The 57,671-nt window shown below is 44.7% G+C and carries 53 protein-coding genes and 1 pseudogene; 22 read left to right on the forward strand and 32 right to left on the reverse strand.

What is annotated here, in order from left to right:
* Window positions 1–263 precede the first annotated feature (263 nt).
* A complete protein-coding gene (gene pyrE, locus VXP95_RS09370) occupies window positions 264–914 on the reverse strand; it encodes an orotate phosphoribosyltransferase (RefSeq protein WP_416681484.1) in 651 nt (216 codons plus the stop codon).
* Between the two features lie 40 nt (window positions 915–954).
* Between pyrE and VXP95_RS09375 the strand changes: the two genes are divergently transcribed.
* Both VXP95_RS09375 and VXP95_RS09380 read left to right on the forward strand, forming a co-directional pair.
* Complete coding sequence (locus tag VXP95_RS09375) at window positions 955–1,773, forward strand: exodeoxyribonuclease III (protein ID WP_064095079.1); 819 nt, start codon at window positions 955–957, stop codon at window positions 1,771–1,773.
* Between the two features lie 493 nt (window positions 1,774–2,266).
* Window positions 2,267–2,617: a Spx/MgsR family RNA polymerase-binding regulatory protein gene (locus VXP95_RS09380; RefSeq protein WP_416705715.1), complete on the forward strand. Its 351-nt coding sequence runs from the start codon at window positions 2,267–2,269 to the stop codon at window positions 2,615–2,617.
* Window positions 2,618–2,688: 71 nt separating this feature from the next.
* Here VXP95_RS09380 and VXP95_RS09385 read toward each other — a convergent pair whose 3' ends face one another.
* Window positions 2,689–3,126: a DUF2147 domain-containing protein gene (locus VXP95_RS09385; RefSeq protein ID WP_416711899.1), complete on the reverse strand. Its 438-nt coding sequence runs from the start codon at window positions 3,124–3,126 to the stop codon at window positions 2,689–2,691.
* A gap of 156 nt (window positions 3,127–3,282) precedes the next feature.
* Here VXP95_RS09385 and VXP95_RS09390 point away from each other — a divergent pair, with 156 nt between their 5' ends.
* Window positions 3,283–4,194, forward strand: a complete 912-nt coding sequence (locus VXP95_RS09390) for an alpha/beta hydrolase (RefSeq protein ID WP_416711900.1) — start codon at window positions 3,283–3,285, stop codon at window positions 4,192–4,194.
* A gap of 64 nt (window positions 4,195–4,258) precedes the next feature.
* Here VXP95_RS09390 and VXP95_RS09395 read toward each other — a convergent pair whose 3' ends face one another.
* Window positions 4,259–4,828 (reverse strand): FMN-dependent NADH-azoreductase, encoded by a 570-nt coding sequence (locus tag VXP95_RS09395; RefSeq protein WP_416711901.1) that lies wholly within the window; start codon window positions 4,826–4,828, stop codon window positions 4,259–4,261.
* Window positions 4,829–5,172: 344 nt separating this feature from the next.
* Here VXP95_RS09395 and VXP95_RS09400 point away from each other — a divergent pair.
* Window positions 5,173–6,369: pseudogene (locus tag VXP95_RS09400) on the forward strand (GGDEF domain-containing protein).
* A 29-nt stretch (window positions 6,370–6,398) separates the two neighbouring features.
* Here VXP95_RS09400 and dsbD read toward each other — a convergent pair.
* The 4 genes from dsbD to VXP95_RS09420 all read right to left on the reverse strand — a co-directional run bounded on the left by dsbD (window position 6,399) and on the right by VXP95_RS09420 (window position 10,076).
* Complete coding sequence (gene dsbD / locus VXP95_RS09405) at window positions 6,399–8,240, reverse strand: protein-disulfide reductase DsbD (protein ID WP_416711902.1); 1,842 nt, start codon at window positions 8,238–8,240, stop codon at window positions 6,399–6,401.
* Window positions 8,241–8,256: 16 nt separating this feature from the next.
* Window positions 8,257–9,012: a transporter gene (locus tag VXP95_RS09410; RefSeq protein WP_416711903.1), complete on the reverse strand. Its 756-nt coding sequence runs from the start codon at window positions 9,010–9,012 to the stop codon at window positions 8,257–8,259.
* A 25-nt stretch (window positions 9,013–9,037) separates the two neighbouring features.
* Window positions 9,038–9,580, reverse strand: a complete 543-nt coding sequence (locus VXP95_RS09415; protein ID WP_064095088.1) for a hypothetical protein — start codon at window positions 9,578–9,580, stop codon at window positions 9,038–9,040.
* A 130-nt stretch (window positions 9,581–9,710) separates the two neighbouring features.
* Window positions 9,711–10,076, reverse strand: coding sequence for an HPF/RaiA family ribosome-associated protein (locus VXP95_RS09420; protein WP_064095089.1), 366 nt, complete (start codon window positions 10,074–10,076; stop codon window positions 9,711–9,713).
* Between the two features lie 996 nt (window positions 10,077–11,072).
* On the opposite strand from VXP95_RS09420, the gene VXP95_RS09425 reads away from it, so the two are divergent.
* The 3 genes from VXP95_RS09425 to VXP95_RS09435 all read left to right on the forward strand — a co-directional run bounded on the left by VXP95_RS09425 (window position 11,073) and on the right by VXP95_RS09435 (window position 13,258).
* Entirely contained in the window at window positions 11,073–11,819 is a 747-nt protein-coding gene (locus VXP95_RS09425) for an outer membrane protein OmpK (RefSeq protein WP_416711904.1), read from the forward strand.
* An 80-nt stretch (window positions 11,820–11,899) separates the two neighbouring features.
* Window positions 11,900–12,412 (forward strand): GNAT family N-acetyltransferase, encoded by a 513-nt coding sequence (locus VXP95_RS09430; RefSeq protein ID WP_416705718.1) that lies wholly within the window; start codon window positions 11,900–11,902, stop codon window positions 12,410–12,412.
* A 123-nt stretch (window positions 12,413–12,535) separates the two neighbouring features.
* A complete protein-coding gene (locus tag VXP95_RS09435) occupies window positions 12,536–13,258 on the forward strand; it encodes a hypothetical protein (RefSeq protein WP_416711905.1) in 723 nt (240 codons plus the stop codon).
* A 283-nt stretch (window positions 13,259–13,541) separates the two neighbouring features.
* Here VXP95_RS09435 and urtE read toward each other — a convergent pair whose 3' ends face one another.
* The 7 genes from urtE to VXP95_RS09470 form a co-directional block, all read right to left on the reverse strand.
* Window positions 13,542–14,240 (reverse strand): urea ABC transporter ATP-binding subunit UrtE, encoded by a 699-nt coding sequence (gene urtE, locus VXP95_RS09440; protein WP_191731006.1) that lies wholly within the window; start codon window positions 14,238–14,240, stop codon window positions 13,542–13,544.
* 10 nt (window positions 14,241–14,250) lie between these two features.
* Complete coding sequence (urtD, locus tag VXP95_RS09445) at window positions 14,251–15,069, reverse strand: urea ABC transporter ATP-binding protein UrtD (RefSeq protein ID WP_416681505.1); 819 nt, start codon at window positions 15,067–15,069, stop codon at window positions 14,251–14,253.
* A complete protein-coding gene (gene urtC, locus VXP95_RS09450; protein WP_416681508.1) occupies window positions 15,066–16,139 on the reverse strand; it encodes an urea ABC transporter permease subunit UrtC in 1,074 nt (357 codons plus the stop codon). Before urtC ends, urtD begins: the two co-directional genes overlap by 4 nt.
* A gap of 4 nt (window positions 16,140–16,143) precedes the next feature.
* Complete coding sequence (gene urtB, locus VXP95_RS09455) at window positions 16,144–17,778, reverse strand: urea ABC transporter permease subunit UrtB (protein WP_191731004.1); 1,635 nt, start codon at window positions 17,776–17,778, stop codon at window positions 16,144–16,146.
* A 94-nt stretch (window positions 17,779–17,872) separates the two neighbouring features.
* Complete coding sequence (gene urtA, locus VXP95_RS09460; RefSeq protein ID WP_144724135.1) at window positions 17,873–19,153, reverse strand: urea ABC transporter substrate-binding protein; 1,281 nt, start codon at window positions 19,151–19,153, stop codon at window positions 17,873–17,875.
* Window positions 19,154–19,511: 358 nt separating this feature from the next.
* Window positions 19,512–21,392 (reverse strand): DNA topoisomerase IV subunit B, encoded by a 1,881-nt coding sequence (gene parE / locus VXP95_RS09465; RefSeq protein ID WP_416711906.1) that lies wholly within the window; start codon window positions 21,390–21,392, stop codon window positions 19,512–19,514.
* A gap of 1 nt (window position 21,393) precedes the next feature.
* Window positions 21,394–21,987, reverse strand: coding sequence for a YqiA/YcfP family alpha/beta fold hydrolase (locus VXP95_RS09470; protein WP_416681512.1), 594 nt, complete (start codon window positions 21,985–21,987; stop codon window positions 21,394–21,396).
* 246 nt (window positions 21,988–22,233) lie between these two features.
* Here VXP95_RS09470 and VXP95_RS09475 point away from each other — a divergent pair, with 246 nt between their 5' ends.
* On the forward strand, window positions 22,234–23,565 hold the full coding sequence (locus VXP95_RS09475; protein ID WP_416711907.1) for a hypothetical protein: 1,332 nt from the start codon (window positions 22,234–22,236) through the stop codon (window positions 23,563–23,565).
* Window positions 23,566–23,618: 53 nt separating this feature from the next.
* Here VXP95_RS09475 and VXP95_RS09480 read toward each other — a convergent pair whose 3' ends face one another.
* Together VXP95_RS09480 and gshA are read right to left on the reverse strand one after the other, a co-directional pair.
* Window positions 23,619–24,146 (reverse strand): disulfide bond formation protein B, encoded by a 528-nt coding sequence (locus VXP95_RS09480; protein ID WP_416711908.1) that lies wholly within the window; start codon window positions 24,144–24,146, stop codon window positions 23,619–23,621.
* Window positions 24,147–24,164: 18 nt separating this feature from the next.
* Window positions 24,165–25,742: a glutamate--cysteine ligase gene (gene gshA, locus VXP95_RS09485; protein ID WP_064102588.1), complete on the reverse strand. Its 1,578-nt coding sequence runs from the start codon at window positions 25,740–25,742 to the stop codon at window positions 24,165–24,167.
* A 215-nt stretch (window positions 25,743–25,957) separates the two neighbouring features.
* On the opposite strand from gshA, the gene VXP95_RS09490 reads away from it, so the two are divergent.
* The 3 genes from VXP95_RS09490 to VXP95_RS09500 are packed head-to-tail and all read left to right on the forward strand — an operon-like array spanning window position 25,958 to window position 28,409.
* Window positions 25,958–26,497: a DUF924 family protein gene (locus tag VXP95_RS09490; RefSeq protein ID WP_416711909.1), complete on the forward strand. Its 540-nt coding sequence runs from the start codon at window positions 25,958–25,960 to the stop codon at window positions 26,495–26,497.
* 50 nt (window positions 26,498–26,547) lie between these two features.
* Complete coding sequence (locus VXP95_RS09495) at window positions 26,548–27,096, forward strand: CC0125/CC1285 family lipoprotein (protein WP_064095110.1); 549 nt, start codon at window positions 26,548–26,550, stop codon at window positions 27,094–27,096.
* 11 nt (window positions 27,097–27,107) lie between these two features.
* Window positions 27,108–28,409 (forward strand): DUF445 domain-containing protein, encoded by a 1,302-nt coding sequence (locus VXP95_RS09500; protein ID WP_416711910.1) that lies wholly within the window; start codon window positions 27,108–27,110, stop codon window positions 28,407–28,409.
* An 80-nt stretch (window positions 28,410–28,489) separates the two neighbouring features.
* Here the strand turns inward: VXP95_RS09500 and VXP95_RS09505 are convergent, their stop codons facing one another.
* The gene (locus VXP95_RS09505) at window positions 28,490–28,777 is read right to left on the reverse strand and encodes a DUF2798 domain-containing protein (protein ID WP_064095112.1); all 288 of its coding nucleotides are present in this window, start codon (window positions 28,775–28,777) and stop codon (window positions 28,490–28,492) included.
* Between the two features lie 264 nt (window positions 28,778–29,041).
* Here VXP95_RS09505 and argS point away from each other — a divergent pair, with 264 nt between their 5' ends.
* Window positions 29,042–30,832: an arginine--tRNA ligase gene (gene argS / locus VXP95_RS09510; RefSeq protein ID WP_416711911.1), complete on the forward strand. Its 1,791-nt coding sequence runs from the start codon at window positions 29,042–29,044 to the stop codon at window positions 30,830–30,832.
* Window positions 30,833–31,036: 204 nt separating this feature from the next.
* Window positions 31,037–31,651, forward strand: coding sequence for an SPOR domain-containing protein (locus VXP95_RS09515; protein WP_064102583.1), 615 nt, complete (start codon window positions 31,037–31,039; stop codon window positions 31,649–31,651).
* Between the two features lie 123 nt (window positions 31,652–31,774).
* On the opposite strand, the gene asd is transcribed toward VXP95_RS09515, so the two are convergent.
* From asd to VXP95_RS09540, 5 genes are all read right to left on the reverse strand, one after another.
* Entirely contained in the window at window positions 31,775–32,626 is an 852-nt protein-coding gene (gene asd, locus VXP95_RS09520) for an archaetidylserine decarboxylase (protein WP_064095115.1), read from the reverse strand.
* Window positions 32,623–33,471, reverse strand: a complete 849-nt coding sequence (locus VXP95_RS09525) for a sulfurtransferase (RefSeq protein ID WP_064095180.1) — start codon at window positions 33,469–33,471, stop codon at window positions 32,623–32,625. Before VXP95_RS09525 ends, asd begins: the two co-directional genes overlap by 4 nt.
* Before the next feature lie 179 nt (window positions 33,472–33,650).
* A complete protein-coding gene (gene pncB, locus VXP95_RS09530; RefSeq protein ID WP_416681532.1) occupies window positions 33,651–34,856 on the reverse strand; it encodes a nicotinate phosphoribosyltransferase in 1,206 nt (401 codons plus the stop codon).
* A gap of 118 nt (window positions 34,857–34,974) precedes the next feature.
* The gene (locus tag VXP95_RS09535; RefSeq protein ID WP_191731003.1) at window positions 34,975–35,505 is read right to left on the reverse strand and encodes an ankyrin repeat domain-containing protein; all 531 of its coding nucleotides are present in this window, start codon (window positions 35,503–35,505) and stop codon (window positions 34,975–34,977) included.
* Window positions 35,506–35,691: 186 nt separating this feature from the next.
* Entirely contained in the window at window positions 35,692–37,206 is a 1,515-nt protein-coding gene (locus VXP95_RS09540; protein WP_416711912.1) for a catalase, read from the reverse strand.
* A gap of 227 nt (window positions 37,207–37,433) precedes the next feature.
* Here VXP95_RS09540 and dtd point away from each other — a divergent pair, with 227 nt between their 5' ends.
* Complete coding sequence (gene dtd / locus VXP95_RS09545; protein ID WP_416681541.1) at window positions 37,434–37,874, forward strand: D-aminoacyl-tRNA deacylase; 441 nt, start codon at window positions 37,434–37,436, stop codon at window positions 37,872–37,874.
* Between the two features lie 108 nt (window positions 37,875–37,982).
* Here the strand turns inward: dtd and VXP95_RS09550 are convergent, their stop codons facing one another.
* The 3 genes from VXP95_RS09550 to serB form a co-directional block, all read right to left on the reverse strand.
* On the reverse strand, window positions 37,983–38,462 hold the full coding sequence (locus VXP95_RS09550; RefSeq protein WP_064095120.1) for an SCP-2 sterol transfer family protein: 480 nt from the start codon (window positions 38,460–38,462) through the stop codon (window positions 37,983–37,985).
* 139 nt (window positions 38,463–38,601) lie between these two features.
* A complete protein-coding gene (aciT, locus tag VXP95_RS09555) occupies window positions 38,602–38,937 on the reverse strand; it encodes a ciprofloxacin tolerance protein AciT (RefSeq protein ID WP_416681544.1) in 336 nt (111 codons plus the stop codon).
* A 415-nt stretch (window positions 38,938–39,352) separates the two neighbouring features.
* The gene (serB, locus tag VXP95_RS09560; protein WP_064102579.1) at window positions 39,353–40,573 is read right to left on the reverse strand and encodes a phosphoserine phosphatase SerB; all 1,221 of its coding nucleotides are present in this window, start codon (window positions 40,571–40,573) and stop codon (window positions 39,353–39,355) included.
* A gap of 77 nt (window positions 40,574–40,650) precedes the next feature.
* On the opposite strand from serB, the gene VXP95_RS09565 reads away from it, so the two are divergent.
* Window positions 40,651–41,904, forward strand: coding sequence for a hypothetical protein (locus VXP95_RS09565; RefSeq protein ID WP_416711913.1), 1,254 nt, complete (start codon window positions 40,651–40,653; stop codon window positions 41,902–41,904).
* 125 nt (window positions 41,905–42,029) lie between these two features.
* On the opposite strand, the gene VXP95_RS09570 is transcribed toward VXP95_RS09565, so the two are convergent.
* The 3 genes from VXP95_RS09570 to mhpT all read right to left on the reverse strand — a co-directional run bounded on the left by VXP95_RS09570 (window position 42,030) and on the right by mhpT (window position 45,272).
* Window positions 42,030–43,004 carry a bile acid:sodium symporter family protein gene (locus tag VXP95_RS09570; protein WP_416711914.1) on the reverse strand — a complete coding sequence of 325 codons (975 nt, stop codon included), beginning with the start codon at window positions 43,002–43,004 and terminating at the stop codon, window positions 42,030–42,032.
* Window positions 43,005–43,127: 123 nt separating this feature from the next.
* On the reverse strand, window positions 43,128–43,757 hold the full coding sequence (pncA, locus tag VXP95_RS09575) for a bifunctional nicotinamidase/pyrazinamidase (RefSeq protein ID WP_416681551.1): 630 nt from the start codon (window positions 43,755–43,757) through the stop codon (window positions 43,128–43,130).
* Between the two features lie 309 nt (window positions 43,758–44,066).
* Window positions 44,067–45,272, reverse strand: a complete 1,206-nt coding sequence (mhpT, locus tag VXP95_RS09580; protein ID WP_416711915.1) for a 3-(3-hydroxy-phenyl)propionate transporter MhpT — start codon at window positions 45,270–45,272, stop codon at window positions 44,067–44,069.
* 92 nt (window positions 45,273–45,364) lie between these two features.
* On the opposite strand from mhpT, the gene VXP95_RS09585 reads away from it, so the two are divergent.
* The 5 genes from VXP95_RS09585 to VXP95_RS09605 all read left to right on the forward strand — a co-directional run bounded on the left by VXP95_RS09585 (window position 45,365) and on the right by VXP95_RS09605 (window position 50,344).
* Complete coding sequence (locus VXP95_RS09585) at window positions 45,365–45,535, forward strand: hypothetical protein (protein WP_416681557.1); 171 nt, start codon at window positions 45,365–45,367, stop codon at window positions 45,533–45,535.
* Between the two features lie 460 nt (window positions 45,536–45,995).
* Window positions 45,996–46,895 carry a 4-hydroxy-tetrahydrodipicolinate synthase gene (gene dapA / locus VXP95_RS09590; RefSeq protein ID WP_064095127.1) on the forward strand — a complete coding sequence of 300 codons (900 nt, stop codon included), beginning with the start codon at window positions 45,996–45,998 and terminating at the stop codon, window positions 46,893–46,895.
* Between the two features lie 14 nt (window positions 46,896–46,909).
* A complete protein-coding gene (locus VXP95_RS09595; RefSeq protein ID WP_416681560.1) occupies window positions 46,910–47,515 on the forward strand; it encodes a lipoprotein-34 precursor (NlpB) in 606 nt (201 codons plus the stop codon).
* Window positions 47,516–47,552: 37 nt separating this feature from the next.
* Window positions 47,553–48,272: a phosphoribosylaminoimidazolesuccinocarboxamide synthase gene (gene purC / locus VXP95_RS09600; protein WP_064102573.1), complete on the forward strand. Its 720-nt coding sequence runs from the start codon at window positions 47,553–47,555 to the stop codon at window positions 48,270–48,272.
* Between the two features lie 464 nt (window positions 48,273–48,736).
* Entirely contained in the window at window positions 48,737–50,344 is a 1,608-nt protein-coding gene (locus tag VXP95_RS09605) for a phosphatase PAP2 family protein (RefSeq protein ID WP_416705730.1), read from the forward strand.
* 335 nt (window positions 50,345–50,679) lie between these two features.
* Here VXP95_RS09605 and VXP95_RS09610 read toward each other — a convergent pair whose 3' ends face one another.
* The gene (locus tag VXP95_RS09610; protein WP_064102572.1) at window positions 50,680–51,951 is read right to left on the reverse strand and encodes a replication-associated recombination protein A; all 1,272 of its coding nucleotides are present in this window, start codon (window positions 51,949–51,951) and stop codon (window positions 50,680–50,682) included.
* 263 nt (window positions 51,952–52,214) lie between these two features.
* On the opposite strand from VXP95_RS09610, the gene VXP95_RS09615 reads away from it, so the two are divergent.
* Window positions 52,215–54,386, forward strand: a complete 2,172-nt coding sequence (locus VXP95_RS09615) for an EAL domain-containing protein (protein WP_416711916.1) — start codon at window positions 52,215–52,217, stop codon at window positions 54,384–54,386.
* On the opposite strand, the gene VXP95_RS09620 is transcribed toward VXP95_RS09615, so the two are convergent.
* The gene (locus tag VXP95_RS09620) at window positions 54,383–54,835 is read right to left on the reverse strand and encodes a YcgN family cysteine cluster protein (RefSeq protein WP_416681569.1); all 453 of its coding nucleotides are present in this window, start codon (window positions 54,833–54,835) and stop codon (window positions 54,383–54,385) included. The genes VXP95_RS09615 and VXP95_RS09620 overlap by 4 nt on opposite strands.
* 191 nt (window positions 54,836–55,026) lie before the next feature.
* Here VXP95_RS09620 and VXP95_RS09625 point away from each other — a divergent pair, with 191 nt between their 5' ends.
* Window positions 55,027–55,185 carry a DUF1328 domain-containing protein gene (locus VXP95_RS09625; protein ID WP_004647174.1) on the forward strand — a complete coding sequence of 53 codons (159 nt, stop codon included), beginning with the start codon at window positions 55,027–55,029 and terminating at the stop codon, window positions 55,183–55,185.
* 109 nt (window positions 55,186–55,294) lie between these two features.
* Here VXP95_RS09625 and murJ read toward each other — a convergent pair whose 3' ends face one another.
* Together murJ and ampD are read right to left on the reverse strand one after the other, a co-directional pair.
* Window positions 55,295–56,845 carry a murein biosynthesis integral membrane protein MurJ gene (gene murJ / locus VXP95_RS09630; RefSeq protein ID WP_416711917.1) on the reverse strand — a complete coding sequence of 517 codons (1,551 nt, stop codon included), beginning with the start codon at window positions 56,843–56,845 and terminating at the stop codon, window positions 55,295–55,297.
* Window positions 56,846–56,905: 60 nt separating this feature from the next.
* Window positions 56,906–57,496: a 1,6-anhydro-N-acetylmuramyl-L-alanine amidase AmpD gene (ampD, locus tag VXP95_RS09635; RefSeq protein ID WP_064102651.1), complete on the reverse strand. Its 591-nt coding sequence runs from the start codon at window positions 57,494–57,496 to the stop codon at window positions 56,906–56,908.
* Window positions 57,497–57,671 lie beyond the last annotated feature (175 nt).

Genomic DNA, 57,671 nt, shown 5'->3' on the forward strand with positions numbered 1-57,671 from the left:
TTTTAGGAGTATGTTTATTCATTTTGAAATTATAGGACTGAATAAACCTTATAGGCTAGGTTTGTGCAACAAAGCCAATTAAAGTTATTTCACTTATCTTAATCTAGATAACTATTAAATAGCTGAATTTATAAATAAATTGAATCTTAAAATAAAAATGTACGGTCTAATTCCTTCTTCTGAGCAATAGTTTTGATCGTAGGTCCTGTTACCTGTAAATAAAAAAAGGAAGCCAAAACTTCCTTTTCTCTCATGATTCAGGCTTAGATCCCGTATTTAACCCGGTAATCTTCCATTTTCGCCAACGCCTCTAGGTCGCCTTTCACTTCCAGATAGTCCATTAAGTCTTTCATTGTAATTAAGGCATGTACAGGGATCTCAAGCTCTTGCTGTACTTCCTGAATCGCAGATAAATCCCCCTGGCCTTTTTCCTGGCGGTCTAGCGCTACCAAAACTCCGGCAATTTGAGCACCGGCATTCTTCAAGATGGTAACGACTTCACGAATTGCTGTGCCTGCGGTAATCACGTCATCAATGATCCAGACTTTTTTACCTGCTACAGAAGCACCGACCAATACCCCACCTTCACCATGGTCTTTGGCTTCTTTGCGGTTAAACCCCCACGGCACACTCACCCCATGATTTTGCGATAAGGCAACCGCCGTAGCTGCCACAAAAGGGATACCTTTATATGCAGGGCCGAAGATCACTTCCACATGGTCACATTCAGTCAGTTTCGCAGCATAGCCAGAAGCCAGCAGGGTTAAGGCTTCACCATCATTTAGCAGGCCCGCATTAAAAAAATAGGGGCTCACACGTCCCGATTTTAAAGTAAACTCACCAAATTTAAGCACACCGCGTGATAATGCGAGTTCGATAAAAGCTTGCGGGTTAAACTGAGCTGGCGTTGACATGAGGTGCTCCTAAATCCATTAATTAAGGTAAGACTTGCGCATGATACCAAAGAGTAGCTATCCAGGTGATCAAAAAATTCTTCGCGTCGTTTCGATTAATGTCAACGGCTTACGCTCATCTGTCACCAAAGGTCTATTAGAATGGATGGAACAGTCTGAAGCTGATGTAATTTGCATGCAGGAAAGTCGGATCACGCATGCGCAGTGGACCGATAAATTCAAGCCTGAAGGCTGGTACGCGCACCTGTTTCCTGCCGAACGTCCGGGGTATGCCGGTACTGCCATTTATAGCCGCCTGCCTTTTGTCTCTTTAACCGATGGCCTGGGTTTTGAACTGGCCGATTCACAAGGTCGTTTTATTGCCGCTGAATTTGACTTGGGTCTAGAGCAAACTGTACAGATCTGCTCACTGTATCTGCCTTCCGGCTCATCAGGAGATGAAGCGCAAGCACGTAAAGATCACTTTCTGGAAGAATACGCGAAAATCCTGAAACAGTGGCGTGATGAAAATAAGTCGGTGATTGTCTGTGGTGACTATAATATCGTGCATAAACGTATTGATATTAAAAACTGGTCAGGTAACCAGAAATCTTCAGGATGCTTGCCGCATGAACGTGCCTGGCTGGATCATATCTACGATGAGCTGGGTTATGTCGATACTTTCCGTGAAGTGCGCAAAGAAGCCGAGTTATATTCTTGGTGGTCAAACCGTGGTCAAGCACGCGCCAAGAACGTGGGTTGGCGGATTGATTATCAGGCCTGTTCTCCAGACTGGAAAGAGCGCACTGTGAATGCTTGGGTCTATAAAGATCAATGGTTTAGTGACCATGCTCCCGTGATTATTGACTACAAACTATAAATCCGTACGATGCAACATAGTAAACATATGTTCACTCAGTTAGGGTTTATCTCTTACATGACATGACGTATTTCTTGGGTTTATCTCCATGTAATAACATAGCATTATAGCGCTACGGCACAGGGACAGGTCAGGATGACCATATAAGGACAGGACGCCGTAGGACGAAAATAAAACAGACTATAGATGTAGCCTGTTTTGCATGGATGTGACAATGGACGTTGGATTGAGACCCGCATGATCAGGATGATTAAATGCGGGTTTTCTATTTTTATTACTTCTGCTACACCTCAATTTCATTTTTTATGATGCAGATTATTCTTTTTCTTGCCACCAATGTTAAAGCAGCTTGATGTCATTTTAATGACAGGGCTTGGCAGGTATTTAAAACTGATACTTAAAAAATTTTCCTTTTCCTGGTTGGGTTTTACATGGTCTGCTGTGGCCAATTTGGTTAAGCTAATGCATGATTTAAATTTTCTAGATGACAGCTATGTTAAAAATTTATGGAATTAAAAATTGCAGTTCAATGAAAAAAGCCTTTGATCTGCTTAATGAGCAAGGTCTCGCTTATGAATTTCATGATTATAAAAAACAGGGCATCGATGCTGAAACAGTGAAAATCTGGCTGGACACCTTGGGTCAGGATGTAGTGTTGAACAAGAAAGGTACTACCTGGCGTAAACTCGGCGCAGAAGAACAACAGATGGCCCTATCGAGTGAAGATGCTTTAATTAATGCATTAACCACTCACACCAGTTTGATTAAACGCCCTATCTTGGCAACCTCTGCAGGATTTATTGCCGGTTTTGATGAATCTGCCTATCGTAACTTAGATTCTTGATTTCTTTTTTAAACAAGCGCCATAAAAAAAGCCTGACATCCGTCAGGCTTTTAAATATCTACTTAAATAAATCAGTTGGCACGAATCCAGGTCTGGTTACGACCCAATGCTGCTACACCAATGAAACCACGTAGCTCAAGCTTCTTGCCACTATCAGCCAGCTGACCTTTCAACTTATAAGTTTTACCAGATTGTGGATCCAGGATTGAACCGCTGTCATAGCTGGTACCACCAGTATTTTTAAGACCTTTGACAATAGTCAAGCCTTTGAGTGACTTGTTCTTGTAAGGACCTTCACACTTGGTACAGGCATTTTCTTCACCTGGAGTTAACACCGACTGAATGCTGGCTGACAAAGTGCCATTCTTTTGTTCAGTGAATTTAACCATCGCCTTCGGCTGCTTGGTTTTGTCATCAATGGTTTTCCATACCGTGCCATTTAAAGGATCCGCAGCATTAGCCAATGCAGATAAGCCTAGTAGTCCTAACATAAGCGCTATTTTTTTCATTTTTCTTCATTTCCTTAGTCTGAAAATAGACCAATCTAGTATTAAAAAGTCACAACAAATTTTCAATTTTTAGCTGTGACTATTTAGTGTAACCTTGTAAATATGGTTGGTAAATAATCTACATGATTAATAAAAGCACAAAAAGATGGAAGGAAAATGAAGATAAACGCACTAACGAAACAATTAATTACAGAAAGCTTTTTAAAAACAGCCATTCGTGCCCCGAGCAGATTGAATCTTCCACCTAGTTCCATGCGTCTTACACTGGAACAAATGTGCAAACTTTTCCCTCAGGACAAAACTGTGGAGATTCGCTCCCTCCGTCTGGCGGGGCTACGTGCTGAGGAAATCAAACCACAGCAGGAATCCAGCCAGCTGATTTTTCATATTCATGGTGGGGCATTTTATTTAGGCTCCTTAAAAACCCATCGTGCTTTTATGACGCAAATTGCAGCTCGGACCCAAATGCAGGTCCTACATGTAGATTATCCACTATCCCCTGAATCTGCCTATCCGGAAGCCCTGGAAGCCTTGTTTGATGTTTATCACCTGCTACTGGATCAAGGAGTGCAGGCCAAAGATATCATCCTGTCCGGCGACTCTTGTGGAGCCAATCTGGCACTGGCGCTGGCACTTAAAATACAGCAGGAAAATCTCCCACAGGTTAGCGGTTTGATTCTCCTGTCTCCCCTGCTGGATCTGACCTTAACCAGCGAATCTTTACGCTATAACCAGAAACATGATTCCCTGCTTTCTCTGGAAACACTTCAAACCGGAATTGAATATTATGTCCCGCGCTCAATTAACCGTGGCGATCCGGAAGTTTCCCCATTTTTTGCCGATTTAAACGGCTTGCCCCCGATCCATATTCAGGTAGGTTCCAAAGAAATTCTGCTGGATGATGCGACCCGTTTTAAAGAAAAAGCCGAGCAGGCAGGTATCGAGGTTGAATTCAAACTGTATACCGGCATGTGGCATAATTTCCAGATGTTCAGTGCTTGGTTCGATGAAGCCAAACAGGCCTTAGGTGATCTTGCTGAATTTGCCCATGGTCTAGATCGGGATTAAATATAATTCAGCATGTAAAAAAAGTCAGCCGCAGCTGACTTTATTCAGAAAGGAAAGGGCTGAGTTAAATAGCCTGAACCTGCTGTAATGCACTTTGCAGCGCTTGTGCTTTGGCAGTTTCGCCCATGTTAACTCCTTCGGCACGAATCACTTCAATATCCGTTACACCAGTAAAGTTAAATACGGTTTTCAGGAAAGCTTCCTGAAAATCAGCCGGGCTCTGCTCGCCATAAACCCCACCACGGCTACTGGCAATATACACTTTCTTATTTCCCGCCAGACCCACAGGACCTTGTTCGGTGTATTTAAAGGTACGTCCTGCGACACAGATCCGGTCAATCCAGGCCTTCAAAGTCGAGGGTAAACCAAAGTTATACATCGCGGCACCAATGACCACGATATCAGCCTGCAAATATTGCTCTAAAATTTTGTCACTTAAGGCAGTCTGTTCTGCATTTTGACCCATTAAAATCTCAGCATTCAGATGTGGAATGGGCTGTGCAGCCAGATCCAGATAGTCAACTTCAATTGCCTCAGCATATTTTTGCTGTAATTGCTCTACCACAGCCTGCGTCAACTGACGCGAAATTGAGGCTTCTCCTAAAATACTGGAATCTATCTGTAAAACTTTCATGATGTGGCTCTTTCTTTACGGTTCTATTGAATAATTAATCCAGCTATTTTAACTATTCATCATAATGAAATAATTAGCACCAATAAAACACATCATCCTGAATTTAGAACAAAACTGTGTACTGCTTAAGCTCTCCGATTTTTAAGTAAGGATACTTTGACACAGCACTGAGTGCCTGCATCACAGGCTAAAGCCCACCAGACAAGATATAAAAATAACCAAACCGAGTTAAATATTGTTGTTTATCAAGTACTCCAACTTATGTTATCTTATGTAAATAACGCCATAAATATCCGATAAGTCTTAAAAAAAACTGCCATAGCAATTAAAATCAGGCCGGGACCATGAAGCGAATATCGCCTGTACCAGAAAAAATACTGAAGCATAAAATCACGAAATATCTGGTCGAAGATGAAGTCGTGATGAACTGGAGTATTCTAAAAAAGTGCATCCTGATGCTGGCATTGGGATGCGGAGTACATCTGACCTGGCTCGGCTGGGATATTTTCGTGTTATTAAATCCCGAATATTGGCAATATGTTCATCTAGAACGGGTCTATACACAAATTACTCTGAACAGCAGCTTTCTGGTAATTCTATTTCTCCTGATTTTTCCCTGTTATAAATTTTAGGGGAATCAGCTGATTGAACGTTATCTGCCTTACATGGCAGTGGGTACTTTTGTTATCTCGTTGTGTCGTGACGCCTATCTCGTCGGGGTGATCAGCCCTGTGGCCACGACCTCCTATGTCTGTTTAATTATGGTGGGACTGGTGCTGTTCCATCGCACACTGGTCTATAGCATGCTGATTCCAGCATCCATTTTCCTAGGCGGATGTGCCTATTTAAGTTTCAGCCATCAATTGCCTTATTCACCGCTATTTAATCTCGATGGCGAGCTTTTCTATAATGGTTTCTGGCTGTTATCGATGCTGTATTTCATTTTGCCAATTCTGGCCGTCTGCATGGTATTATTCGAGATTCTGCTCAGTCAGTGGCGGCATCGCGAGCAGCTGATCAAACAGCTGAGCCAGATCGATCCGCTTACCAACCTGTTTAACCGTCGTAGCATCAATCAGTGTCTGGACAAACTGAATGCCGCAGCGACTCCCAATTATGCCCTGGTGTTGCTGGATCTGGATCATTTCAAGAAGATTAATGACCATTTTGGCCATCATAAGGGTGATGAAACCCTGGTAGAAGTGAGCGCCGTGCTGAACCAGCAATTGCGTGAAAGTGATGTGGTCGGCCGTTTTGGCGGGGAAGAATTTATTCTGGTGCTTAAAAATACCAGTCTGGAAAAAGCCGAACAAGTGGCTGAACGCTGCCGCATTGCCATTCAGCAATTGCAGATTTTCAGTGATGAGGGTGAGTTGATTCCGGTCACGGCCAGTTTCGGGATTGCCATTTCGACAGCTGATTTACGCCCACAACAATTATTGAGTCAGGCCGATCAGGCACTTTATCAGGCTAAAGCGGATGGACGTAATCTGGTCAAAGCCTATGTTGAGCCACTGACTGCCCAGATGCAAGTTTCCTAAACAGCCCAATTTCTGGATAATATTGAATACTAAGGCTTTTCGCTTTGCGCCAAACTTTGCAACTGGGCCAGCAATTCAGCTTCGCTAAATGCACCAGTCAATCGCAACCCCCGGATTTCCTGCTGCTGCGCATTCAAGAATAAATACGTCGGCGGTCCAAGAATTTCCCATTGATTTAACAGTGCTTGATGAGAAGCATTATATTGGCTTAAATCCAGCTTGATCAGGAAATATGGCGCAAGGGCCTGCTGTACCGCTGCAGATTTTAAAATCCGGTGTTCGATCGGCTGACAGGCGACACACCAGTCGGCATAGACATCAATAATGACCTTTTGTCCTTGTGGGACCTTGGCCAAAATCTGCTGAAATTCTGCCGCATTACGGGCCACATGCCACTTGGCTTCTGTACTCGCCTGCTCCACAAAAAACCGCTGACTGTGCTGATATTGGCTATAAGCAATATAAGGCACGGCCAATGCCAGACACAGGATATACAGCCATCTTAGACCAGTACGATGCCAGAAAATCCGGAATAGTACATAGGCAACAAAGGCCATGCCCAAAGCTAGGGATAACCACTGTAAAACAGCTTCTGAAATCAGCGGCCGAATAAAATACAGCGCCAGCGCCAGCATGATAAAGGCAAAGAGCACTTTAATCTGGTTCATCCAGTGCCCGGCTTTCGGTAGAATCCGCGCCCCCAGAATACTGGCCAGTAGTAAAGGTGCACCCATTCCGAAACCCAGGGTAAACAGTAGCAGAGCTCCCTGCCACTGACTTTGGGTCTGGGAAATAAACAACAATGCACCTGCCAGCGGTGCAGTCATGCAGGGTCCGACCAGGAGTGCCGAAATCACTCCCATAATACCCGCACTGACCAGACTACCTCCCTGCTGCATGGCCTGTGCCCGGTCCAGACGATGAACCAGACGTTGTGGCAGTTTGATTTCAAACAGGCCAAACAGATTCAGGGCAAACAGGACAAATAGCAGACTAAATCCGATCAAGGTGGCGGGTTGCTGCAACCAGCGCTGGAAGTTCAGGCCGGCTGAAGATGCAATTAAGCCAAGTACCGCATAGACAGCAGCCATACTGCTGACGAAAGTCAGTGCAATCATCCAGGCTTTCAGACCTTTGCTGTCTCGTACAATCAGCGACGTCAGAATCGGCAGCATCGGCAAGGAACATGGGGTAAAAGCCAGTAATATTCCCAAACCAAAGAACAGCAAAAGCCCATAACCTAAAGAGCGTTCAAGCAGCTGGGCTGACCATTTTTGGTCTTGTGCTGCATAGGGTCCGGTTTGCCAGTCTGATGCGGAGAGGTTATCTACAGCAGACTCTGAGGAACCTGCTGTATTAAACAGGGTATTTTGTTGCGGTGAGGCGCTATTCAAATCAAGTAAACGTTTTGTTCCTGATCCGGCTGCTTCAAATTGTACCAGACCGGACAAATCAGTCTTGAACTGGATGGTTTGTGGCGGATAACAGATCCGGTCTTTAGCACAGCCCTGCCAACTGACCTGATAGGATTGCCCCGCCTGGGTCGGAACCTGAAACTTTAACTGCTGGTAATAAACCTGGGTATGCCCATAGTTGTCATCATATAAATCTTCAGCTGGCGGCAATTCAAGCACTAATGCCTGATTGCCCTGCCGCACTTCAATTTTATGCTGATACAGATAATAATTGTCTGGAATCTGCCAGCTCAGTTCAGCCTGCTGCTGACTGGTGGAGATCACAGTTAACGGAAAAGCCTGCTCGGCAGACAACAATGCCGTTTCCGCCTGAGCAGGACTACTGAATACAGAGCAGCCTAAAATGAGCGGGACAAGTACTTTCCCCCAGACCGGAAACTGCGAGTATTTGATCATCTGTAAACTAAACCGCTTAGAACAGGACAGATAAGCCTAGGCCTGAGAAGTAGCTTCGATCTATACCATTCAGATCTACACCTACACTGGCGTCCAACTGGACACGATCGTTTAATGCATACATCACTCCAGTGCCAAGCGCGTATTCATTATTGACTCCTTCAGCCTTACGGTAAACCAGTTCAGAATAGCCTGACCAGCGATCTTTAATCTGGTAGCCTAAAGATGGAACTGCCACAACTGCCCAGTGACTGTCCTGCCATTCATAACGCATGGTGATTGCTGTGCTTACCAACTCATTATACTGATAAGAAACTGCAGAACTGAGGCTGTAAATATCCTCTTCATTACTAAAACCGGCATTGCCTGTCGCAATAATTGCTTCAGCCAGCAAGGCCATACTCAGTTTGTCATCATCCAGATCAATGGCTTTTTTTAGACCGATACTGATATCACCCAAGCCGTCTTCGTCATCGGTCTGACCATTGGATTTTACTTGCTTCCATCCAGGACCATCCCAGCCCAGACGTAGTTCTAAATCCTTGGCAATCCCGGTACGTAACAACATATCTGCATTAAGTCTGGTAATCATCTGCTCGCCTGAATCGCTATACTGAACTGTGGGCAATCTCTGTTCCCAGGCTACCTTTCCTACGGGAGTGATGCCGGTACCGAGACCTTCACCAGGCCGGTCAAATTCAAAATCAGCTGCGAAAATTTGGGCACTACAACTCGCCAGTGCTATCAGACCCAAAATTCTTAATGTTGTCATATCCAGGCTCTTTTATAAAATGTATTTAACCAAGCTCTTTGGTCATTTTTGCGCCATGACTACGAAGTAGTTCGAGCGTCTGTTTTTCTTCTTGCAGGGCTTCTGACCAGTTAATTTCATCAAAATCACAGTCAAAGAACAGGTCACTAATTGAAGATAAAATTGTCATGCCATCTTCATCTTTGCTATTCGGATCTACTTTTTCATCAAGTAAACGCTGTACGGCAGGTGCACATGCGGCACTTGCAGCATCCCAAAGCGGACCATAAATTTCTTCAGCATCCCAGAGATGCAGATTTACTTTGGCCTGGATCAGCTCTTCCAGAATCTGTAAATGAACTTGCAAGCGTGCCTGCTTTTCATCTTCTGAAAGTGGGGTGCCGGCTTCATACAACTCGCACACCTCTTCCCACCATTTAAACAGGCCATCCGACCAGACCGAAATCACCGGACCTTTGTCATGATCTACAAAATTTGGATTGAGTCCACCTGCCAGCAGCTGTTTGACCTGTTCCAGATTCAATTCTTCGAGTGCTTGCACAAAAAGCTGTTGTTGCGCAGTTAACATGATGGAACTCACTTTAATTCGTTTTCGACTATTATGCCGAATAAAGAGGCTTTTGTTGTATTTCCAGCAAGTATATTTTGGTTTTAATATGAAAAAAGCCCCGCAGGGCTCTTTTCAAATCGTTCCGAAATCAGTTTTCTGTATCTACTGTATCCGTATCTGCAAGTTCCAGTGTACCTGCACGAGGGTCATCATTTTTCTCGATAACATGTTCCAGACTGCGTTTCAGCCGGTCAATAGCACCACTAATCGCAGTCGCTACACTCGGTGCACGATGATTGACCACTACTGGTTTCAATCCTGCAGGCCGTGCTTCAATCATGCAGCGAATATCGTCTTCACCGCCTTTGGCACCATTTTCATCACTAAGATGGACTGAAAAATGGGTAATACGTTCGCTGTGGCGCTGGAATTCCTGATTCAATTCTGCACGTACATACTCAATTAAACGATCGCTATTCTGAATGTGCTTATCTGTACGGATTTCAATATTCATAAATTACCACCCTCGAATCTCTGTAACTTTTTTAGTGCAAAATTCTTTATCTTGGCACGCTCTTAACTTGCTGTTTCACATTGTATTTTACATCTCCAAATGACTGGACTTCTAACCTCCACTTTGAATGATGAACACATTTTTTGAGTCTGCAGAATCGTGTCCTTATATCTAGAATATCGGCCCTATCTGGAAAATATGCAAGTGGTATTTTGGATTTTTAGCAAAAGAATAATTGATTGTGACAAGTACTTACCGAGTTAAAAACAACTGATGAGTTATGGTGTAGTTGCAATATTATTTATGTGACTGGGTGTTGAACTCTTCATTATAAAATCTGCTTATAACTTGCAGCCGCCCATTATCCCCAAGAATACAAAATGAGAGCAAATTATTAAAAATAATAGATTTTGTATTTAGAATCACTACGGATAAGCAGATTATTTTTTCATTCTAGTGCGCGGTAGCAGAAACAGCTTTGCAAAAAGCTTAGTTTTGGCTGTTTAAGCAGCAAGATTAAACAATCCAGATACTTTTTTATCTGAATAAAGCTGGACAAGTAGCCAATAATCTAAAATTTTAGACCCGGTTTTATGACCTCAATGGTGAATAAAATCTGAAAGAGCAATACCTTCAAGATTAAAGTACCAAGCTATGAGTTCTTTTCATCTGCTTTTACCTAAAAATAATATTTTAGGTTAAAAATCCAATTATTTTTAATAACTTAATCTCCTCATAAGCCTCTTATACCTACTGAATGTTCTATGCTTGTTTATAGATAAATAATGTTTTTGCCGTCTTAACAAGCAAACAAAGATCACTCTTTTTCGACTTTTTAAAATAAAGACTTAGAAAATTCAGACCGGAACAGCAGTAATAAGACTGATTCCTCCGCGGTCATGACTCCCTGAATATTTTGGCTGGATCAGCAATTTTAACTTTATTTTTACTTATTAATCTGTATGCTTATTCTGCTTTCTTGGGGGAGAGATTTAAATGAAATTTACACAACTCGCAGCACTTTGTGCATTGGCTTCAACTGCAGTATTTGCTCAAGCAAAACCTGTATGGCAGGACTTCAGCATTACTGGTCTTTATGGTGAACACTATGCATTCCCGGGTGCAGGTGACGATAACCAGCAAACCACTGCAACCTTTGAATATGCTGCCAAGTTGAATTACGGGGATTTCTTCGGTTTTGCTGACCGTACTCATAATGACTCAGGTAATGCAACCTATTTCGAAGTATCACCTCGTTTGAGTCTGGGTGCTGTTACCGGTCAAAAGCTTGAACTTGGACCGATTAAAGATGTATTGATTGCGGGTACATGGGAAGGCAATAGCGCTAACTATCCTGGCAGTGATTTTAACAATTATCTGTATGGTGTTGGCTTTGACCTTGAAATTCCATATTTCCAGTATACTCAGCTAAACTTCTACAAGGCCGATAATGAAAAAGGCTCTGAAGACGATTACCAAATGACCGTGGTGTACGGTATTCCTTTCAAAGTTGGCGCCGAAGACTTCCTTGTTGACGGATTCCTTGACTGGTCTACTGCTGAAAAAAATGGTCATGCGAGCGAGCTTAACTGGACCACCCAATATAAGTGGAATCTGGGCAAACATATCTCTCCAGAAACCCGTCTATACCTGGGTATTGAACATTCAGTCTGGAATAACAAATATGCTGTAAAAGGTACGGACGAAAACAATGTCAGTGCCCTTGTGAAGTATCACTTCTAATTGATGTATGATCAAAAGCAGAACTTCGGTTCTGCTTTTTTTAAACCATAATTTCAGCTTTACCCTAACAGAACAAGAATATGCCTGATTTTGACATTCGCCCTGCGACCGAACTTGATCTTGAAACCATCCTTGAGATTTATAATCAGGAAGTGCTCTATGGCACTGCGACCTGGAACAGAACGGCTTTTGATCTGAACTATTTCAAAATCTGGTTTAAGCAGCTTAAAAATCAGAATTTTCCAGTTTTTGTGGTTGAAGATACTCGAAATCAGGTCGTGGCTGGTTATGCCTGTTATGATCATTTTCGCAGTATTCAGGGCTTTCAACAGACGGTTGAACATTCCATTTTTTTAAATCCGGATTATGCAGGACAAGGTCTGGGTTCTAAATTATTGCAGTATTTAATTGAAAAGGCTCAAGTACAGAAATTGCATATTATGGTTGCCGCAATTGATTCAGAAAATACCTCGTCACTTCGCCTGCATGAAAAACTGGGCTTTATTCAAACTGCGTATATGCCACAAGTCGGACAGAAGTTTGGGCAATGGCGTGATTTGGTCCTCTTACAACTCAATCTGGATCTGGCTTGATTCAGTCTTATATTAAATTCTTCTTTAATGTTAGCTCATTACTAGTCTGATCAAAACAGATATTCTATTTACTTCCCGGACTTGCTATGTTGTATTCAGCTCAAAATCATACTGAATAACACCATGTACAAATCTCTATTTCCTATTATTTTTTTAAGTTTAAGCGCGCTCACTTTTGCTGATTCAGAGTTCGAGAAAGAATTGCATTCAGGCTGTAGCCAAGTCCAAAACTATGCAAATAATGGCAAGAAATTCTACGACCAAAAACAATATCAAAAGGCCATAGCGCAATTTGAGCAACAAGCGGCCTGGTCATCCTTTTGTGCGATGAATGTAGAAGACGGTGGTAAAGCTTTTTCTGAACGTGATATCACCACGGCGTTTAATAATGTCGGCATAAGTTATACCAAGCTTGGAAAGCCGCAATGGGCACGCGCCTGGTTTTCCGTTTTCCCGAATGCTAAAGCCAGCCAGTTCAATTTAAAACAATTGCCTGCACCACAAAAACCGAAGAATCTTGCAGGAAAATATGTCCGCTATGCAGGTTTTGGTCAGTGGAATACGATGGAAGTTAAACGGGCTTCGAATGCCTACCAGATTGAGTTTAATGGACTCTATATGGGTTTACGCAGTCTGATTTATGGTCCTAATATGGGAGAATTTTCAACCCGGATGCCACTGAACAAAACACATACCCAATATCGTTATGACGACTGCAGAATTGATTTGAAATTTCAGTTTAACGCTCAAATTGGACAACAGATTATGGTCAATAGCAGCAATCCGATGTCTTGCGGTTTTGGGCATAACGTTTCAGCAGATGGCAAGTATTTAAAGGTTGAGTGATTACTGATTCAGCGATATCTTATTGCCCTATAAAAAAACATAATATTCAAAATATTATAGGGAAAATATGGCTGATACGGGCAAAGCGATAGGCGGTGAATTTAGAACCGGACAATTTGGCATGTACTTCCTTTGGGATGAAAATACAGAAATCTAATCCCTCCATTATTTAAAAGAAGATTTCCCCTCTCTCTTTAGGAGATGAGAAACTCTGCTTGGTAAGAGGAGATTTAAAATTTAATCCCTCCAAACCTCCCTTTAAAAAAGGGAGGCTTCAGAAGCATTAAATCGCCACCAACTCCCGAATTCCCTTCTCCGGCATTTCACTGCCTACACCTTGCGCCACGACTTGCCCACGTGCCATCACGGTATAACCATCGGCAAGTTCTTCAGCAAAGTCATAAAACTGCTCAACCAGCACAATCGCCATCTCACCACCATCCGCCAGTTTACGAATGACCCGGCCAATGTCTTTAATAATGGATGGCTGAATACCTTCAGTCGGTTCATCCAAAATCAGCACACGCGGTTCAGAAGCAAGGGCTCGTGCAATGGCAAGCTGCTGCTGCTGACCACCGGACAAATCTCCGCCGCGGCGGTGCTTCATTTCCTCCAAGATAGGGAAAATTTCATACAAATGCTCAGGCACTTTACGTGTCTTTGCTCCTTTAAATTTCGCCATGCCAATCAGAATATTTTCCTCCACCGTCAGCGTTGAAAAAATATCTCGACCTTGTGGCACATAAGCCAAACCTTCACGTACACGCTGTTCAGGACTGAGCCTGGATATGTCTTTACCATCCAGCAAAATCTGTCCGGATTTAATCGGTAAAATACCCATCAGGCATTTAAGGAGCGTGGTTTTCCCCACACCATTGCGTCCAAGTACCACCGAACATTCACCTACAGGTGCAGCCAACGACACATCACGTAAAATATGACTGCCACCATAAAATTGATTGACGTCTTTGACTTCTAACATCGCGGTCTCCTTAACGTCCTAAATACTTTTCAATGACATCTTCATTGGTTTGTACTTCTGCCAATGTGCCTTCTGCTAAAATTGCGCCTTGTGCCAACACGGTGACTTTTTCACTAATGGTATCAATGAAGCTCATGTCATGCTCGACCACGACTAGGGTGTGATTTTTCTTGAGTTCTAAACACAGCTCCGCCGTGCGTTCAGTTTCTGCATCGGTCATGCCTGCTACAGGTTCATCCAGTAAAATCAGTTTTGGACGTTGCATCAGCAACATGCCGATTTCTAACCATTGCTTTTGACCATGTGACAGTAAGCCAGCAGGTTTATGAATAAATTCTTGCAGACGAATTTGCGTTAAGGACTCATCTAAAGCATTTTGTGCATCAGGATCGAGCTTGCTAAAGAAACTCTTTTTCACCCGCTTGTCTTTGGGTGCAGCCAGCAGTAGATTTTCCATCACTGTGAAATTTTCAAACACTGTTGGTTTTTGAAACTTGCGCCCAATACCAGCTTCGGCAATTTCTTCGGTGCTCATTTTCGACAAATCATAGTTTTGCCCAAAAAAAGCGCTGCCTTCGGTTGGTCGGGTTTTGCCGGTAATCACGTCCATGAGGGTGGTTTTCCCTGCCCCGTTCGGCCCGATGATGCAGCGCAATTCACCCTCTTCGATATACAACGACAAATCATTTAGGGCACGAAAGGCATCAAACCATACACTGACTTTTTCCAGATATAACGCAATGCCGTGAGTAAAGTCTGCGCCTTGTTCTCTTGGACGACCATAGCCTTCAGAAGCATGACCACCATGAGGTTGTAGGATCTCGCTCATTCGCTACGCTCCTTTTTAAAACGGTCAAACAGACCAATAATGCCTTTCGGTAAGAAAATGGTGACCACAATAAATAGCGCACCCAAAATGAGTAACCATGCTTCAGGATAAGCCGAGGTGAAATAGGTTTTTACCCCGTTAATGACACCTGCACCAATCAATGGACCAATCAGTGTGCCACGTCCACCCGCTGCCACCCAAACCGCCATTTCAATGGAGTTCACCGGGTTCATTTCACTTGGGTTAATAATGCCGGCTTGCGGCACATACAACGCCCCTGCAATCCCGGCGATCACCGCAGAAAGCACCCATGCCGAGAGCTTGTACCAAAGCGTGCGATAGCCCAAATATTGCAGACGATTTTCGCTGTCACGAATCGCCCCCAACACCCGGCCATAAGGTTTATTCATTAAATGACGTAAACCCACAAAACAGAGCAGCAGTACCAGTGCAGTGATAAAGCACAGGCTGGCACGCATAGATGCCGAGGTAATGTCCATACCTAAAATGGTTTTAAAACCGGTAAAACCATTGTTGCCACCAAAGCCGGTTTCATTACGGAAGAAAAGTAATGCAGCGGCAAAAGTCATGGCTTGAGTAATAATCGAGAAATACACGCCTTTAATTTTCGAGCGGAAAGCAAAGAAGCCAAAAATAAAGGCAATGATGCCCGGCACTAACACTACAAGTGCGAGCGACCAAAGAAAGTACTCCGTACCCACCCAAAACCATGGCACTTCCGTCCAACTGAGGAAGCGCATAAAGTCAGGAATGCCATCCCCTGCAGACTGGCGCATCAGGTACATCCCAAAGGCATAACCGCCAAGGGCAAAGTACAAACCATGCCCCAAACTTAAAATGCCGGCATAGCCCCAGACTAAATCCAGTGCCAAAGCGACCAAGGCCAAGCACATGATTTTGCCAATCAAGGTAACCCAATAAGCAGATAAATGCAGGGTTGAATCGGCAGGTAATAAATGTAGCCATGGCAATGCCAATAAGATGGCAAAGCACACGGCTATGGCAATCCCGCTATGTGGTTTGTCGGATAATAATTGTTTAATCTTCATGTACTTACTCCACAAAACGACCTTTGATGGCAAACAAACCTTGTGGACGTTTTTGAATAAACAAAATCACAAGCACCAAGAGAACAATTTTTGCCAGTACCGCACCAATGCCAATTTCCAAGGCGGTACCGCTAATACCTAGACCAAGCGCTGCAAGGACTGCACCCCACACCTGACCTACACCACCGACAACTACAACCAAGAAGGCATCAATAATATAGTTTTGCCCTAAATCCGGCCCGACGTTACCGACTTGTGCCAAAGCACATCCGGCTAGTCCTGCAAGACCTGAACCTAAACCAAAGGCCATCATATCGATACGACTAGAACGAATACCGACTGCTCGCGCCATTTGACGGTTTTGTGTCACCGCACGAACGAATAGACCAAAACGGGTTTTATTCAGTAGGTAAACCAACAGTAAAAGCACTGCAATGGTAAAGACAATAATCGCAATACGGTTATAGGGCAGCATTAAGCTAGGCGTGATAGAGATCCCGCCCGACAGCCATGAAATGTTCGATACTTCAACATTTTGTGCACCAAAAGTCATCCGTACCAATTGCATCAGAATGAGACTGACACCAAAAGTGGCAAGCAAGGTTTCCAACTGGCGACCATAGAGTGGACGAATCACGGTACGTTCAATCAACATGCCGATCAGCCCACTTACCAAGAATGCCGCAGGAATCGCGGCGATTAAGTACCAATCGACATAGCTGCCCAAATAGCTTTTAAACAGGCTTTGCACCACATAAGTGGTATAGGCGCCAATCATAATGAGCTCGCCATGTGCCATATTGATGACACCGAGCAAACCGTAGGTAATCGCAAGACCCAGTGCAGCAAGCAACAAAATACTGGCGGTACTTAAACCTGAAAATAAATGTCCTGTCCATTCGCTGGCTTGAATACGGGTTTTAATACTGCTTTTCGCTTCAAGCAAAGCCGCTTTCAGTTCAGGATGGATATTCGGCTGTGCCAACTCATTGTCAATCATCGCCAAGACATCAGGACGATTAGAATCTTGTAAAATTTTTGCGGCTTGAATTTTGACGAGCACATCTGAGTTTTGATAATCCAGACGCGCTTTCAACTGTGCCAAACGGGCTTTGACTTTATTGTTTTGTTCTTTTAAATACAGCGCATTGATATGTGCTATATCAAGTTCTGCAAGATTGCTTTCATAAATATCAATCGCTTCTAAACGCTCAGAGGCATCATCCGACTTCAACTTGCTTTGTGCCAAACCAAAGGTCAGTGCTTTACGCAAGGTATTCACCAAAGTGACTTGTGCAAGGTCACTTGGCCAATCTGCAACGACATCTAAACTTGGATAACTGAGCAACTGATTATCGGCTTCTAAAATATAAGTTTGTCCTTGAGAACCGCTATAAAGCTGGTTGTTTTCAACATATTCTGCAAGCTGATCTAACTGTTCAATACTGCCTGGCCATTGATTGAGTAAAGCACGACGTTGAGCAAAATCACCTTGCACAAATTGCTGAATCGCATCTTGTTGTTGTATCGCTATGGTTGAATTATTGTCTTGTAAAGAGGTTTCTGCTGTTGCCATTTGCATACAAAATATTTGTATAAAAAACAGAAAAATAGTGGCGATATTCACACGAATATTCATTATATACACCCCTATTCCATTGGAAGTTTTCCGTGGAGAGTAAGAAAAAAATCAGGGAATGCCTGCTACGGCTGTAGCAGGCAAAAGATAGGTCTTATTTAGGAATGTACGGGCTCCAAGGCTCTGCTTGAATAGTTTGAGATGTTTTGTAGACCACATCAAACTGACCATCACCACGAATCTGACCAATCATGACTGGCTTGTGTAAGTGATGGTTGCTTGCATTCATTTTGAGGGTATAACCCGATGGTGCTTTAAATTCCTGACCTGCCATCGCTTCGCGCACTTTATCGACATCTGTGCTGCCCGCTTTTTCAACCGCTTGCTTCCACATATTGATACCGACATAAGTCGCTTCCATGGGGTCATTGGTCACAAACTTGGCTGCATTTGGCAGTTTGTATTCCACCGCATACTGCTTCATCTTGTTCATAAATTCAGTATTACCTGGATTTTTCACTGACATGAAGTAGTTCCATGCGGCTAAATGTCCCACCAATGGTTTGGTATCAATACCACGCAGTTCTTCTTCACCCACCGAGAACGCCATCACTGGAATATCAGAAGCTTTAATGCCCTGATTACCCAATTCACGATAGAATGGTACATTCGAGTCACCATTAATGGTGGAGATCACGGCAGTCTTTTTACCGGCTGCAAATTTCTTCACATTGCCCACAATAGTTTGATAGTTGCTATGACCAAATGGAGTGTATTCTTCCATAATATCGGCATCTGCAACGCCTTTAGACTTTAAGAAAGCACGTAAAATCTGGTTGGTGGTCCGTGGGTACACATAGTCCGTACCGAGCAATACAAAACGCTCAGCCTTACCTCCTTCCTCACTCATCAAGTATTCCACCGCAGGAATGGCCTGTTGGTTTGGTGCAGCACCGGTATAAAAAATATTTTTTGATTGTTCTTGGCCTTCATACTGTACGGGATAGAACAATAAACCATTGAGTTCTTCAACAACGGGCAAAACAGATTTACGCGATACCGATGTCCATGCACCAAAAATCACCGCAACTTTGTCTTGGGTAATCAACTGCCGTGCTTGCTCTGCAAATAGCGGCCAGTCAGATGCAGGATCAACGACCACAGGCTCTAATTTTTTACCGAGCACACCGCCATTGGCATTAATTTCTTTAATAGCCATTAAGGCAGTATCTTTGAGTGATGTTTCGGAGATTGCCATCGTGCCTGACAATGAATGCAGGATACCGACCTTAATCGTGTCACCACTGGCGGCTGCTTTTGGCTCACTCTCACCTGTTGGTGCTGCATCATTTGATTTTGAACATCCTGTTAATGTAACAGCCCCTGCCATAGTTACGGCTAAAATACTTTTTGAAAATAAATTGCGTTGGAACATCAGATTCTCTCCAAACTTTATAATGGTGCATGTTTCATGCTTGTCTTGTTTTACATCTGCTTGGAGTGATTCAATTTCTGTGCCAAGACTTCGAAAAATAAAAAAATTACTTTAACCTACCTCATTATTTGTATTATTAATCATAGATTTAGTAATACTGAAAAGAAATCATGGTCTATTTAAATACTGAGCCCCAATCCATCCTTAAATAGCTTTGGTAAAGACCAATGAAAATATGATCAAACTAAAACGGAAGAGCGTGTACAAAAAAAGTGCAGCTCATTGAATATTTTTTGCACTGTTTTAAAACAAAAAATCCCGCGCTTGCGGGATTTTTTGATTGCTCAAATTCGATAGTTTAAACCACCAAATCTGCCAGATTACCTTTTTGCTCCAGCCAGTCTTTGCGGTCACTGGCACGTTTTTTTGCCAGCAATTTATCCAGTAGACTAGCTGTAAGATGTGTGTCATCCAGATCCAGCTGCACCAGACGGCGCGTGTTTGGATCAAGTGTAGTTTCACGCAACTGGCTGGCATTCATCTCGCCCAGACCCTTAAATCGGGTAATTTGCGGATTCTTGGTTTTGCATTTTTTCAGGATGCTGTTCAGCTCGTCTTCATCTAAAGCGTAGTGCACATCTTTGTTGTCATCAATCCGGAATAAAGGCGGCATGGCGACATACAGATGCCCTTCTTCGACCAGAGTGGGGAAATGCTTCACAAACAGGGCGCAAAGCAGGGTCGCAATATGCAGACCATCCGAGTCGGCATCGGCCAGAATACAGATCTTGCCATAACGCAGCTCAGACAGATCATCTGAACCCGGATCCACGCCAATGGCAATCGCGATGTTGTGTACTTCCTGAGATGCCAGTACTTCATCAGAAGAGACTTCCCAGGTATTTAAAATCTTGCCACGAATTGGCATGATCGCCTGAAAATTCTTGTCACGCGCCTGCTTGGCCGAACCGCCCGCAGAATCACCTTCCACAATAAACAATTCTGACTGCGCCAGATCATGGCCTACACAATCCGACAGTTTCCCCGGTAAGGTTGGACCTGCCACAATCTTTTTACGTTCTACTTTTTTCGCAGCCTTAAGACGGCGACCGGCTTTGGAAATGGCCATTTCAGCCAGTTGCATGGCAATGTCAGAATTCTGGTTTAGCCACAAGGCAAAGGCATCTTTGGCAATATTCTGCACCACACCAACCGCTTCACGGCTCGACAGACGTTCTTTGGTCTGACCGGAGAACTGCGGCTCCTGGAATTTCAGTGACAGGATATAGTTCACGCCGTCCCAGACGTCTTCGGCAGAGAGTTTCATATTCCGCGGCAGCAAATTACGCAGTTCACAGAACTCGCGCATCGCATCAGTCACGCCTGAACGCAAACCATTCACATGGGTGCCGCCCTGCGCGGTCGGAATCAGGTTGACATAAGATTCCTGAACACTTTCACCACCTTCAACATTCCAGCAAATCGCAAATTCTGCGCTGGCGCGCTCTGCGTCACCCGTGGCAACAAAAGCTGGTGCCGGAATAATTTCACGGTCTTCCAACTCATCCATCAAATAGTCAACCAGACCATTTTCAAACTGCCAGGTGATCTTTTCATCATTGATCTGATCAATATAATTGATCTGTAAACCTGCGGCCAGAACAGCTTTGGCTTTGAGATTATGTTTTAACGCTTTTAAGGCAAATTTAGGCGAATCAAAATATTTAGCTTCTGGCCAGAAGTGAACTGTTGTCCCGGATACCCGTTTTGGTGCCTTACCTGCCAGTACTTCAAGTGGTGCAACCGGTTCGCCATTTTCAAAGGCCATTTTATACAGGTTACCCTGACGCCGTACCGCAACTTCAACACAGGTCGACAGTGCATTCACCACCGAGATCCCGACGCCATGCAAGCCACCGGAAAACTGGTAGTTATCGGTACTGAACTTGCCGCCGGCATGCAGTTTGGTCATGATGATTTCAATACCGCTCTGGCCATATTCCGGGTGTATATCTACCGGCATACCACGGCCATTGTCTTCGACTGACAAAGAACCATCTTTATAGACCGTGACGGTAATTTTATTGGCATGCCCTGCCAGTGCCTCATCGACAGCATTATCAATCACTTCCTGGGCCAAATGGTTGGGACGAGAAGTATCGGTATACATGCCCGGACGACGACGGACCGGGTCCAGACCAGACAGAACTTCGAGAGATTGAGCCGTATATTGAGACACGTTATTCGGTTTCCTTTTTTATGCAGTCCAATAAAAACTGTAAGACGAACGGAATTTTTTCCGCAAAATCATCCATCCCGTGACTGCCATGCGCTTCAGTCATCAGCATAGCCGGGGGATGCGCAGCACTATAATAACGATGTGCTTCACGATAATCCAAAACTTCATCACCTTGTTGCAGCAGAACCAGTATTTTGTCTGCATCTTGTGCAACCGGCAGGGCCAATTGTTGCAGTTGTGCCATATCTGCCTCATCCAGACACCAGTTTGGATGTACCTGATAAGGTAACTGCTCATCAAACAGTTCACGAAACAGTTGCCATGGTCGCATTGCCGGATTGATCAGTACAGCAGGCACAGCATGCTGTGCGACCAGATGTGTCGCATAAAATCCCCCGAGACTGCTGCCCAGCAATGCGACCTTTTGCATTGACTCAATCAGCGCGGACACATGTGCAATGGCAGCATTCGGTGGCATGTTTAAATCAGGTAAATGTACCCGGATCTCTGGATACTGTGCACAGTAGTGTTGCAGCAATTTCCCCTTGATCGAGTTCGAATTACTCTTAAATCCATGCAAATAAATGATATTCATCAACTATCAACAAAAAACCCATCAATCATCAAAATTTAATTTAAAAATGTGAAGTACACTACTTTTTATAACCTGTTAATTGCTTAAATTGTCTGACAAAAAAGCTCAAAATCTTTTCTCATTCTCGTTATTTTAATCGAAGGCTCTTAAAAATCTGGAAACCCAACAAGAAAAAGAATTTATACCGCGAAGTTCTTTAAAAAGAAAGACAGTACTACACGCGGCTCAATAAAAGGACAGGATCAGATGCCAAGTTTGACACCGTTACATGAAACCTATTGTCGCTGGGATCGCACCCCGCCGAGTCAGGCCGATGTACTGGAAGGTCTGGCACAGCTGGTGACGATGCGCTTTAATGATGTGATCCAGGAGCTGGTCAAAAGTCTTCAACGCGAAATTTTATTGAGCACTTTCGGTTTAAGTGAAAACAATTCACAGAAAATTCAGAATATTCCTTCGATTGTGCGGCTCTACCAAATGTCTTATGACATGCTGTTTCATTATGGCAATACCCTGATTGCTCCCGCTTTGCGCCAGATCATTGAACGGTTTCCAAAACTGCACAACAAACCGTTGACCCCTTCCTTGCATTTCCTGGTCAGTGCCTTAAATGGCATTATCGGGGACTACCTGCTGAAATATCAAAACCCTCTCGCCCTACCGATGGTGATCTATGACCATTATGGCTCGCTGCAAAAAGGTGAGCTGAGCGGCCGTATTACCCTGTTTGTACATGGCCTGTGCATGAACCATTTAGACTGGTCAAATCGCAAATATGAAGGAATCGGTGAAAAATTACTGGCGCAGCGCAGCCGCAATACCATGCTCTACCTGAACTACAATACCGGACGCCGGATTTCTGCCAATGGTCGCAGTCTGGCAAATACCTTACAGGAACTGGTCACCCGCAATCCGCGAATTACCAGTATTGACCTGATTGGACATAGTATGGGTGGACTGGTCTCACGCAGTGCACTGTTCTATGGCAAGCAAAATATGTATGGCTGGGTCAACATGGTGGAGAATCTGGTTTGTCTGGGTTCACCGCATCATGGTGCGGTACTGGAACGTTTTGGCTTTAGCCTGCAGGACAAACTTGGACATTTTCCACTGATCCGGCTAATTGGCCATCTGGTCAATATCCGCAGTAACGGGATTCTGGATTTACGCCATGGTAGTGTACGTGATGATGACTGGGAGCATAATCCGCTACGCATCGGCTTTATGGACGATCACCGTAAACCGGCCCCGATTCCCTCTCATATCGATACCTATCTGGTTGCAGGTACCATTGAGTTTGAACACCGCAAGAACAAGACCTTGCATATGATTGGCGATTATCTGGTCAGTTTGAAAAGTGCTTTGGGCGAGCACCCTAATCCTCGTTTCCAGCTCAAAGTCCCGGATGCACATAAGGCTATTTTCTATGGCCTGAACCATTTTGAAATTCAGTATCATCCACTGGTGGCCGAACAGATCGTACGCTGGTTTTATCCAAGTGTAGAAGATGAAGCCTTTGATCAGATTCATGAATATCTAATGGACCTGGACAGCCTGGAAGGCATTGCCCTGACCTAAACTCAAGCACATAAAAAAGCCCTCGATTAAGGGCTTTTTTATGACTGACTGAATTAATATTTGTCTCTCAGTCGTTTAACCGGTACGGTTTTATATTTACGCAGCAGTTGCCATACACTGACCAGCAGTAAAATAATGAAAAAGATCAAGGACCAGACAGGCAAGGATTGGCCCAGGAAGGTCCAGTCAACCGTAGCACATTCCCCTGAACCATTGAGCACCTGTTGTAATACAGACTGCAACGGCAAGGTTTCCAGCCAGTATTCCAGACCGGGACCACAGCTCGGCACCTGATCTGGGGGCAGGTTCTGCAGCCAGACATGCCGCGCCGCCACCCCCACAGACCACAAAATACTGAGCGAACCCAGCAAGGCATAAAACCGTTTCATGAGATTGGATGCAGGGTTATGCAGACATGCAATGAGGGAGATAATCCCCAGTCCGATTAATCCGACACGTTGAAACACACAGAGCGGACAAGGTGCAAGCCCTTGTACATGCTCAAGATATAAGGCAAATGCCATGCCGATGACAGCAGCCAGAAACAACACCCCACTCACGAAGCGATAACCCCATTGCATGGTGAATCCTCTTGTTTTTTATCGATATTGGGCTAAATAATCAGCAAAACTGATGCTGCTATCTTGCTCGAGTTGCTGTTGCTGCTGCAATGACTTTTGTGACATTTCTTCAAAATAAGCCAGTGTTTCGGGACTGAGCTGATGTTCTTCATAGACCAGGCTGTGCTGCTGTGCCAGATGTTGGCCAAAATGCCACATGCCGCCCTGTTTACGTATATCCCCGACCACGAGGGCAGACAGGGTAGCATCAACTTCATCGACCCGGAGCATCATGGTTTTAAGGGCATCGGTATACACGGTGATGTCATAGGTCGAATCAAGCAGCTTGGCCAGGGGCAGCATGCGCTGCAAATGCATGCCACACCAGTCTTCAATCAGATAAGACTGACCATTTTCTATAATCGCTGCATTAGGTGCACGGCCACGGTTGACGACCTCGGCCTGATTCTGCTCAATGAGGTCCTGTTCATCACCGAGTAGTGCCGGACTGTCCTGCAATAGACAGTACAGGGCCAGTACTTCAAGAAAACCGGCCGTATCTTCATTGATACCAGTCGGACTATAAGGATTGACATCGACGGCACGCAACTCGATATAGGCAATCCCGCGATTTTCCAAGGCCTGGGACGGTGTTTCGCCCGCTTGCGGTACCTGTTTCGGGCGCACCAAGCTGTAATATTCATTTTCGATTTGCAGCACATGATCATTGATCTGGATCGGCTGACCATTTGCATCGTCCAATCCTAAACGGCTAAACGGCTCATAGGGCGTTTTGACGGCTTTTTGCAGTCCATCCAGATAGTCCTGCAAATTATTGTAGTGAATACCGAGCTGTTTCTGCGCAGAGTTCTGATAACCAAAACGCCCCATACGCAGTGCAGTCGCATATGGAGAATATAGGGTGCCTTTGACCAATGGCAACAAGAAATGGTCACGGCCGGTCATGAAGCACTGGCAGACTGCCGGACTGGCCCCGATCAGGAACATGACCAGTGGGGTCAGGCGGATAAAGTTACGGATCAGCCCCATATAGCGGTGGCTGCGATAATCCTGCAAGCTTAATGCCTTGAGAGATTCGTCCTGTTCCTGCTGCTGTAAGGCCTCGAACAGATGATCCGGAAAAGACAGATTATAGTGCACGCCTGAAATCGTCTGCATACGGCGGCCATAACGTACACCTAGACCATGACGATACAAGGTCTTGAATAGGCCGATGTTTGAGCTGCCATACTGTGCCAGCGGAATGCTGTCATCACTGCTGTCCAGCATACACGGCATCGACAAGGGCCAGAGTTTTTCATCATTTTCCAGATGACGATGCACAATCGCATGAATATCACTGAGATAATCTAGCGCTTTTTTAATACTGTCTTGTGGCGGAGTAATGAACTCCATCAATGCTTCAGAATAGTCCGTCGTGATATGGGGATGAGTCAAGGCTGAACCCAAGGCACGAGGATGCGCTGCCTGTGACAGGAATCCATCACTTTGCATGCGTAAGCTTTCACGCTCAATACCACGCAGCATGCCTTTGATGAGTGACGACTCGACCCAGGTCGGTAACACATTTAGGGAAGTCGATTCAGGTTGACTCATTACAATCTCGCTTAAGGGGGCTAAACTATTAAATAAATTAAAATCATCAGTTTAATCAGTATAACGTGATTTCATGCCGGCACATGACAGGCTGCCTAGTTTTCAGGCAAACCTTTGATTTTTAATTTGGCAAATATTTAACACAAACTTCCTCTATAAGACATGGATAATTTGTGATTTTATTAACAAATAGATGCTAATGAATTGTAAATATTATGAATTATCAAGATATTTTAGACTTCTGGTTTCATGCGGACAGCCAGCCATTATGGTTTAGCCAGAGTCATGAATTCGACCAAAGTATTGCACAGCAGTTCATGAGCACCCATCGGCAGGCAACCCGGGCTGAACTCTGGGTCTGGCGTAAAACCGCAGAAGGCCGGCTGGCTGAAATTATTGTTCTGGATCAATTTTCACGAAATTTATTCCGGGATTCTCCCCAGGCTTTTGCCCAAGACAGTCTGGCACTGGCTTTGGCTCAGGAAGCCATCAGCCTGAACCTGGATCAACAGCTCAGTCCGGAACAGCGTGCCTTTCTTTATATGCCGTTTATGCACAGTGAATCCAGACTGATTCATGAATTCGCTTTGAAACTGTTCCAGCGTCTGGGTAATCCGACCAATCTTGAATTCGAGAAAAAGCACAAGGTCATTATTGACCGCTTTGGACGTTACCCGCACAGGAATCAAATCTTGGGCCGTGAATCGACCAATGAAGAACTTATTTTCCTGACCCAGCCTGACAGCAGCTTTTAAGATTTTTTAACAGGCTGTCCGGACTGGATCATTGCATCAGGAGACCGAACATGAAAAATACACTACTGGGATTAGGTATAGTTGCTGCCCTTAGCCTGACGGGCTGTGCCACCACACCTTCTAAACCCTTGACCTTTGACCAGCTCGGCCAGTACAGCACCACGCCATTGAATGCCAATACCTATCGCATCAGCTTTCAGGCACGCCCCAATATGAGTTTTGGTACAGCGGAAGAAATTACCCTGCTCAAAGCCGCCCAGACCACCGTACAGAATGGCTTTCAGTTCTTCAGGGTACTCAATGATCCAAGTAACCGGACCCAACCGCCGCGGCAGGCCGTGGTTTATCCAGCACCGAGCTACTATCCGTTTGGTTATTACCGCCGTTATCCCGGTTTCTGGCCTGACCCATTCTATGACCGTCCTTATACCGTGACTCTGGATCCTGCCCAGGTGGCCTATACTATTGAATGCTTCAAGGCCAATCAGGCACCTCAAGATGCTTTTGATGCCCGCTTGATTTTACAGTCACTTGGCGCTAAATATGGTTTAAGTCCATCTGGTGCAGTGCTGCAACCGCAACCGGCCAATCCCTCCTGACAGGATGATTCATGCAGACAGAGCGTATTTCCCCGAGCCTACAACGCAGTAAACGTTTCGCGACCATTGCCCTGGTGGTTGCGGTTCTGATCTGGTTGGCATTGATGGTGGCAGCCAAACTGCTGCCAGAATATGTCTGGCTGCTTCAGATCCTGATGCTTTCTGCAGAAGCAGGGGTAGTTGGTGGCCTGGCAGACTGGTATGCGATTACGGTTCTGTTCCGCAATCCCTTTGGTCGTCTGCCTATTCCCAAGTTTTTACGTGACCACACCGAAATTATTCCACGCAACAAGGCCCGAATTGCAGAATCGATGGGCCGTTTTGTCCAGGAAAACTTTCTTTCTCCACAAATTGTACAGCGCAGTCTGGAGAGTACCGACCTCAGTCTGGCCGCGGGGCGCTGGCTGGCCAATCCACAGAACAATGTCCAGGTGACTCAGGTCATCCAGCAGACGGCTCCGAAAATCTTTGAATTTGTCGGGCAGGAACAGATTGCCGGATTTATCCAGAGCAATAGCGTGCAATGGGTCAAAAACACCCAGATCAATACCCTGGCCAGTGAAATGCTACGCGCAGTACTGGACAATGATTTCCATCAGGATGTGCTACAGCGAGGACTGGATGTGGTACATGCCTGGATGACCTCTCATCCCGAACAGACCCGGAAACTGACCCGTAACCTGTTTAAGGAAATGGGCGTGTGGAAACTGGCCAAAGGTGCCAGCTGGATCGGGATTGATGTGCAGCAACGCAGTATCGACTCTGTCATTCAGCGGGTTGAAGCCATGCTGGCCGATCCAGATCATCCATGGCGACTTAAAATTGAGGAAATGGGACATAACTGGATGTTACAGCTGTCGGATAATGACAGTGAAGCCAGCCAGCGTCTGAATGAAACCAAAGATGCCTTACTGGATAGTCCACAAGTGCTGAATTTTATCAGCGGTGCCGTGGTGATTTTATGTGATGCAATCAAGGAAGACTTGCAAAAACCAGACTCGGGTATTGCGGAAAATCTCAGGATTGCTATCCAGCAGGTCGGAGAAAATATTATCTCGAACGCCTCAGTTCGTGAGCTGCTGAATAAACGTCTCAGCGGAATCGCGGTGGACCTGAGCGACCAGTACAGTGAAAAAGTCATCCGTTTTATCAGCGAGCGCATCCACGAATGGGATTCAAGCGAGATGATTGACAAGATTGAAAATGAGGTCGGTGGTGACCTGCATATGATCCGGGTCAATGGCGTGGTAGTTGGGGCCTGTATCGGTCTGGTGCTCGGGATCATCCGGGCGGCGGTGGAGCATTTAATTTAAAGGTGAGGCTGTTTGCTCAATACAGCCCAGCTTTTAAGTCGTCAGAGAGCCATTCCCCACCCGAGTAAATTTAAAAATGATCATTTGGGTGGCTGAGGTCCGGACATATCTACCAATAGCCCAGTAAATCTGCGTACAAACGGCAATAAGGTCACCACAATTGGAAAAGCAATCGCCCAGGAAATCATCCAGTTATGAAACCAGAGAGCGATAAATCCTTCAGTCCAGCCTAGGGTACGCAGCATATTGATCATGGAAATAATGCCACTCATCAGGCAGGACAGGATAAAAGGCACAATAATCAGTGCCCATTTTGCAGGGAGTTTAGGAATGTTCCCGATAATAGTTGGACGTTGTGGTGAAGCCATACTGCCTCTTTTTTTGTTTGTTCTTCGACTACCAACAATATAAGCCAAATCTTCAGACTTGGCTGAGTGATTTTTTCATTCGGATAGTTTTGCCTGATATTAATTCAATTTTCATGAGATTTATCCCGTTATTCTCTATTGATTTAATTAGAAAATTTATGACTGTTAATTGTATAGTTTTTCTTCTCCATAAATGCTTTTACCTAAACAGCCGGAAATTTGCTATATTTGCTGTTTTTCTGCGATCTCTATTTTCGACTGATTATGAATACGGCAATACAAGCAGCTCTCGATCATGCAGTGCACACTCTACAGGCACAAGGCGTACTCCCATCTGACTGGAATAATACAAGTAATTTGACGCGTACCAAAGACCGAAGCCATGGTGACTTTGCGTCGAATATTGCCATGATCGCGTCGAAAGCTGCAGGTATGAAGCCACGTGATTTAGCAGAAAAGATTCTTGCTGCCCTGCCTGAAGTGGCAGATATCAGCAAGGCAGAAATTGCCGGTCCCGGTTTTATTAACTTCTTTCTGAATGCCGACCAGCGCTTTGCAGTTCTGGATCAAATTCAGGCCCAACAGGCAACGTATGGTCGTACCCAGGTCAATGCCGGCAAACGTATCCAGGTTGAGTTCGTATCTGCCAATCCAACCTCTAGCCTGCACGTGGGTCATGGCCGTGGTGCTGCATATGGTATGACGGTGGCGAATCTGCTTGAAGCAACCGGTGCCAAAGTCGACCGTGAATACTATGTCAATGACGCTGGCCGTCAGATGGATATTCTGGCGACTTCTACTTACCTGCGTTACTTAGAATTAACCGGTCAGGAACTGGTCTTTCCGAAAAATGCTTACCAGGGCAACTACGTTAAAGAAATCGCGCAAAGCATTATTGACCAGGATGGTGATGCCTATGTCCGCCCTGTTGCAGATGTTTATAAAGATGTACCGGAAGATGTGCAATATGCTGCAGAGTCCGATGCTGAAGGCAATAAAGTCGTTGTTTCTGGCGACAAAGAAAAGCATATCGATGGCCTGATCTTCAATTCACAGACTTTATTAAATGAAGGCTACCGTGTTTTCCATCAGGCTGCTTTAAAAGCCATTCTGGATGACATTAAAGACGATCTGGGTGAGTTCGGAGTGACTTTCAACCAGTGGTTCAGCGAAGCTTCTCTCACTGAAAAAATTGAAGAAGCCTTACAAACTCTGGATCAGCGCGGTTTCCTGTACGAAAAAGATGGCAACATCTGGTTCAAGTCGACTGAATTTGGTGATGAAAAAGACCGTGTGGTGAAACGCCGTAATGGCCAGACCACCTACTTCGCGTCTGACATTGCCTACCACCTGAACAAGTTGCAACGTGGCTATACCGATATTATTGATATCTGGGGTTCAGACCACCACGGTTATATCTCACGTGTCAAAGCGGCCATTGATGCGCTGGGCTATGACTCGAAGAAACTGACTGTACTTTTAGTTCAGTTTGTCAGCCTGTGGCGCGGTGGCGAGATGGTACAAATGTCATCCCGTTCAGGCCAGTTCGTGACCTTGCGTGACCTGCGTAAAGAAGTCGGTAATGATGCAGCACGTTTCTACTACGTAATGCGCAAGTCTGAACAGCACATCGACTTTGACCTGGATCTTGCCGTGTCACAAAGTAAGGACAACGCAGTGTATTACATCCAGTATGCACATGCCCGGATCTGCCGTATGTTAGAAAAGGCAGCCTCTATCGGTGTCAACTTTGATGCAGCGACCGCTCGCAGTCTGGCAGCTAAACTCGAGCTGGAAGCGGAAACTGAAATCCTGGCAAAACTGGCAGCATATCCGGAGATCGTGGTGCGTGCTGCAAACAGTTATGAACCACATCAAATTGGCAATTACCTGAAAGAACTGGCTGCGCTGTTCCATGGCTGGTACAACGACAATAAGGTTCTGGGTGATGATGCTGAGTTGACTCAGGCACGTTTATTGTTATCTGTGAATGTTCGCCAGGTATTACGTAATGGTTTAGAGCTTTTAGGTGTGTCTGCTCCTGAGAGCATGTAAGCAAAGCCTTACCGTTTATCTGCTGAGCAGATATTTTGTAACTTTAGCTATGTGCTTGAAGATACAGATAAATTAAAATTCTGTGTGATTTGTGATCTAGAGGATGACTTTTAGATTCTGATCACATAGGATGAAATGATAGTAGGGGCATAACTGCTGTTATGCCTTTTCTATATGTCCCGATTAATAAGAGGAAAATCCCAAGTGTTTGGAAAAACGCAGCGCGGTGTATCTGAAAGACCGAATAAGCCTAAAAAGCCACTTATTCCAACCTGGCTCGGCACACTCGTGATCATTTTAATCGTGTTAAGTTTTTTGATGGCACTCATGCTCTGGAAGCCATGGGAACCAGTCAAACCGAAGACTCAAACAAGTGAATCTGTCCAAGAAGAAGACACCAACAAAGATTACCGTTTTTATGACCTGTTACCACAGCAGCAAGTGACGCCAATTCCTGAACAGGCAGTTCCTGAAAACAAAAAGCAGGATACGGTAGTCATTGTTGAAGCCCCCCGCCCTGAAGCGGCTGAACCTGAGGCGACCACAACTGAGCCTGGCCTGGAAGCCAGTGAAGCTCCTGTTGCCGCACCGGCCAGTTATATTCTGCAGGTGCGCAGTTTTGATGACCCAGATCAGGCGGATGCTCGCCGTGCAGAAATTATTCTTAATGGCTTATCTGCCGATGTAGTGCGCAGTGTGGAAAATGGTAAAGTCTGGTACCGCGTGGTTTCTGGTCCTTACGATTCAGCAGAAGCTGCGATCATCGCGCAGCAAACCTTGCAAAATAGCGGAATCGATTCAATCGTCGTAAAACGATAAACCTTAACAATAAAAAAGCGCCTGATGGCGCTTTTTTTTGAACCTCTCCCTTGCGCAGCAGTGCTGCTCATCTCCTACAAGGAGAGGCAACCTTCCCCTTTTTCAAAAGGGAAGCTAAAATTTTTAAACCGTATGCCCGAGTGCTTCGCCCATCAATACAGTTGAATTGGCTTTAAACTTTTCATCCCAATGCATTTTATTTTCTTCAAACAGGATAATTGCGGTTGAACCGAGGTAGAAACGGCCCAGCTCTGCACCTTTTTCTAGAAATAAATCATGCTGATTCAGTTCGATACGCCCAGACGGTTTCACCTTACCCGTAGCAACCGTTTCAATCCCTGCGACGATCATCGCACCCACCAATACCACTGCCATACGGCCGAGTTCTGTATCAAACAGGCAGACCATACGTTCATTACGGGCAAACAGGCCCGGAATGTTTTCTGCTGTCGTCTGGTTAACCGAGAACAGTTCACCCGGTACATACAGGGTTTCAGTCAGTGTTCCGGCAAATGGCATATGTACACGGTGATAGTCACGTGGTGACAGATACACTGTCGCGAATTCACCATTTTTAAATGGTTCGGCCAGTTGCGGATCGGCAATCAGATTTTCAACAGTGAACTTCTGTCCTTTGGCCTGAAATACATCGCCATTTTCAATTTTACCCAGTTGGGAAATCGCGCCATCCGCAGGAGAAACAATCGCAGTTGAATCCGCATCTACCGCACGTACACCTGTTCTCAGACCACGGGTAAAGAAGTCATTAAATGAATTAAACTTCAGTGCATTAGTTTGCTCAGCAATCGACATATCAATCCCGTATTTGGTCTTGAATGCTGTAATGACCGCTGTTTTTACAATCGGATTTTCACTGGCTGCAATTTTTCCTACCACACGTGACAGGCGATGCTGCGGCACCACTTTTTGGGCCTGGATAAACAGTTGTTGTTTTAGACGCGATGTGATGCTCAAGATGGCACCTCTCCTGTAGCGATTGGACTATCGAGGCGGTTGCCCCATTCACTCCACGCACCATCATAGGCCCGGATATTCCAGCCCAATAACCGGCCCAGAATATAAGCCAGACCTGAACGGTGATGGGACTGACAATACGCTACAACCGGTTGATTCAAATCAAAACCCAGTTGTTCCAGACGCTGCTGTGTACGTGGTAAAGGATGTAATTTTAAATGATTTTGCCGGTTAAGGGCAGTACTCCACTCAAAATGACGTGCACCTGGAATGTGACCACCGCGTCGCGCTGCCAGACGCAGGCCGGTATATTCTTCTTCTGTACGACAATCCCAGAGCTGAATATTTTCATTTTCAACCTGTTGTCTTAATTCCTCATAGCCAATCTGGAATTGGGCCTTGTGCTCGAGTTGTACCTGAACTAAATGCTCGACCGGCTGAACAGTTTCCTGATCAGATGAAGTAGGCAGACTGGCACCAAGCCAGGCATGAATCCCGCCATTGAGTAAACTGGTATTTTCAAAGCCGAGACAATGCAGGTTCCAGAGTAAACGTCCGGCCCATGCACCGCCCTCATCATCATAAGCCACGACATGATGTTCTGGAGAAATATTCAGATAATTGATGAGCGCCTGTAAGCCTTCGGTATCCGGTAACAGTCCCATCGCCGTTTCTTCCTGGCGCACCAGAAGTTTAGGCTTTAAATGTAAGGCATGTGGAATATGCAATTGCTCGTAGACTGAAGCCCGGCTTAAATCCACAATTCTGAGTTTCTCATGTCCCAGATACGGAACCAGGTCTTCTGCTTCAATCAGCAGGCCAAAATCCAAGGCTGAAGCTGTCATCATTATCAGGTGTCGTCACGGTCAAATCTGTCTGATCTTAGCACAGCTCATTTTTTCAATTATGATATTTTTATCAAGATCCTTAGCATAATTTTAGCTAAAGAAAAGTAGAAAAAGCTGACTCAGAAAGAAAAAACTGCCTCAATACTGAAGCAGTTTTTAAATAGAAGGTGTCTTTGTTAAGTAGTTTCTGTAACGCTAAACACCTGACGTAAATAGGCCAGGAAGGTATCATTATCTGTCATGGTTTTGCCCGGACTGTCTGAAATCTTGGCCACCGACTGACGGTTGCATTCCACCAGTTTCAGGACAATATTCAGCGGTGTCTGTCCCATATCATTGGTCAGATTGGTCCCGATTCCAAAACTGACCTGGAAACGGTCTTTAAAGTATTGATGTAATTTCCAGGCTTTTTCCAGATTCAGGCCATCACTGAAAGTCAGCATCTTGGTTTTGCTGTCTATTTTCAGCTTTTTATAGTGGGCATAGGCTTTATCACCCCATTCGTAAGGATCGCCACTGTCATGACGCAGGCCATCAAAGAGCTTGGCAAAGTACAGGTCAAAGTCACGCAGGAAAGCATCCATTCCGACCACATCAGTCAGGGCAATTCCCAGGTCACCACGGTATTCCTGTACCCAGGTTTCCAGTGCGGCTTTCTGGAAATTCCGCAAACGTACATCCAGTGCCTGAAAAGCTTGCAAAAATTCATGCGCCATGGTGCCAATTGGAGTAATGCCCAACTCTTTGGCCAGCAGTACATTACTGGTACCACGGAACACATAAGGCGCAGCTTTATTAAATTCTTCAACCACATGCTTCTGCCATGCAAAGCTGAAACGACGGCGGGTACCGAAGTCCGACACCAGAAATGGGGGATCATTTGGGTCCTGTGCGGCAGCATACTGTTTTAACAGCTCCACTTTAGCCTTTAAACGGCGCTCGCCTTCGACCAGCACTTCAGGGGTACGAATCCGGCTGAAATACAGCTCATTGACAATGGAAAGGACAAAGATCTCGAACATCATGGCCTGAACCATCGGACCTTCTATCACAATATCCAGACGCCCCTGACTGTCAATACTGGCCTTGATAAAACGGCGTTTCAGCTGGAACAGTTCCAGATAGTCAACAAAGTCACTTTTGATAAAACGTAGACTGCGTAAATACTGTAATTCGTCTTCTTTAAATTTAAGCTGGCACAGCAGATCGAGTTGATGGTTCAGATCATCCAGAATATCCGTCAGGGGATAGACTGTATCTTCCAGATTACGACAACGGAAATGGTAGACACTATGTGTTTGTGGAAACTTGTGTAAGACCACTTGCAACATGGTGAATTTGTACAAGTCAGTATCTAACAGAGAATGGATAATTGGAGCCATAACTAAAGGAATATCGCTGTGCTTATCTTTGCATTAAAGCATAAAAAGTCATGCAATATTGCAGGATTTACGTACAGCCGGCCGGATTTTCAACAACAGTATCCCAACATAAACCGGCTTATTTCTGGGTTTTGACCTGGGTTTTTTCCTGCTCCTGAATCAATTGCTGTAACTGTTTTTCCTGACCAATCACATTGGCAAACTCAGCAGTAGTCTTTTGCCCGGTTTTCTGGGCCTGGGCATCACAGTCAGCCTGATGCAGCTGCTTGGCAATGGCAAATTCCATTTTAAACAAGGCACCCATTAAGGCCGTATTGCCTCGATTGTCCCGGGCACAGCGGTCAGCACCATGTTTAAGCAAACTGCTGACAATCTCCTGATGGCCATAATAAGTCGCCATCATCAGCGGCGTATAACCGTCTTTATTGCGTACATCGACCGGGAAGCCATGTTTCAGAAATTCGTTGATAACTTCACTATTGCCAACTTTAGCCGCAGCAAAGAACAGGTTGACCAATTCCTGTTGTGAGTTCATCTGAATGCTTGCCGCTGTTTTTGCAAGGGAGACATTCTTCACTTCAACAGCCGTTGCGAATATAGAACTGAAGGCAAGAATACTGGCTAAAAATGCGTGTGGCATAACGTTCATGATGAACTCCAACAGAAATCGAAAAGAAAATTTCAGTCACTCAGGATCAAATTCACCTGAGATGAGATAAAAAACGAAGTGCCTGTAAAACTCCCCCTAGGGTGCAGGAAAGGTTTGGAGTTTTACAGGACTTTTCGGAGGTGATGCGCTATGCCCTAATCACCAGTTCCTCAAGACCAATCGAAATCAGTCTTTTAATTTTGCAGCTTTGGCTTTAACAGTCGCCAGGTTACCGTTCACTGCCTTGGTCATGCGGGTACCGTAGTCCGCATCTGCCTTGTAGAAATAAGACAACATGATGTGCTTGGTTTCTGAATCTTTGACATTACCAAGGTCAGCAGCAAGGTTCATGATCAGGTCATCTTTTTCCTTGGCCGTATATGAACGGTACAGCTCACCTGCCTGCTTGAAGTTCTGCTCTTTGGTCCCGATCTGCTGAACATGGCCAGTTAAAGGAGTTTGTACTGCACGTGCTTTTTCAGTGGCAGCTTTTGGCTCTTTACGGCTTGGCTCATAGTTCACATCCGAGTCACGCTCAGAGATATTCATGTAGCCATCCTGGTTATTGTTGTTCACATTCACCACTGGACGGTTTACCGGAATTTGCTGGTGGTTCGCACCCAGACGGTACATTTGGGTATCTGAGTAAGAGAAGATTCGACCTTGTAACAGACGGTCTTCAGACGGCTCGATACCTGGTACCAGATTACCTGGCGCAAATGCCGACTGTTCAGTCTCGTTGAAGAAGTTCTTCGGCATACGGTTCAGGGTCAAGGTGCCGACTTTGGTTTCCGGCACCAGCTCGGTTGGCCAGATTTTGGTTGGATCTAGCGGATCGAAATCAAACTTGCCCAAGTCTTTAGGATCAATCACCTGAATGTACAGGTCCCATTTCGGGAAATTACCTGCATAGATGTTGTGATAAAAATCATTGGTCAAGTGGTTGAAATCTTTGCCTTGCTGCTCAGCCGCTTCTTTTACGTTCAAGCCCTTCACGCCCTGTTTTGAACGGAAGTTGAATTTCACGTATTTGTATTCGCCTTTGTCGTTATACAGTTTGTAAGCGTGTACCCCAAAACCGTCCTGTTCGCGGTAACTGGTTGGAACACCTTGCTTGCCATACACATAAGTCAGCATGTTGGTGGCCCATGGCTGGCTCGACAGGAAGTCAAACACGCGGTTGGCATCTTGAACATTCGTCACCGGGCTTGGCTTCATGGCATGAATGAAGTCCGGGAATTTGATCGCATCACGGATAAAGAATACCGGGGTCTGGTTACCGACCAAGTCCCAGTTGCCTTCCTGAGTGTAGAATTTCACTGCAAAACCGTGCGGATCTCGTAGGGTTTCGGGTGAACCCTTACCGTGAATTACGGTAGAAAAACGTAAGAAAACTGGAGTTTTAGTACCGGCTTTAAATAATGAAGCAAGGGTAAGATCAGAAAGGTCTTTGGTTGCGACGAACTCACCATAGGCACCCGTACCACGTGCATGTACCACGCGCTCAGGAATACGTTCACGACCAAAACGTTGTAATTTTTGTACCAGTTGAACGTCCTGAAGGAGTACAGAACCATTTGGACCCGCAGTGATCGAGTTCTGGTTATCGCCCACTGGCGCGCCATTGTCTTTCGTTAAAGGAGCAGCTTGTGCGGCTGTGACAGTTGCAAGCATTGCAACCAGTAATGAACGCTTAAACATTTCTAAATCTCTTAATTTATTACCTTTCCTGCACAGACTAAGATACGCGAGCACAATAAATAGATAAAACAGATTATTTTTATAAATTCAATCGCTTTAATGAATTTATAAAAATTAATCAATTGATTTTCAGATATTTAAAGTTCATAAAAACAGCATCTCATACTGCTCCAGATTTTTTTCTTGCTACAATCACGTCTATCTGTGGTTTTCAGTCAATATGTAAAATGCGTGCCTTATTACAAAGAGTTTTAGAAGCTAAAGTCGTGGTCGAGGGTGAAACTACCGGAGAAATTGAAAAAGGAATTCTGGTTTTTCTAGGGTTGGGCAAAGACGATAATCTGGAAAAAGGCAAAAAGCTGATTGATAAGATATTGAAATACCGCTTCTTTGATGATGAACAGGGCAAAATGGGCTGGAACGTTGCCCAGGTGGGCGGTGGTATATTGCTGGTTTCACAATTTACCCTGATGGCACAAACCCAGAAAGGTTTGCGTCCCGACTTTGGTCCGGCCATGCGACCGGCTGAAGCAAAAGCCTTATATGAGCAGCTGGTGGAATATGCCCGAAGCCAGTTTGAACATGTGCAAACCGGTATTTTTGCCGCCGACATGAAAGTACATCTAGTCAATGATGGACCTGTGACATTTAATTTAGAAGTTGAATAAGTTTTAATTATTTCAGAATTCAAAAAGCCCTCATATTTGAGGGCTTTTTCTATTTAATCCTCCCCTAGCCCCTCCTTTAAAAAGGAGGGGGAACTAAGCGGAAGTTTCTTATTTACCAGTTTTTTCTTTAATAAACTGGCGTACCATTTTCACTTTTTCTTTGACTGGCTTTGGCAGTTTTGGTGGAATCATCTTCGCCACCTGGTTAAACCAGACCAGCAAACCGAAGTCACCTTCCATTTTGATGGTGCCACTTTGCATGCCGGTCATAAATGCGGTCGGATCACCTTTAATTAAAGTCTTTACGCCCTGCTCACTATCAGCAAACTGCAAAACAAAATCTGCTTTTTCAGCATCACCAGAAACGGTCTCGATATGGTCGTTATTCACAATGATCTGACGTGCCATACCCTCATCCGTACCAATCTGGATGCGGAATTGACGCCCATGTACCAGTTCGATGAATTTTGGGCTGGTACGTGCCAACTGCTTCATACGTAATGCTAAACCTGCGACCAGTAAGTCCAGCGGATCTGTACTTACATCAACAAGAGGAAGTTTTAACACAGGAATGGAGGACAGTTTCATGAAGGATGCCTATTCTAATTGTACGAAAATTGACAAATATCCTAGCATAGTTCCGGGTTAGGTGGATGCAGCAGTTTGTATCATATTTCTAAACGAAAAATGCACCCGCAGGTGCATTATTTCACTGATATTAGAGAACTTAACGGCTAGAAAGCTGCTGCTGGTCATCTTCATAGACTGGTGTGTGTTCGATATAACGACGTTTTGCCAAAGCACGCTCGGCACGACGATCTTCACGCAATAACAGGCAGGTCACCACCAGCATGACCGCAGTTAATGCGCTCAGATAACTATACGTCATTGGCAGCTCAAACCAGGTCTGAGTCCCTATACGAATCACCTCGATCAGGCCCCAAACCAGCATCCCGGCAGCCATAAAGCTTAACCAGCGACGATAAGGCGAGAAGAATACAGCAAGCACAGCTACAGCGACTAAACTGAAGCCCACAATCGTTGTTAAATTCGCTGTTACCATATAACCCCCTCCATCCAGATAGATAGTTTTCCGCCTGATATTGCAAAGTTTCTATCTATTGAATTTCGTTACATCAATAAAATGGAATCTGTTGATTTGTATCTCTATGTCTGCATTATGCTGAGTTTTTTGCATAAAAAAAGTCCTGCCATCCAGCCTAACGACATACTTTGTCGCGATATTATATTGTCATTACAATTTTTGCTTTTCACATTTTTGTGGATTAATGACTGCGCCAATGTTGGCGTGTCATTACAAAATTATCAGTGCTTTTTTTGAGGGAAAAAATTATTTTTCCGTTTAAGATGATCGATGTTTTTGTAGTCAAGTTTCATCCTTCACGCCTTTAAGCCATTTCATTCAGGATAAAAAAAGCGACCCTGAGGTCGCCTTTAAAATCTGTTAAAGCCTTGATTTATGCACGGTTCAGGTCTTTATCATGGACACCGAGCAAATATAGCACTCCGTCCAGACCGACGCTAGAAATCGCCTGATTGGCATTTTGGCGAACCAGTGGCTTGGCCCGGAAAGCCACCCCCAGTCCTGCAATGGATAACATGGGCAAGTCATTGGCACCATCACCGACCGCAATAGTCTGTTCCAGAGAAATTCCCATCTCCTGAGCAATCTCACCGAGCAAGAATGCTTTACGCGCGCCATCAACGATATGACCTTTGACTTCACCGGTAACGACCCCATCCTGAACATCGAGCGCATTGGCATGTACTTCATCAATATCCAGTTTGCTTTGCAAGTATTCAGCAAAATACTGGAAACCGCCGGAAAGGATTGCGGTACGGTAACCCAATGCTTTTAAAGTTGAAATCAGACGTTCGGCACCTTCTGTAATGGTCAGGCGCTCGGCAATTTTTGGAAGTACCGATGCGTCCATTCCTTTTAACAAGGCGACACGCGCACGGAAACTTTGCTGGAAGTCCAGCTCGCCTTGCATGGCACGTTCGGTAATTTCTGCAACCTGTGCACCGACACCGGCTTCAATTGCCAGTTCGTCAATGACTTCCTGCTCGATCAGGGTCGAGTCCATATCGAAACACACCAGACGACGGTTACGGCGGTAGGCATTGTCTTCCTGTACCGCGACATCGACATTAAGTTCAGTGGATAAACGCAAACAGGCAGCACGCATTGCGGCTGCATCGAGCATCTGTCCTTTTAAACCGAACTCCACACAGGCGCGTTTCGGCCCGCTGCTGTGACCATCCAGAGCCGGACGGCCAGACAGACGGGTCACGGTTTCAATATTAAAACCCTGAGCCGAGACAATCTGGGTCACGGCTTGCAGATGAGAGGCATTTAATTCAGGAGCCAATGCCGTTACGATATAACGTGTGCGTCCACCCTCTTTGACCCACTGATCATATTCAGTCGCAGAGATCGGTTTAAAGCGCACAGTTAACCCGATATCATGTGCTAGAATCAGGATCTCCTTCATGGCTAATGCTGTCGCTGTCTGGTCTTCAGAGGCTACAACAATACCTAAGGTTAACTGATTATGAATAACCGCTTGCCCTACATCTAAAATCTGTAGGGAATGGGCGGACAAAACCTGCATTAATCGTGTAAATTGATTAGGCTGGTCAGGTCCTAAGAATGATATAAGAATGATTTCTCGCATGAATTGACTCGGGTCTGAGCTACAACTATTGTTAGAATCATAATCGAAATTGAACAGAATTGCCTTGGAAGTTTACGTTGAATGCGCCTAGACAAGGGCTATTTGCTAGCCTATTGATTATAAGTTTTGCTCTGCATACCTTTTTACTGGTATTGGCAACCACTCACCAACTGAATGAAAACCGTGCCAATCAGGGACAGCTGATGACCACTCAGCTGGTGACAGACAGCCTGTCCGAGCTTGAACCGCCTAACCGTGTATCTCTGGCTTTACTGGCAAATCGTTACGCCACCAATCCAAGCGTAGCTTCAATTCGGATCCTGGATGCGAAAGGTCAGGTTTTAGCCACAGGTGGACTGACCAAAACCCGGGAAGGTGAAGTTTTTGTCCGTGATGCCCTGCAAAACGAGAAAAAAGTCGGTGTGATTGAAATTACGCTGATTGAGCCTAGTATTGGTGAAATTCTACGAACGCAATGGCTGGCGATTCTGTTCTCATTCATCATTCATGCCCTGCTCTGGGTTGCTTATCGTGCTGTGGCACGTCCAAGCCGCACCGAATATCTGGCGCGCATCAATAACGAATCGCGGCTAAAATTTGAGATTCAGACCCTGACCCAGGCACTGGAGCAGGAAAAGCATAATGCAGCACTGGCCATTGCCCAGGCTCAACAGGCAGTGAAAAACAAAGCCAAAGAAAAAGAACATAAGCCGGCGGTCCTGGAGCAGGATAGCCTGAGCTTAAATATCCAGTTCTATGATCCAAAACAGTTACTGGATAGCGTCAATAAAACCGTTTCGGTACCTTATTTTAATCTCTGTCAGATTTTCCTGAATAAAGCCACCGAACTCTGTGTGCAACGCTATAAATTGAATAGTTCTGATATTTGTACCGTACATAAATTTGATGAAAAAGGGGCCACGATCAGTATTGCGGCAGATAAACCAAATGCCCTGGCTTGCCTGACCATGATCAGTGCCGTGTTCCAGCTGCTGTCCGAAGTGCTGTATAAACGTTACCGGGAAGAAAAACGTTTTGTGCTGCAAACCCGCAGCGCAATTGCCTCAAAAGTCGAGGAAATGCAGCTCAGCTCGGTACAAGCCTCTGAGCGTCTGACACAGCATCTGGTCTCGAAAGAAAGTGCCCTGCATGTACCGAATCATTTGCTAAAAGATGTAAGTGATCACTTCCAGCTGGTGAGTATGCCTAATCCAACCAATGTCCTGACCCGTCATGCCTTTGTGGTGAACGGAATGGATGCAGAAACGGCAGAGCTGGCACAGATTTTTAGAACCGAGATTTTAAAATCCAAACAGTCCAAAGCTTCATAAATTTTTTAAATTAAAAAGCCCGATATTGAATCGGGCTTTTTTATAGCTTGGTTCTGCAAATTTTCACTGGCTGGATGTTGCTTTTAGCTTCTCAGCAGAATTTAGACATGAACTTTTTTAAAATTCTAGCGGTCTGTATCCAGATTCTGCTTTGGCACTGAGGCACTGTCTTTACTTTTGGCAGCCCAGTAAGTGGCTAATGCAGGACCTGAAATATTGTGCCACAGACTGAAAATGGCACTTGGTAAAGCCGTCAATGGAGAAGCAGCAAAATGAGTTGCCGCCAAGGCCACACCCAGACCAGAGTTTTGCATACCGACTTCAATCGATACTGCACGACAGTCTATTTCTGCCAGCTTGAACATGCGACTGGCCCAATAACCCAGCAGATAGCCCATACCATTATGTAAGGCTACAATCCCCAGAATTATTAGCCCCGATTGTAAAATCTGGGTTTTGCTGCCGGCAATAATCGCCGCGACAATTGCCACAATCGCAATTACAGAAATCAAGGGCATGAACTGAATATAGGTGCTGACTTTTTGCTTGAGTAGCGCTCGTACCATTAAGCCCAGAATAATCGGAAATAACACCACCTGTAAGATTGATACCAGCATGGATAAGGCATTAATCTCAATCCACTGACTGGCCAACACATAGAAAATGGCCGGAGTAAAAATGGGCGCCAGTAAAGTCGAAACCGAGGTACAGGCGACAGACAAGGCGGTATTGCCCTTGGCCATATAGGTAATCACATTGGATGCCGTTCCGCCCGGACAGCAACCCACCAATATCACCCCGATTGCAATCTCTGGCGGTAGCTGAAACAGTTTGCACAGCAGATAAGCCAAGCCTGGCATCGCCACAAACTGGGCGACGACACCAATTGCCACAGCTTTCGGACTTTGCAGCACACTTTTAAAATCGCCTACCGTCATGGTCATACCCATGCCGAACATGATGATGCCCAACATCCACGGAATATAAGCCCTCAACCAGACAAAAGCTTCAGGAACCAGCAAGGCAATGCCAGAAAAGAGCACGACCCATAGCGCAAAGGTTTTTTGGATAAATTGGCTAAACTGGAGCAAGGCTGACATGGGTTTCATCCAGGTATGACATCAAGGGAGATTAAATAAAACAGGTATCTCTTGATACCTGAGTTTATAGATTTAAATACAAAGACAATTAACGAGATATCTAAAGCCTATTCTTGTAAGCTTTTAAACTGTCTGGACGATATCTTTGACATAAATCCGTTTCACTCCATGCGACAGCATATCCTGCCAGGCATGTTGCAGGGAACCATTCAGATCAATGCCCTTGGTGGCATCGGCAATCACATAGGTTTTAAAGCCCAGTTTGCAGGCATCAATGGCAGTCCAGGCCACACAAAAGTCCGTGGCAATCCCGACCACAAATACGGTATCAATCCCACGCTCACGCAGATAGCCAGCAAGACCCGTCATGGTTTTCCGGTCAGCTTCCATAAAGGCCGAGTAACTGTCGATCTGCTTATGAAAACCCTTGCGAATGATGAGTTGTGCTTGCGGTAAATTCAAATCCGGATGCAGTTCGGCATCGAGTGTCCCTTGCACACAATGTTTTGGCCATAAGACCTGAGTGCCATAATCCAGCTGAATACTGTCATAGGCTGCTTTGCCCGGGTGGTTGTCTGCAAAAGAAATATGATTGTCCGGATGCCAGTCCTGAGTCAGGATAATATGCTTAAAATGCTGTCCCAATTGATTGATATTTGGAATAATCTGGTCAGCATTGGCTACAGCTAGATTACCTCCTGGGGTAAATCCTCTCTGTACGTCCACGACCAGTAAAGCGATATTATTCTGCATCTGTTTTCACCCATTGAAATCTCGATTTATACCCAAGCATAGCGCAAAATACCCCAGAATTTTTAGCCCTACGGTTAAAAATGGCATGACTGTGCATTCTGAATGTGCTCATAGAAGCAGATCGAGAGACTTCTTCTTTTTGAAAATATGGGATGAGTTGCGGATGTGTACCGATCTAGACCTGTACAAAAATGAATTCTAGATTGTCGTAGATAAGGCATCCGGATTTTTAATCATATAGCCCTGGCTCGTTCTTAAATTCCAAAAATAAAAAAGCCTGCTCATTGCAGGCTTTTTTATTTTTGAACATTACACTTTGGTGCGGTTCACTAAAAACAGCATACATAATGCAGAGATAATGATACATGGGATCGCAGCGGTAATGACTCCCGCAGCCCCAAAACCAGCCGTCAGTAACTGACCGGCAATGACTGGACCCAGCATGGCACCAATACGACCAACGGCCGATGCCACACCGACACCGGTCCCACGCACTTCTGTCGGATACACGATACTGCCAAAGGCATACAGTACACCCTGACAACCAATGACAAAAGCCCCGGCCAATGCGGCTGCCATATACATCTGGTTCAGCGAGCTTGCACCATTCAGCGCCAGTAGACCTGCCAGGATACCACCGTACATCAACAGGATCACATAGGCTTTCTTCCAGCGATCGGTCAGCATACCCAGAATAATCGTACCAATCGTCGCTGTAACCATGAAGTAGAACTGTGCGGTTGAACCATCTTTACGTGTGAAGCCAAGTTCCATAAATAATGATGGCAGCCAGCTCAACATGATGTAAACCACTATCAAGGTAAAGAAGTAGCTCACCCAGATACATAGCGTACGTAACAGGTTGTCCGAATTAAACAGGTCCTTGAATGAACCCTGCGGTGTAACGGCAAGTTCTGCCGCCGTTTTGTTCTGTGCTTTCAGGTATTCCTTCGATTCAGGCAAAAATAGCATCATCAGCGGAATGGCAAAAATCGGTAACAGACCACCGAGATAAAAAACATTCTTCCAGTTGGCACCAAATTCAGTCGCCGCAATTAAAGATAAAATTGCTGCGCCGACTGGCATGCCGCAGTACATCAAGCCGACTGCACGGCCACGGTTTTGTGGAGAGACAGCTTCAGAAGCGAGTGTAATCAGAATTGGCATCGCGCCGCCCAGACCGGCCCCGGCCAGAAAACGCACTGCCAGCAAGCTGTTAAAGCTATTCACCCAGACGGTACATAAGGTAAATACAGCAAATACTGCTGTCGACCAGATCAAGACCTTTTTACGGCCAATGCGGTCCGCAAACCGACCACCAATCAGTGCACCAGGTAATAAACCCAGAATCCCTGCACTAAAAAACACACCCAACTGGGAACTATCGAGACCAAAATGCTCACGAATACCTGCAGCAGCAATTCCGGCTGCCTGAATATCTAAGCCTTCGATCACCGCAATCAGAAAACAGATCGCGACCGTGACGATAGCATGCTTATTGTCTGATTTTTCCATTGGATTATCCTTGTTCAATCAGCGTTACAAAAGAGAGTCATCATCTATGAGCCTGACTGCAGAAATAACTATCAATAAGTGGAAGGTTTTGCTTGGATATTCCTAAAGGAGCAGAAGCGGGTGAAGAGAGGATACGACCAGATAAAGTCGCAAAAACACTTAATCAGAACAGCATAAAATGCAAGACTTCGACCTTAAGGCTTATACATCAAGTTAAAAAATCAACCGATAAGAAAAAAATTCCTCAATATATTGATATTTAAAAGAGATTAGTTTTAACAGTTTTTGATTTTATTTGTCTGGGTCGAAAGAGGCTATCAAGATGTGTAATATCTCAATTTATCCAATATAACTATTAATCCATAAGCAAAACATACTGAAACGGCAGTTTTGAGCTGATCGTTTTGCACAAGCGTTAGCATTTTTGAGTCGATTTGCTGGATTATCTATTGCTATGTAGCTAGAGGCAGGACTTTAGTCTCAGGATTTTGCTTTATAAATCATCTTATTTATTACTTGATTGTTTCCAGAAGGCTTTGTATAAAGAATTCAGTAGCTTTTACTAAAGCATATTGTTCTTATGCGTTTGATCAGTCATAATTTGCATAAGCAATATTCAATTCAATGCAAATCTATTGAATTTGCTATAAATCAAAATACAAATCCATCCCAATTTATGTTTTCTCATTCCTTTCGGATGGACAAATAGGATAGTTTTTTAAAATGACTCAGCAAGCACAGACCATTCAAGGTTCCATAGTCGCAATCGTCACCCCTATGTTTGAAGATGGCAGCGTAGATTGGAAGGGTCTCGAGAAGCTGGTTGAATGGCATATTGCAGAGGGTACCAACAGTATTGTCGCCGTTGGAACAACAGGCGAAGCCTCTACTCTCAGCATGAGTGAACACACCCAGGTGATCAAAGAAATCATTCGTGTGGCCAACAAACGTATTCCTATTATTGCCGGCACAGGTGCAAACTCGACTCGTGAAGCAATCGAACTGACCCGCGAAGCCAAAGAGCTGGGGGCAGATGCCGCGTTGCTGGTAACGCCGTATTATAATAAACCGACTCAGGAAGGCTTGTATCAGCATTATAAAGCCATTGCTGAAGCGGTTGACCTGCCTCAGATCCTGTATAACGTACCAGGCCGTACCGGTGTGGATATGGCCAATGAAACCGTAATCCGCCTGGCCGATATTCCACAAATTATCGGTATTAAGGATGCGACTGGTGATGTGCCACGCGGTGCTGAACTGCTGCAAGGTCTTAGCGGTAAGGATATGACTGTTTATTCAGGTGATGATGCGACTGCGTATCAGCTGATGGGCTATGGTGCCAAAGGCAATATCTCGGTTACGGCGAACGTGGCTCCGAAAGCCATGAGCGAAGTATGTGCCGCTGCCATTGCCGGTGATGCTGCAACTGCTGAACAGTTAAATGCTCAGGTTGCAAATTTACACAATATTTTATTTTGCGAATCCAACCCAATTCCTGTGAAATGGGCACTCCACGACATGGGCTTAATTGGTACAGGTATTCGCCTTCCATTAACACCACTTGCAGAACAATATCGCGCTCCGCTTCATGAAGCACTGGTCGAAGCGGGCGTTATCAAATAAAAGAGCAGAAGATTATGCAATTACGTTTAGGACTTAGCCTTACACTTTCAGTATTCAGTTTGGCAGGTTGTAGTTCATTGGCTGTGAACAACGGCTCTTTAGACTATAAAGAAACTACAAGCCTAGAAGCTTTACAATATCCTGAAGGCACTCTGGTTCGTCCGGCAACGCCATTGTACCCTGCTCCAACGGTCGATCCGCTTGCAATTGAGCATGCACCGAAGCTTGAAAACCAGCGTGGCAACCGTTTTGCCTTGCCACGCCCGCCAGCCCAGACTGCAAACTCAGGTGCAGCGAATCAGACTGAAACCAATACTGTCGGTAAACCGCAGTTGGTCACTGATGGAAATCTTAATCCTCTGCTTAAAATTGAGGGAAATTCTGCTACAATTTGGCAATACACCCTTGCCACCCTCAGCAGTCTGAATCATAGCATTGTTGCTCAGAACAAAGATCGTTACGAAATTACGGTTAAGGTCGATCAGCAAACCTATGTATTAAGATTATCTTCTGTAGGTTCAAGTAATAACCTCGCTGTGTTCAATGCCGATAACAGTTTTGCCGACCGTGAAAAAGCCGCAGAACTGCTCAACCAGATTTACCAAAATTGGCCAGCCTAGACATTTCTAGGCATTTTTTTTTGTAAAAGGTTCCCTCATGTTAAAACAAACCTTGCTCTATACTGGTAAAGCGAAATCTGTCTATACCACAGACAGTTCAGACCATCTGATTTTAGTCTTTCGGGATGATGCCTCTGCATTCAATGGCGAAAAAATCGAGCAACTAGATCGTAAAGGCAAGGTGAACAACCGTTTTAACGCCTTCATTATGGAAAAGCTGGCAGAAGCGGGTATTGAAACTCACTTTGAAAAGCTGCTGACTCCAAATGAAGTGCTGGTGAAAAAACTGGATATGATCCCGGTTGAATGTGTGATTCGTAACTATGCGGCAGGTTCTTTATGCCGTCGCCTGGGTGTGGAAGAAGGCAAGGCCTTGGTTCCTCCAACATTTGAATTGTTCTTTAAAGATGATGCGCTTGGCGATCCAATGGTCAATGAGTCACAAGCAATTGCTTTAGGCTGGGCAACTGCTGAACAATTGGCAAAAATGAAAGAATTGACTTACCAAGTAAATGACGTGCTGAAAGCATTGTTTGACGCAGGTAACATGATTCTGGTCGATTTCAAGCTTGAATTCGGCGTATTCCACGACCGTATCGTACTGGGTGACGAATTCTCTCCAGACGGTTGCCGTTTATGGGATAAAGACACCAAGAAAAAACTGGATAAAGACCGTTTCCGCCAAGGTTTAGGCGGTGTGGTTGAGGCATATGAAGAAGTCGCTGGCCGTCTAGGTATTGATCTTTCCGATATCTAATTATTCCTTAATTAAAAAACCGGATTTATAAATCCGGTTTTTTAATCCCTGCTACTTTCTCATTCCAGTTATTTAATTCAGTTTTTAAAGAGAGAAATTAAAAATAAACCTGTCATATAAATAAATAGTTTATTTAACACTTTTTCATTAGTTTTTGATAATTAAAATAAAGTGTACTAATTTAAATCAGATTCAACACATTATTCATTTAAAATAAAATTCAACCAATTAAATCATTAAAATAATTAATTATTTTTATTCATAAAAAACTACATTTTAAAACAAATATTTATTTTAAAATAATTCATTACATAATTTTTTTTTTAGCTTATCAAAGCATGTTAATTATAATTAATCCTTGCTTAAAAAAGATAAGGAAGTATAAATTTTTCACTGCTCACCACTTAATTTATAACCAATTAATAATGATCGAGAAAAAACTAAAATAAGTTGAGGATTTTCTAATGAAAACATCTGGCTTTACCATATTGCTGCTTGCTGCCCTATTAAGTGCATGTCATGACAGCGATAATGACTCTTCCACTTCTAATCCGCCTCCTACCCCAATTCCTAATCCTGTTGAACCGCCCCCTTATGACATGGAAGACATGAATAATTATATTGCTGCGACAAAATACGAGCAGAGATATAATAATGTGGTCGAGAACTGTGGGTCTGACTCAGCGCCACAATATGAATGTTCCGGACTGTTATTTAGAGGTATTCGGATCGCAGCTCAACCGAAACCTTGGGTTCACCGGCAAAGAGACCGCGACAAAGGCGCTGTAGCTTTTGCTTATATTCGCCAGGATCTGAATTTCAAGTTACCCGATGATACCTATCAGGCAGGTATTGTGATCAGACCGGATTATGAAGATGTAGCACCGACCCGCTGTGCATCGCCTATGGACATGAATACTGATGCCAGAACTGGCTCATTTAATAACTGTCTGAAATCGGATGAAGTCCAGTATGGCTCGGTCGACTATACAGTAAAAGACTGTCAGGACTGGGGCATCGATACGCCACAGAAATGGCTGGATATATTTATACCCGTCATGCGGGCTACCAAGGCACAAGGTACCCTAGATCAGTTCCCGGGACAGACCTGCTCGTATACCATGTCTGTATCTGATCAGGCTAAATTTGCGACTCGGGCGAATTACTTTAGTATGTTTGCCGCTATCCGAAAAGGTGTTCCAACTGATTTGCGCCCAGACTGGTGGAATGACGAGATTCTGGTCACTGCCTGGAATGACGAAAAGGCCACCACTGCACCGATCGAAGCTTTTTATTATAATCTGGGTAATGAAGCAGGTTTAGAAGCAGCTCAAAGCTTCCAGCAAGCATATTATGAGGACACCCAAAAATATCTTCCTATTCTAGCAATTGACTTTAAGGTAGATGAGCCATCCCGCATCTACTTCAGTGCACATGACCAGGTTGTATTTGAAAATCTGTCCAACCTTGAAAAAATTAAAATCACCGCAAACTGGTTAACGCCAGACCCGCCTGCGGAGAACTCAGCAGCGTTCGAGCTTGATAAAAAGACCTATCAGGAACTGCTCAACCCTTCTGCATCAAGATGGACACTGGCTCAACAAGATGCCAATATCACCTCACAGTATTTAGCCAGACGTTTTCTCGGCTTCAATTACAAGTACTATACCACTGAAGTTACCGCGCTAATCAATTATATGGTTGATTTTGAACAGCCAGTCGCAAATGAAATTAAGGCGAAATATAATCGTGAACGGCCATTTGTTTACTATAATAGTGAAATATGTACCCCTGAAGACCGCGACTTCCTGTTGACGAATACCTCATATCCATCAGGCCATAGCTTAAGAGGCTATCTGGTCGGCTACAGCCTGTCCGATGTAGACAATAGCAGAAGAAGTGAGTTTGAAAACACTGCAGTTGATTATGCGAAGAGTCGTATAGTCTGCCGGGTACACTGGTTAAGTGATACTGAAGCAAGTAAAGGCATCGCTTCAATGGCTATGAATATTTTAAAATACTCTCCTGAATACCTGGGTAGAGTACAAGCTGCCAAGCAGTCAATTCAATAATCTGTCTGGGAAAGACTAAAACTCATCGAGCTTTAACTTTCTAAATAATGCTCCATAGATTTAATCATCTTTGGGGCATTATTTTTGCATAAAAAATCAACCTATTCCGAGTTAAATCATGATTATTAAGTCCTGAATTTTTAGATGATTAAATAATTGGATTGAAAACATTTTCCGGCAGATTAATATCATTATATTAAATCTATTTAAAAATACTTAAATCATTTATTTCTGCTATTTCAACTAATTATCTATACCAATATTTAACCATTTTTAAAACAGGATTCAAATTATTTAATAGTAATTAAAATAAAAGCCCGATCCCGGGCTTTTATTTACTGTTGCTGTTGTTGCTGCCAGCGACGTTGCTGTAAGCGCTCGGCCTCTACTTCACGCTTATTCCGCGCTGATTCATACAGTTTTATCCCTTTTAGCTCTGGTGGCAAATATTCCTGCATCACAAAATGCTCAGGGTAATTATGCGGATACAGATAATCTACCCCATAGCCCTGCTCTTTCATCAGCTTGGTCGGTGCATTTCTTAAATGCAAAGGTACCGGCAGGTTGGACGTTTTATCTGCGAGTTCCATCGCTTTGTTAATTGCCAGATAGGTACTATTACTTTTGGCACTAGTCGCCAGATAAACTGCACATTGCCCCAAAATAATCCGGCATTCCGGCATGCCTACAGCCTGTACCGAACGGAAGCATTCACCGGCTAGTAACAAGGCATTCGGATTGGAGTTACCGATATCTTCAGATGCGGCAATCAGCATACGGCGTGCAATAAACACTGGATCTTCACCGCCTTTGAGCATCCGCGCCATCCAGTATAGGGTTGCATCCGGATCACTGCCGCGAATTGATTTAATAAAGGCCGAAACTAAATCATAGTGCTGCTCACCAGACTTGTCATAACGGGCAATATTTTGCTGAGCCACTTTCACCACTATCGCATTGGTGATGATATTTTCCATATCCGGTTCAAAGGTACTGGCGATCAGATCGAGCAGATTGAGTGCCTTACGGGCATCTCCTGCCGCGAACTGGATCAGGGCATCAAATTCTTCAATCAGGATATGTCTTTCCTGCAAGAAAGAGTCATTTTGCAAGGCTTGCGTCAATAAGCTCTGAATTGATTCAGCACTCAAGGCATTCAGGCTATACACCTGACAACGTGACAATAAGGCACTATTCACTTCAAAGGACGGGTTTTCCGTGGTAGCACCAATTAAGGTAATTTTCCCCTTCTCGACCGCGTTTAACAGCGCATCCTGTTGAGATTTATTAAACCGATGAATTTCATCAATAAATACTACAGGCGTCAGCAGATCACCACCTTCGGCAATGATTTCACGCAGCTCTTTTACGCCAGTATTCAGAGCAGACAGACTGATAAAAGGCCGGTCCACCGCTTGAGCCAGCAGTAAGGCAATGGTGGTTTTACCGACCCCGGGTGGTCCCCAGAAAATGATCGAAGGCAGATGCCCCTGATCAATCATCTGGCGTAAAGGTGCCTGCTCACCCAGCAAATGTTCCTGCCCGATAATCTGTGTAAGGTCACGTGGCCGTAAACGTTCTGGAAGCGGGATATGACTATCTGACATGTTATTATTGGCTCAAACTAAATTCTGATCTCATTCTAACACCAGCAGTTTTGATTCCAAGATTGCAGGCCCCAAGCACAAAAATTTAATTTATATAAATATCCTCTATTTTTTTAATTCTGAATGAATTAATCTCTATAAAAGCAAATAATTTGAACATGATTAATTGTGAATTAATTACAGTGTAATTTTCATATTGTTTATTCTAATTAAAAGAAACTTATCTAGCCCATTGGGCAATTCTGGGCTGTAGTGGTGAATGCATGAAGCATGATAAATTTGAACAGGGAACTGTGAGCTGGTCGGAGCCACTGGCATCATCATCACTGATTGCGCCACACGTTCACCTGTCTGAATCTATTTTGTTAAAAAATCTGATTGATGCCTTACCGCAACCCTTGTGGGTCAGCAACAAACAACATCTGCAATATTTTAACCATGCCATGACCGACTATCTTGGGGTAAACCTGAATGAACAGGGCAATCCACAATGGCAGAACTTCATTCATGCAGAGGACCTGCAGCTGTTTTTAACGCAGTGGCATGCAGCGTTGGACCAGCATCAGGATTTTGAAACCCAGTGCCGGATTAAACGCAGTGATACCCATTATCGCATGTGTAGCCTGGCAGTAAAATTTCATCATCAGCCGGACCATTTGCTGCAATGGGCCGTTTCCCTGACCGATGTGCATGATTATTTTGAAATCCAGCAGCAACTTTCTCACATTGTTTCCACCCAGGAAAATATGCTGGATGCCAGTGCGGACTGCATTAATATTATCAGTCCTGAAGGTGAAATTCGACATAGCAACCAGCCGGGTTGTCTGACACAAGCAAATGAGGCCGAAGAACAGGATCAGGACCGCTCATTGTACTGGTTCAATCGTTTAAGCCCTGAAGCGCGAAAACCCGCGCAGCGCGCATTAAAACAGGCTGCCCAAGGCTTAAACAGTCGTTTTTCCAGCAAAGTTCAGAGTAAAGATCAACCAGTTCAGTATTGGGATCACCTGCTGACCCCGATTCTGGATCAGCAGAATATTACTCAAAATATCCTCTGTGTATCACGCAATATCAGTCAGCAAAAAATCGCAGAAACCCGTTTAAAAGAAGTGATTAAACGTGATGAACTGACTGGCCTGTATAACCGTAGCACTTTCTATAAAACCTTCAAACAGGTCTTGGTAAAGGCCAAGCAACAGCAGACCATGGCAGGTTTACTACTCATTGATCTGGACTATTTCCGGCACATCAATGATACCTTGGGTCATATTGCTGGCGACCATCTGCTCCATATTCTGGGTAAGCGTTTCCAGGCCTGTTTTGGGTCAAATACCATCGTTGCCCGCCTGGGTGGTGATGAGTTTGCCGTACTAGTCAAAAATCTGGAAAGTGAAGAACAGCTGCTGGCAACAGCGCAAATGGCGTATGCCCAGCTGGAGCAACCGATCAATTATGTCGGCAATAGCATCAACAGTGCCATGAGCATAGGCTGCACAATTTATCCACGTGATGCCTTGAATACTTCTAATCTGCTGAAATGTGCCGATATTGCCTTGAATGACCTGAAAAATAGTGGTCGTGGTGGTATCCGCATGTTTAATCAGGAAATGTGCGGATCACTGGAAAATATGACCAAGCAGCTGACTCTGGCGCGCAAGATTATTCTGGCCGATCAGATCATTCCCTATTATCAGCCCAAGGTCCGTCTATCTGATGGTGCAGTGATTGGTTTTGAAGCGCTGTTACGCTGGCAGGATCAGGACCAGAATATCCAGTTACCTTCCGAAATTTTTGGTGCCTTTCAGGACTATGAGCTGGCCTCACGTATCAGTGAAACCATGCAGCTGAAAGTTTTCGCTGACATGAGCCGCTGGCAGGCTCAAGGTCTGGATCTGTTGCCAATTTCAATCAATGCTGCACCGGTCGAATTCCTGCGCGATGACTATGCCGAGAAACTGTTGGCACGCCTGTCCAATTTCGATATTCCGGCCCACAAAGTTGAACTGGAAATTACCGAACAGAGCCTGTCCGAGCATGGTGCCAATTATGTGGTCCGTGCCCTGAACCTGCTGAAACAGGCCGGAATCCAGATCTCGCTGGATGATTTCGGTACCGGACATTCTTCACTGACCCGCTTGCAGGACTACCCGGTCGATTGCATCAAGATTGACCGCAACTTTGTAGAGCGCATGAACAGTGACCCGTCTGCTCTGGCCATTGTCAAAGCCATTACCCAGATTGGCTCCAGTATTGCACTGGATGTTCTGGTCGAAGGCATCGAGAATACAGAACAGCTGGATACCCTGATTCATTGTGACTGCCAGATTGGACAGGGCTTCTATTTCTATCGTCCGATGGCCGGTGCTTCGGCCCAAGCTCTGCTGCATCCGCTAGTGCAAGAAGCAACTATTCAGCAATCCTGCAGACAGATTTAACGCACCCAGCGTACGATATAATCTTCAATGTCATCTTCATGAATATCAGCTTCACTCAGGCAGCGTCCTGCTGCCGACTTGCGCGCCTGAATCACACTTTCTCGTGAACCGCTGACCAGATAATGCCAGGATGGCAAGCTTTTGCCCTGTTCTACCCGGCGATAGGCACAACTTGATGGTAACCAATGAATGGTTTGCAATTTTTCTGGGGTAAGCTGAATACAGTCCGGCACATATTGCAGGCGATCCGGATAATTGGAGCAACGTGCAGTGGTGCAATCCAGCAGCTTGCAGGCCACTTTGGTATAGGCAACTTCCTGGGTATCTTCGTCTTCCAGTTTAATCAGACAGCATAAGCCGCAACCATCACATAAAGCTTCCCATTCAGCTTGCGTCAGTTCAGCCAGTGAATAGTTTTTCCAGAATTCAGGACGTAAAGTATCGCTCATGATCAGGTCGGCACATTCAAAAATCAGCTTATTATAGCAGCCCGAACCCTGCAGACCTATCGCTCAAATTCTTATTACTATCACGTAAACTATTGTTAAATCATAGACAGTTCATCAACAAAACACTAACAGTCGCTAGAATCGTTTATTTCTATACTAAATTTGAAAATAAAAACACATGGAGAATATATATGTTTCGCTGGGCTATTATTTTTGCTGTTATTGCATTAATTGCGAGTCTACTAGGTTTTGGTGGCGTTGCAGGCTTATCTAAGGATTTTGCAATTATCTTGTTGGTAATTGCGGTGATTCTTGCGATCGTTGGTTTTCTTTCTCGCGGCAAAGTCTAGATTTACACTAGACTTGCCCGAGGCAAGTGTGAACTTTCGAAAAAAACAAGAGCCTTTTGGCTCTTGTTTTTTTATGGCTCTATTAATTTATACCAGCTCGGTTTTAAGCTTAAGGTTTTAGATGACGAGGCCTAAATCCCGCTACCAGTAAGGCTGCAAGATAAGCTGCCACACCGACAACACATAAGATCACCACTTCTAAAACACGCATCCATTGCGATACATCTGCGTTATACCAGCTCAGGCCATAGGCTAAAGCGGCAATCATGACGGTATTGGCAAACATAAACTGCAGGAAGATTTTTTTCCAATGTGAGCCAAAGCGGAAAATATGACGTTTATGCAGATAATAATAAAGTAAACCGGCATTGACCATGGCTGAACCCGTTGATGCCAAGGCAAGCGCCATATGCTCTGCTTCCCAATGAATCAGCTTGAAGAAACCGATAAAAATCACGTTCAGAATCGCATTGGCTGCCACGGCTATCAAGCCGATACGTACTGGTGTTCTGGTATCCTGTCTTGCATAAAAACCGGGCGCAAAGACTTTAATCAGCATAAAGGCGATCACACCACCACTCATACATTTTAATGCCAGAGCCGTCATTTGAGTATCTTCAAAGGTGAACTGGCCACGTTCAAACAGGGCCTGAATGATCGGTGTCGAGAGCATAAATAATGCAATGCTGGCAGGAAGACCTGCCATCACAATCACTTTGGCAGCCCAGTCCATCATGCCACGAAATTTTTCCGGATTCTGCTCGGTATGCCGCGCAGATAATGATGGCAGAATTACAGTTCCAATCGCAACACCGATCAGGCCAAGCGGCAATTCGGTCATACGTTCGGCACTGTACAGCCAGGACACCGAACCATCCTGCATGAACGAAGCCCAGATGGTATTTAACAATAGATTAATTTGCGTGACCGATACACCAAATAGTGCCGGCAGCATCAACTTCATGATGCGATCAACACCTTCATGTTTGAAGTCAATTTTGGGAGGAATCAGCAGCTTTTTACGCCACAATTCAGGAATCTGGATCGCCAGCTGTAAAATACCGGCAATAATAACTGACCAGCCCAGTGCCATAATGGGCTCTGCCATATAAGGCGTAAGCCAGACTGCTCCGGCAATCATGGCAACATTTAACAAGACCGGTGCAAATGCCGGTGTGCTAAAAGAGCCATAACTGTTCAGGATACTGCTGGCAAAGGCAGTCAGCGACATGAACAGCAAATAAGGAATGGTCAGGCGAAACATGTCCGTTGCCAGGGCGAATTTTTCAGGATCGCTATGGAAACCCGGCGCATAGATATACATGATCAATGGTGCAGCAATCATCGCGACCATGGTCAGCGCTGTCATCACTGTCGCCAGACAGCCGAATACCCGACTGATCAGAATCTGGACTTCGAGATGAGTACGACTGGTTTTGTATTCGGTCAGTACCGGAATAAAAGCCTGTGAAAATGCGCCTTCGGCAAATAATCGCCTGAAAAAGTTTGGAATACGAAATGCAACTACGAAAGTATCGAAGTCTTTACCAGCACCAAAGACATTCAGTAAAACAATATCTCGAACCAATCCCAGTACGCGTGACAACATGGTCATCGCACTGACAATGACGGTCGAACGCCAAAGCGCCATCCTCTTCACCTAATGTATAAATTTGTGGCTATTGTAATGAAACTTTTGTCAGAAGTTCATTGCTTAATTTCATCCCGCAAGCGAGTTTGAAGTGTTTTTATAATGCTGTAACTGTGTACGAAAATCAGCCCAGTTAAAATACGGCCCCGGATCAGTCTTGCGGCCCGGTGCAATATCTGAATGTCCGGCAATATGCTGCTGGATTTTAGGATAATAATCTTGCAAACAGGCAGTCACTTTGACCAGGGCTTCATACTGTGCGGTTGCAAAAGGTAAATCATCACTGCCTTCCAGCTCGATCCCGATCGAATAATCATTACATTCTTTTTTGCCCAAATAGGTCGAGCGGCCTGCATGCCAGGCACGGTCATTAAAATTGACGAATTGCAGCACCTCTCCCGTTCTTAAAATCAGCAGATGAGTTGAAACCTGCATCCCTTCAATTGTCTGAAAATAAGGATGTACGGACCAGTCCAGCTGATTCTGAAAAAACTGTTCAATATAACCGCCGCCAAACTGGGAAGGAGGCAGGCTGATATTGTGAATCACCAGCAATTGGATTTCAGTTTGTACTGGCCGCTGATTAAAATTGGGAGATGGGATTTGACGTGCACCGATTAGTTGCCCGTCCCTAACCTGAAACTCAGCTGCCTGTTGCATAGAACCGTTCTCCCCAAAAAATAAAATCTGCAAGATCAGCATTGCAGCCGGCTTCATGCTAAAACTTTCAAGGACAAATCTCAATTCATCCCGGCAAACTGGATGAAAAATCGCTCATCTTTTATGTAACGGTGCTAAGATAAGGCGCAATTTTTACGGCTTAAAAAGATACGGA

Source organism: Acinetobacter sp. 226, from assembly GCF_048147925.1.
Lineage (GTDB): Bacteria > Pseudomonadota > Gammaproteobacteria > Pseudomonadales > Moraxellaceae > Acinetobacter > Acinetobacter pecorum.

Bases quoted from the DNA above. Each gene is read 5' to 3' on its own strand.
- pyrE (WP_416681484.1), bottom strand. From the start codon at position 914: ATGTCAACGCCAGCTCAGTTTAACCCGCAAGCTTTTATCGAACTCGCA.
- VXP95_RS09375 (WP_064095079.1), top strand. From the start codon at position 955: ATGATACCAAAGAGTAGCTATCCAGGTGATCAAAAAATTCTTCGCGTC.
- VXP95_RS09380 (WP_416705715.1), top strand. From the start codon at position 2,267: ATGTTAAAAATTTATGGAATTAAAAATTGCAGTTCAATGAAAAAAGCC.
- VXP95_RS09385 (WP_416711899.1), bottom strand. From the start codon at position 3,126: ATGAAAAAAATAGCGCTTATGTTAGGACTACTAGGCTTATCTGCATTG.
- VXP95_RS09390 (WP_416711900.1), top strand. From the start codon at position 3,283: ATGAAGATAAACGCACTAACGAAACAATTAATTACAGAAAGCTTTTTA.
- VXP95_RS09395 (WP_416711901.1), bottom strand. From the start codon at position 4,828: ATGAAAGTTTTACAGATAGATTCCAGTATTTTAGGAGAAGCCTCAATT.
- dsbD (WP_416711902.1), bottom strand. From the start codon at position 8,240: ATGATCAAATACTCGCAGTTTCCGGTCTGGGGGAAAGTACTTGTCCCG.
- VXP95_RS09410 (WP_416711903.1), bottom strand. From the start codon at position 9,012: ATGACAACATTAAGAATTTTGGGTCTGATAGCACTGGCGAGTTGTAGT.
- VXP95_RS09415 (WP_064095088.1), bottom strand. From the start codon at position 9,580: ATGTTAACTGCGCAACAACAGCTTTTTGTGCAAGCACTCGAAGAATTG.
- VXP95_RS09420 (WP_064095089.1), bottom strand. From the start codon at position 10,076: ATGAATATTGAAATCCGTACAGATAAGCACATTCAGAATAGCGATCGT.
- VXP95_RS09425 (WP_416711904.1), top strand. From the start codon at position 11,073: ATGAAATTTACACAACTCGCAGCACTTTGTGCATTGGCTTCAACTGCA.
- VXP95_RS09430 (WP_416705718.1), top strand. From the start codon at position 11,900: ATGCCTGATTTTGACATTCGCCCTGCGACCGAACTTGATCTTGAAACC.
- VXP95_RS09435 (WP_416711905.1), top strand. From the start codon at position 12,536: ATGTACAAATCTCTATTTCCTATTATTTTTTTAAGTTTAAGCGCGCTC.
- urtE (WP_191731006.1), bottom strand. From the start codon at position 14,240: ATGTTAGAAGTCAAAGACGTCAATCAATTTTATGGTGGCAGTCATATT.
- urtD (WP_416681505.1), bottom strand. From the start codon at position 15,069: ATGAGCGAGATCCTACAACCTCATGGTGGTCATGCTTCTGAAGGCTAT.
- urtC (WP_416681508.1), bottom strand. From the start codon at position 16,139: ATGAAGATTAAACAATTATTATCCGACAAACCACATAGCGGGATTGCC.
- urtB (WP_191731004.1), bottom strand. From the start codon at position 17,778: ATGAATATTCGTGTGAATATCGCCACTATTTTTCTGTTTTTTATACAA.
- urtA (WP_144724135.1), bottom strand. From the start codon at position 19,153: ATGTTCCAACGCAATTTATTTTCAAAAAGTATTTTAGCCGTAACTATG.
- VXP95_RS09470 (WP_416681512.1), bottom strand. From the start codon at position 21,987: ATGAATATCATTTATTTGCATGGATTTAAGAGTAATTCGAACTCGATC.
- VXP95_RS09475 (WP_416711907.1), top strand. From the start codon at position 22,234: ATGCCAAGTTTGACACCGTTACATGAAACCTATTGTCGCTGGGATCGC.
- VXP95_RS09480 (WP_416711908.1), bottom strand. From the start codon at position 24,146: ATGCAATGGGGTTATCGCTTCGTGAGTGGGGTGTTGTTTCTGGCTGCT.
- gshA (WP_064102588.1), bottom strand. From the start codon at position 25,742: ATGAGTCAACCTGAATCGACTTCCCTAAATGTGTTACCGACCTGGGTC.
- VXP95_RS09490 (WP_416711909.1), top strand. From the start codon at position 25,958: ATGAATTATCAAGATATTTTAGACTTCTGGTTTCATGCGGACAGCCAG.
- VXP95_RS09495 (WP_064095110.1), top strand. From the start codon at position 26,548: ATGAAAAATACACTACTGGGATTAGGTATAGTTGCTGCCCTTAGCCTG.
- VXP95_RS09500 (WP_416711910.1), top strand. From the start codon at position 27,108: ATGCAGACAGAGCGTATTTCCCCGAGCCTACAACGCAGTAAACGTTTC.
- VXP95_RS09505 (WP_064095112.1), bottom strand. From the start codon at position 28,777: ATGGCTTCACCACAACGTCCAACTATTATCGGGAACATTCCTAAACTC.
- argS (WP_416711911.1), top strand. From the start codon at position 29,042: ATGAATACGGCAATACAAGCAGCTCTCGATCATGCAGTGCACACTCTA.
- VXP95_RS09525 (WP_064095180.1), bottom strand. From the start codon at position 33,471: ATGACAGCTTCAGCCTTGGATTTTGGCCTGCTGATTGAAGCAGAAGAC.
- pncB (WP_416681532.1), bottom strand. From the start codon at position 34,856: ATGGCTCCAATTATCCATTCTCTGTTAGATACTGACTTGTACAAATTC.
- VXP95_RS09535 (WP_191731003.1), bottom strand. From the start codon at position 35,505: ATGAACGTTATGCCACACGCATTTTTAGCCAGTATTCTTGCCTTCAGT.
- VXP95_RS09540 (WP_416711912.1), bottom strand. From the start codon at position 37,206: ATGTTTAAGCGTTCATTACTGGTTGCAATGCTTGCAACTGTCACAGCC.
- dtd (WP_416681541.1), top strand. From the start codon at position 37,434: ATGCGTGCCTTATTACAAAGAGTTTTAGAAGCTAAAGTCGTGGTCGAG.
- VXP95_RS09550 (WP_064095120.1), bottom strand. From the start codon at position 38,462: ATGAAACTGTCCTCCATTCCTGTGTTAAAACTTCCTCTTGTTGATGTA.
- aciT (WP_416681544.1), bottom strand. From the start codon at position 38,937: ATGGTAACAGCGAATTTAACAACGATTGTGGGCTTCAGTTTAGTCGCT.
- serB (WP_064102579.1), bottom strand. From the start codon at position 40,573: ATGCGAGAAATCATTCTTATATCATTCTTAGGACCTGACCAGCCTAAT.
- VXP95_RS09570 (WP_416711914.1), bottom strand. From the start codon at position 43,004: ATGTCAGCCTTGCTCCAGTTTAGCCAATTTATCCAAAAAACCTTTGCG.
- pncA (WP_416681551.1), bottom strand. From the start codon at position 43,757: ATGCAGAATAATATCGCTTTACTGGTCGTGGACGTACAGAGAGGATTT.
- mhpT (WP_416711915.1), bottom strand. From the start codon at position 45,272: ATGGAAAAATCAGACAATAAGCATGCTATCGTCACGGTCGCGATCTGT.
- dapA (WP_064095127.1), top strand. From the start codon at position 45,996: ATGACTCAGCAAGCACAGACCATTCAAGGTTCCATAGTCGCAATCGTC.
- VXP95_RS09595 (WP_416681560.1), top strand. From the start codon at position 46,910: ATGCAATTACGTTTAGGACTTAGCCTTACACTTTCAGTATTCAGTTTG.
- purC (WP_064102573.1), top strand. From the start codon at position 47,553: ATGTTAAAACAAACCTTGCTCTATACTGGTAAAGCGAAATCTGTCTAT.
- VXP95_RS09605 (WP_416705730.1), top strand. From the start codon at position 48,737: ATGAAAACATCTGGCTTTACCATATTGCTGCTTGCTGCCCTATTAAGT.
- VXP95_RS09610 (WP_064102572.1), bottom strand. From the start codon at position 51,951: ATGTCAGATAGTCATATCCCGCTTCCAGAACGTTTACGGCCACGTGAC.
- VXP95_RS09615 (WP_416711916.1), top strand. From the start codon at position 52,215: ATGAAGCATGATAAATTTGAACAGGGAACTGTGAGCTGGTCGGAGCCA.
- VXP95_RS09620 (WP_416681569.1), bottom strand. From the start codon at position 54,835: ATGAGCGATACTTTACGTCCTGAATTCTGGAAAAACTATTCACTGGCT.
- VXP95_RS09625 (WP_004647174.1), top strand. From the start codon at position 55,027: ATGTTTCGCTGGGCTATTATTTTTGCTGTTATTGCATTAATTGCGAGT.
- ampD (WP_064102651.1), bottom strand. From the start codon at position 57,496: ATGCAACAGGCAGCTGAGTTTCAGGTTAGGGACGGGCAACTAATCGGT.